Below are 57,671 nucleotides of genomic sequence, written 5' to 3' on the forward strand. Positions count from 1 at the left end.
AAGTCACCGCCCCCAGTCGATAGCGCTCGCCACTGTCGAAGTGCAGCAGGATATCCGCCTCACGGGTCTCCGGGTTCACCCTGAGGGTATGCTCCCGGAATTCACCATCAAAGTACCCGAAACGGGACGCCCGGCTGCTGATCACCTGCCGCAGGGCGTCGTATTCGCCATGATTGAGGATATCGCCCTGTGACGGACGTTCCGGCAGGTTGGAGGTGAACCCCGAATCTTCGGAGGCAGGGCCGGTGATGCTGACACTGCGGGATGCGACCCGCACCGGCTCCCCGGGCACCACCTCCAGTATCAGTACCGGGGGGTCACCATCCTGGATACGGCGGGTGATAGCGGGACTGTAATAACCCAGGGCGCGCAACGCCTCACGGACCTGTTCCTCTGCCGTGCGGCCATAACGACGCAACGCCGGGCGGCTGCGGTTTTCGACTTCACCCACAAAGGCACGGGCATTCTGCAGCAGCTGGGGGTAATCCCCCTCCATGCGGATATCCACCTGGTTGGCACTTGCCACTGGAGCCATCGCCACTACCAGCCAGGCGCTCAGCCAGCTTCGGATACCGCGGGGATAACGCCCTGGTGTATGAATGAATCGCAAATCCTGCTCCGCTTGCCAACGCCCCCCTGTCTGGCTGCCTGCCGAGGTTCGTCGTGGACGTTCAAATACGCTAGTCTGTTAGAAAGAGTCTGACAACACCATGAATCGGCGGCAAATACTGATCGCCATGACTGTTGGCGGACCGTTTTACAACCAACCAGGTCACCAGGGGAGTCATAGCCAGCGGATGTTCACCATCAACCGGGAGAATCTCAAAAGAAGCCATCAGAGCATCTGGTTTATCGTCGACTTCGTGATGCTCGGCCTGCTCATCCTCAACCTGTCGCTGATTATCTTCGATTCCATCTACAGCTTTGCGGCAATCCAGGACTTTTTCCAGCAGTCCCTGCCCGCATTCTACAACGCCTACCACCCGGTACACCGCAATTTCATTTTCTATGACCTGATCTTCGTCGGTATCTTCCTGACTGAGTTCCTCGTGCGCTGGCTGTATGCAATCCGGATAGGGCTCTATCAGCGCTGGTACTTCTACCCGTTTATCCACTGGTACGACCTGCTTGGCTGCATACCTACCAGCGGCATGCGCTTCCTGCGGGTGCTGCGTGTGATCAGCATTGCGTACCGCCTGCACCGCTATGGCATCATCGATTTTACGCAAACAAAGCTTTACCGGTTCCTCGCTTTCTATTACGAAGCCTTTATGGAAGAGCTGTCGGACCGGATCGTGCTGAAGGTTCTGTCCGGTATGCAGGAAGAGGTGCGCCGAGGCTCTCCACTGCTGGATCGCATCGAACACGAGATCATCCTGCCCCGCAAGGACATCCTGGTGGGCTGGATATCCGACCGGGTGGCAGACCTGGCCAACGAGGGCTACGTACCCAACCGGGATGCCCTGCGCCGGTATATGGAGCAACGCATCAGCGAAGCCATCCGACAGAATCCGGAACTCTCCCGGCTCAAGTTGTTGCCCATTTTCGGCAACCAGGTGCGTGGCACTCTGGAAGAGGCCATCGGCGACATCACGGCCAATATCCTCAACCAGGTGATGGACGACCTGTCCAGCAGTCGCAACCATGACTTCATTGCCGACCTGGTGGATGTGTTCATGCCGCAAACCAGGACCTTCAACGCCACCGGAGAACCCGAACTGCCCCGCCGCCAGGACAATGAGGTACTGATCAACCTGACACTGGAAATCATTGACGCTATAAAGGACCAGGTTCACCACAAACGGTGGCGTGAGGAACTCTGACCCCGCCACGACCTGGGAGACGTACATGGTCCAACCGCTGCATTACCACACGGCATCCCGACTGCTGCGGCTGATGGAAGCCGGCGAGCTGACCAGTGAGGCCCTGACCCGGTCGCTGCTCCAGCGCATTGAAGAGCACAACCCCGCCCTCAACGCTGTTATCGACCTGGACCGGGAGCGCGCCCTGACCCTGGCCAGGGAGGCGGACCGTCAGCGCCAGGCCGGCGAGCCCTGCAGCCCCCTGCACGGCCTGCCCATGACCGTGAAAGACACCTGGGAAGTGCCCGGCCTGGGTTGCTGCGCCGGCGCGCCGGTGCTCTCAGGCTATCAGCCGGAACAACCGGCGGACGTCATCCGGCGACTGCAGGACGCCGGTGCCATTATCATTGGCAAGACCAATGTCCCCTACTACGCCTCCGACATCCAGACCTACAACCGGGTGTACGGCACCACCAGTAACCCCTGGAACCGTGACCATACCCCTGGCGGCTCGTCCGGTGGATCCGCTGCGGCGCTGGCCAGCGGCATGACGCCCCTGGAAGTAGGCAGCGACCTGGCCGGCTCCATTCGCACACCAGCCCATTTCTGCGGCGTGTTCGGCCACAAGCCCAGTCGCACACTGGTGTCCTTTCGTGGCCATATCCCCGGCCCGCCGGGCACCATCAGCCAGCCGGACCTGGCGGAAGGTGGCCCCATGGCGCGCTCGGCAACAGACCTGGAACTGCTGCTCAATATCATCGCAGGCCCCCGCCCCCACCTGGCCCGCAGCTGGCAACTGAACATGGCGCCGGCAGCCATTAAAAGCCTGCCCGAAGCCCGCATCGGCCTCTGGCTGGAAGATCCGCAATGCCCGGTGGACCATGAGCTGACCAACGGCTACCGGAAACTGGCTGACGCCCTGACCAGCCAGGGCGCCATGGTCACTGACCTGCAGCATCCGCTATTGTCGCTGGCCCATATCATGCCGGCCTACTTCAACCTTCTGGGCAGCCTGCTGGGCAGTGGCATGACCAACAGCCAGAAGCGACGTCTCAAGCTCTTCGCCCTGGCAGAAAAACCCCTGCGCCGGGTAACACCCATGACCTGGGGCATGGCGGAATTCGCCCGGGGAACCAGCCAGACCATCAGTCACTGGATGCACTGGAACGAAACCCGGGAGAAGATGCGGGAGCAGGTAGAAGAGATTTTCCGGGAAGTGGACGTCATCCTGGCGCCGGTAAATCCGGTCACCGCCATCCCCCACGATCAGAGCGACCCGCCCTTTCGCCGCCTGATCCGTGTCAACGACGAGAACCGGCCCTATCACGACCAGTTCTGCTGGATTGCCCTCGCCACGCTGCTGGGGCTGCCTGCCACCTCCGTTCCGATTGGCGTGACCACTGCCGGACTGCCCTACAGTATTCAGGTAATCGGTGCGCCAGGCATGGACCTGACCACTTTGGGGTTCGCACGCTTACTGGAAGAAGAAGGGTTCGCCGGCTTCAGAACGCCGCCGGGGTATTCGGAGGAAACGTAGGAAGGGATCATCCAGGCCATCCCTGGCCTGGTCGAATCGTCCCGAAGGGAATTACTGGCCGTACTGAGACACGTCGACCTTCGAGAACACATGCTCCCAGTAAAGGTCCGCCAGCTCTTCGCTGCTCTCGACACCATCAATACGCTCACGCCACTCGGTCAGCAGCTCACGGAAGCGTTCGATTTTCTCATCGGCATTCTGGATGCCGTAGCGCTCCTCGTAGGCAGAGGCGATGGTTTTCAGGTCCTCACGGATAAACTCGCGGTTCTTCTCTACCATCGCTGCTGAGGGCTGGGTCAGGCCAATGCCCTGTTCTTCGGAGATGCGCTCGTTGTCCACCGCGCCCTTCTCGTAACCCCAGCTGAACTCGGCAGATAACACCGATGCGGCTTGCACCAGCTTCTCACGCTGTTCTTCGCTCAGTGAGCGCCAGCTGTCCAGGTTGATATTGGCAGAGCCCACACCACTGAAGGTACCTGAGGGGTAGTTGACAGTAATGTCGTCCACCACTTCAAACAGGTTGAAAACGGACAGCTCCGAGGTGGACTGGACCGAACAATCAACCACGCCCTGGCTCAGGCCCTCGTAGATTTCGTTAACCGACATGGTGATGGGGTTGGCGCCGACAGACTCGGCCCAACGTGCCCACTGGGCGCCGGAAGTACGCAGGTTCTTGCCTTCCAGGGCCTCCAGGCTATCCACCTTTTCACGGCACAGCAGCGAGTATGGCGGTGTAGCGGCACTGCCCAGGAACAGCTGGTTCTGGGCCGCAAACTCATCCTGGCAATCGGTGCACTCAGAAAAAATAAACTCGGACATGGCACCGGTGTAAACCAGGCCAGCCTGGGACGAGCCACGCTCGGTCAGTTCGATGGACATGGACACTTCCGCCACCATATTGGTGTGCGGGAAATCCGCCGGGAAGTACGGCGTCAGCACAACGCCCATATCGGCCATCCCGTCACGGATACCAGCCGAGGTCTCACGCAGGTTCAGCAGGGACAGCTCGAATACCCGAACGCCCACATCGCCACCAGACAGTTCATCCAGCCGTTCTTCAAACACGCCCAGGGCATCGCTGGTGATACTGCCCTGCGGATAGCCCGAGGCAAACCGCAGTTCAGCCGCCTGGGCAGCCACGGAACCCATGGCCATCACACCAATGGCCACAGCAAGGGGATACTTTTTCATGGGGGACTCCTTTATTGTTGTTTCAAAATGAAACCATATTTATTCGTCCGTAACTATACGTACCTCCATGAAAGGAATCCACCGTTCGCTCATTGCAGAGCCTTCCCCATATCCCCTGGTGATATAGCCCGCAATGGGCTGCAGAATCAGATTGCCTGAACGGCCTCGGCCAGCATATCCCGGACCTTGGCGGCAACCTGCTTCAACTCATCGTTGTCGACAGCCGTCATGGACTCCACCGGGTCAATAGCACTGACCTCAATGCCACCGTCTGTCTCCCGCAGAATCACGTTGCACGGCAACATGGCGCCCACCTTCGGCTCAGCACCAATCGCCTCCCAGGCCATGCCGGGGTTACAGGCCCCGAGAATGCGATAGCCAGCCATGTCCTTGTCCAGCTTCTTCTTCATGGTGGCCTTTACGTCGATCTCCGTCAGCACCCCAAAGCCTTTGTCAGCCAGCGCCTTGCGGGTACGCTCGTCAACGGTTTCAAAGTCCGCATCCGCAATGATGCGATCCATGGTGTAGGTCATACCAATCTCCTCATTTGCGCGGTGAAGGTGAAAAGGGAACAGCCAGAAAACCTGATCATATAGTGGCCCGCCACCGCAACAAACGCAAAGGCCCAGCTGCGGCCACGCCCGGTGCCTGGTGAAGGCCTCTCTCCTTCGGATATCTTGTTTATTAGTTCCCTATCCAGGGCAGGAATGCGATCATGATGGAAAGATAGGGCCTATCGAAGCCGGCCTCGCGGCTGGTGGGCATTGGTGTTCAGGTTAAGTAAGTACCAGGAGTACAGACATGAACTATACGCCGTCCCTGGACCAGGAAAGATTGGCACAACTGGCGAATCAGTACCTGGGCAATGCCCCGGTGACTGGAGATGTCGTTTTCTTTGCAGATGAAGGTGAGCGGTTGAGCCATGCAACCTGGCAGTTTCCCGAGAAAGATCAGGACAGGCTGCGGGATTCGGGGTTCAAGTCTGCACTGCTGGAAATGCTTGATGAACTAATCAGCCACCGGGCCAGCCAACACCAGGCCAACCTTTGCCAGGGTGTTGTCAATATTGAAAAAAACCAGATCAACATACGGTGGCTGCCCCTGGAAGAAGCGCAGGCACTGCGAAACCCGCGTGAAGCCGGCTAGGAGTCTGCGCGACAGTACGCGACAGAAAGTCCCGCAGCCCCCCAGACACCGTCCTGACAAACCAACAAAAAACGACCCATGAATACTATCCAGAACCAACTTGAATCCAGTTTCTACGCCCGGGGCCTGATGAAAACCCTGGGGGCTCGCCTGCTGTCCATTACCGACGGTGAAGTCCAGATCGAATTGCCATTCTCGGCGGACCTTACTCAGGGGCTTGGCTACCTGCATGCCGGCGTTGTTACCAGCCTGGTGGATACCGCCTGCGGCTATGCCGCCCTGACCCGCGCCCCTGAAGGCCATACCGTGGTCTCCGTCGAATTCAAGACCAACTTTGTCCGGCCTGCTGTTGGTGATCGCTTTGTCGCCATTGGAAAGCTGGAAACCGCTGGCCGCATGCTGTCAGTCTGCCGGGGCGAGGTTCTGGCCTATTCCGGCGACAGTGTGAAAACCGTTGCCTTGATGCAGGCAACCATGGCCAATGTTCCAGGCTGAAAACCCCATTTCAATGGTCCCTTTTCTCCCGCCCCCTTCTTGCCGCTGATCGCAATTCGTCCATTCCGACGATGGCCGGATTTCCCGGCCACTTCTACGTTGTTGAAGTAGCAATCAAGCTCACTAATAGCTTCACTGCATTCGCGTGAACAGTTTCAAAGCGCCCGCGGTCCTTCCCGGCAAACCGGGACCGCGATCAATGTGAACATCGACAATAACAAGGTAGCTAGCGATGTTGGGCATAATGCAAGACCAGCCCCTGATGATTTCCTCACTCATCGAGCACGCGGCCCGGTTTCACCCGGACGCAGAGATCGTCACCCGAACCGTTGAAGGTCCACTCCACCGGACAAATTACCTGGAGCTGAGGAATCGCTCTAAACAGGTTGCGAACGCCCTGGAAAAACTCGGCGTCGAACAGGGTGACCGCGTGGGAACCCTGGCCTGGAACACCTATCGTCACATGGAGCTGTACTTCGGCGTCTCCGGCTCTGGCGCGGTTCTGCACACCATCAACCCCCGGCTGTTCGAAGAGCAGATTGACTACATCATCAACCATGCGGAAGACCGGGTGCTGATGTTCGACATCTCCTTTAGCGACCTGGTGGAAAAGCTGGCACCGAAGCTGAAGTCAGTAGAAGTCTTCGTTGCCATGACCGACAAGGAGTCCATGCCGGACGTGGACCTGCCCAACCTCTACTGTTACGAGGAGCTGGTGCAGGCAGAAAAACCCGACTATCAGTGGCCACTGTTTGACGAGAGAACCGCCTCGTCCCTTTGCTACACCTCAGGCACGACCGGCAACCCCAAGGGCGTTCTCTACTCCCACCGCTCCACCGTGCTTCACACCATCATGGCCGCCACGCCGGACGGCGCAAACATCAGCGCATCCGAGTGCCTGCTGCTGATTGTGCCAATGTTCCACGCCAATGCCTGGGGCATCCCCTACGCCGCGGCGATGACAGGGGCGAAAGTGGTACTGCCGGGCCCGCGCCTGGATGGCGAGAACCTCTACGACCTGATGAAAACCGAAGACGTCACCTTCTCCCAGGGGGTACCCACGGTCTGGCTGATGTTCCTGCAATACATAGATTCCAAGTCAGGGCTGAACCTGTCGGACCTCCCCCTCAAAAAAGTCAGCATCGGGGGCGCAGCGCCTCCCAGAAGCATGATCGAACGATTCGAGGACAATGGCATCGATGTAATGCAGGGCTGGGGCATGACCGAAACCAGCCCGCTCGGGTTCGTGAACGGCGACCTGTTACCGAAACACAGGAATCTCTCCAAGGACGAGCGCTTTGCCATCAAGTCCAAGCAGGGGCGCGGCATCTGGGGCGTGGAGTCCAAGATCACCGATGACGAAGGCAACGAGCAACCCTGGGATGGCGAGTCTGTCGGCAACCTGATGATACGCGGTCCATGGATTGCCGCAGGCTATTTCAAAAAAGACAACAGTGACCAGCTGGACACCGAGGGCTACTTCCCAACCGGCGATATCGCAACCATCGACAGCAATGGCTACCTGCAACTGGTAGACCGGTCGAAGGACGTCATCAAGTCTGGCGGGGAGTGGATCTCCACCATGGAGCTTGAGAACCAGGCGGTATCACACCCTGACGTGGCAGAAGCCGCTGTCATCGGCATCCACCACCCCACCTGGCAGGAGAGGCCACTGCTGATCGTGGTGGCAAAAGACGGAGCCACGGTTACCGCCGACGACCTGATGCAATTCCTTGGTGAACGGGTCGCCAAGTGGTGGTTGCCGGATGACATCGCGTTTGTTGATGAGCTCCCCCACACCGCCACCGGCAAACTGCTCAAGACAAAGCTACGGGAGCAGTTCAAGGGATACGTTGCAGCAGAAAGTTCCTGAGTACCCCCAACAACAACCCGAAGCCAGGCTTCGGAATGGAGATCACCTTGAACAACCAGCTAACACACTTTTAAAGGCCGGTACCCACCACGCGGCTTTTGTGCCCTATGAATCCGCGATGATGCTTTAGCAAACCACGCTGAACCAGATCCGTAGAAGGAGGCATCCAAATTTACCAGTAATCACCGGAACTACTGGCAGTAACCCGCGAGTTCGTAAAAAGGAATCTTTAAAACAACTTTGGCTACTCCGGCTTGTACAGCAAGAATTCCCTCAGTAATCTATAGAGCGCTCGCCCTATTTCGTCCATTACGACGATGGCGCGTATGGCCCACGACGTCAAAATGGAACCTATACCAGACTGATCAGCATGGCCTCCATTCCACGGAGCGGCCTGCCAGTAAGACCCTTTGCCGGAGATAACAATGACAAACACCAACATGGACCCGATCACAGACGACAGCTTCCCGGACCGGGCACGGGCGGAAGAGATTGCCGAGAAAGTTGAACGGTTTGTACGTGACGTTGTCATCCCCTATGAACACGACCCACGCCGGGACCACCACGACTGCCCCACCGACGAGCTGACCCAGGAAATGCGCGCCAAGGCCCGGGAGGCCGGCGTACTGACCCCCCATATCTTCCCGGAAGGGGGCCACCTGAGCCAGCGCGGTACCGCCATGGTGCTGATTCGCAGCGGCCTGTCGCCCCTCGGTCCGCTGGCCTGTAATACCGCCGCGCCGGACGAAGGTAACATGTTCCTGCTGGGCAAGATGGGCAGTGACCTGATCAAGGAACGCTTCCTCAAGCCCATCGTGGCTGGCGAGAAACGCTCCGCTTTCTTCATGACCGAGCCGTCCCAGGAAGGTGGTGCGGGGTCTGACCCGTCCATGATGATGACCGAGTGCCACAAAGACGGCGACGAGTGGGTCATCAATGGTCGTAAGGCGTTTATCACCGGTGCCCAGGGCGCAGGTGTGGGCATCATCATGGCCAAGGCACCGGAAGGCGCCAGCATGTTCCTGGTTGACCTGCCCAACCCGGCCATCCAGATCGATAACGTGCCCAACACCATGGACAGCTCCATGCCGGGTGGCCACGCTACCCTGACCATCAAGAACCTGCGAGTGCCGGAAGAGCAGATGCTAGGCGCCGCCGGCGACGGCTTCCGTTATGCCCAGGTACGCCTGGCACCGGCCCGCCTGTCACACTGCATGCGCTGGCTGGGTGCCTGTATCCGCGCCAACGAGATTGCCACCGACTACGTCAACCGTCGCATGGCCTTCGGCAAGCCGCTGATTGACCACGAAGGTGTCGGCTTCATGCTGGCCGAAAACAAGATCGACCTGCAGCAATGCCAGCTGATGATCGACTGGTGCGCCAGCGTGCTGGACCGGGGCGAACAGGGCGGCACCGAAAGCTCCATGGCCAAGGTGGCAGTGAGTGAAGCGCTGATGCGCATTGCCGACCGCTGCGTCCAGGTCATGGGCGGCAACGGCCTGACCGAGCACACCATCGTGGAACAGGTATTCCGTGAAATCCGCGCCTTCCGCGTATACGACGGCCCCACCGAAGTCCACAAGTGGTCCCTGGCCAAGAAGATCAAGCGTGACTGGAAGCGCGATAACGGCTGACAATCAACAACCGAACCCTTCGGTAACTTGCTGAAGTTGCCTCCTTGACCTGGACCATCTCCCGGTTCAAGGCCTCGCCCCGGTGCCTCTGGTATCGGGGTATTTTTTTATCCGGCGGGTGAGCCCACAAGCTGCTCAACCAGGAAGTCGATCATCAGCCGGACCTTGGCTGGCAAACGGCGATCCGGCGGAAACATCACATAAAGCCCGCCAAGCTCCACCAACGGCTGATCGAGCTCCAGTGACACCAGTTCACCCTTGGCAATCGCCCGGTCCACGATAAAGTCCGGCTGGTAGATGATGCCCTGCCCTCCCACAGCCGCAGCCAGCAAGGCATCGCCATTGTTGGCTGTCAGATTGCCATGCACCGGCACCTTGATATCCCCCTGGCGACCAAAGGCCCAGGTACCCTTGCCCTGCAGGGGAGATAAGGTATAGCCAAGGCAGTTGTGCTCAGCCAGGTCCGCCACCCGGCGAGGCCGGCCGTGCCGCGCCAGGTAGTCGGGTGAGGCACACACATACAGCTGACAGTTGCCCAGCCGACGGGCCTTGAGCGAACTGTCCGCCAGGTGACCAATACGAATGCCCAGGTCCCAGCCTTCCCGTATCAGGTCATGCTGCGCATCGCTGAGCCCCACCTCTACATCGATTCCGGGATAACGACGACTGAACTCAGGTAACAGGGGCGCAATAAAACGTGTGCCGAAGGAGTGGGGCAGATTCATGCGCAGTCGTCCGACGGCTTCCGTGCGCTGTACGCTGACTTCGGCTTCCGCTTCGTCCAGCTCCTGCAGAATGCTGCGGCACGACTCCAGGAACTCCGTGCCCGCATCCGTCAGTGTCAGCTTGCGGGTGGTGCGGTGCAGCAACTTCACGCCCAGCCGAGCCTCCAGCGCATCCATATGCTTGGTAGCCATGGCCGGAGACATGTCCATCACACGGCCGGCAGCAGAAAGACTGCCATGGGTGGCCGCCTGTACGAACACCCTCATGCTGATAAAGCGGTCCAGCATTCTATTTCACACTCCTGGTTAAAGGTGTGTTCCGATATTAGCAGGTTCTCGCACCCGCGAATAAAACGTAAATTACCAGCTATTGATCAAACGCACTTTCCAGCGAGGTACCAACCATGACCAATCCAGAGTCCTCCGCTGCACCCGCTACCCAGCCGGTCCTTTTCATTCCCCACGGCGCAGGTCCATGCTTCTTTATGGACTGGACACCCGCTGACGCCTGGCATGGTATGGCAGATTATCTGAGCAACATTCACTCATTGTTGCCAGAAAAACCACGTGCCATTCTCATGATATCTGCCCACTGGCTGGCGGAGGATTTCAGTGTTACCGCTGGCGAGCAACCCGGGCTCATCTACGACTATTACGGCTTTCCCGAGCATACCTACGAGCTGACCTACCCCGCCCCGGGCAATCCGGCGCTGGCACGAAGGGTGACCGATCTGCTGGCCCAGGCAGGACTGACCAGCCGGCAGGACAGGGAGCGGGGGTTTGACCATGGCATGTTCATCCCCCTGAAACTGATGTTTCCGGACGCTGACATTCCGGTTGTACAACTTTCCCTGCGCGCGGACCTGGACCCTGCGACCCACCAGCGGGCTGGCAAGGCCCTGCAGGCCCTCCGCCAGGAAGGCGTGCTGATCGTTGGCAGCGGTATGAGCTTTCACAATATGCGCGGCTACGGCGACACACGCTTCACGCCGCTTTCTGAGGCTTTTGACACCTGGCTGAGCGAGACTATGGAAGCGCCACCTGCGCAACGCGAGGACAGGCTCAACCACTGGAGCTCAGCACCCTATGCCCACCAGTGCCACCCGCCAGGCCACGAAGAACACCTATTGCCATTGATGATGGTCGCGGGGGCCGCAGGCCGGGACCCGGGATATAAAACTTACTCGGAGCAGGTCCTCAAAACACAGCTTTCAGCCTGGCATTTTAGGTGACGTTTCCAGCCGCTCCGCTACGTATCCGCGGGGCGAATACCCAAGAATTCAACAGGAGTTCAGACATGCATATTGAACTGACCGGAAAGAACGCCCTGGTGACCGGCTCCACTGCCGGCATTGGACTTGCCATCGCATCAGGACTCGCCCAAGCCGGCGCCACTGTCACTGTCGTTGGTCGCAGCAAGGACAAGGTCGACGCCGCAGTAAACCAGGTGAACCAGGCCAGTGGCCGCCAGGATGCCACCGGTGTAGTAGCCGATGCAGGCACAGCTGCAGGCTGCTATGAGGTAATCCACGCCCGGCCGGAGGTAGACATACTGGTGAACAACCTTGGAATTTACGGCGGTCAGCCGTTCTTCGACATTGATGACGATGCCTGGGAGGAAATCTTCCAGATCAACGTTATGAGCGGCGTGCGCCTGGCGAGGCACTATGCCCATGGCATGAAAGAACGGGGCTGGGGCCGCATCCAGTTTATTTCCAGCGAATCCGCTCTCAACATTCCTGCGGAAATGGTGCATTACGGGGTCAGTAAAGCAGCCATGCAGGGGCTGTCCCGTGGCTTGGCCAAGGTTATGGCAGGCACAGGAGTCACAGTTAACACCATTCTGCCGGGGCCGACCCGAACTGAAGGGGCACAGGAAATGATGGCAGACCTTGCAGAACGGCGAGGCGTCTCTGTTGAGCAGATGGAGGCCCTTTTCCTGGAGGAAAATCGCCCCTCCACACTACTCCGGCGTTTTGCCACACCCGAAGAAGTCGCCAGCCTGAGCATCTACGCAGCCTCGAACCAGGCCAGTGCCACTACTGGTGCGGCTCTGCGTGTCGACGGTGGAATAGTTGAGTCCATTGGCTGACTTTTCAGTCGGCGGGCTACACAAGGTGTATCGGGTTACGGCAAAGTGGTATCAACCAATAACACGGGAGAAATTGGATGCTTAAGGATTCCAAAGAGCGCTACGGCACACTCACCAAATGGCTCCACTGGGGCATGGCACTGCTCATCGGCTGGCAATTGATGAAGTTCGGCGACCGGATCGCGGATGGAGAGCACTAGGTTGGCCAGACGCTGGTGCCGTGGCACGTTTCCATCGGCTCGTTGTTGCTGGTGCTCATTGTCGCCCGGCTTATCTGGGCCGCCAGCCAGCGCAAGCACCGTCCGCAGCATGATCCGCAGACAGCCAGGCTGGTCAAGGCAGATCACGGTCTGCTCTATGCCGGCATGCTGCTAATGCCACTCACCGGCATGATGGTGATGCTCGGCGGAGGTTATGGCGTCAACGCCTTTGGCCTGCAGATTATCGCAAAGGGCGAAGAGCTAGGCTGGGCAGCCACGCTGGGTAGCCTGCACTCACCGCTCGCCTGGGCACTTACCGTCCTCATCGTCGGACACATTGGTATGGCCTTGCTGCATCACTTCCGGGGAAAGGATGTACTCAAGCGAATGGTATGAGTGAATTCGGCAACTCCTGATTTAGGTAGGTTGTTAACCATGAGATACTGCAATGCCTCACCCTTGGTTAACCACGACCTGTCTCAGGAGCTGACTTGAATCATCCAACCGACGAAAAGACCTCGCGACTCCACGCTACCCGCCATCTCCTGCACCCCCATCGGATAAGGGAGTCGGTGGCGCTGGCACCTCAGCCAGGGAAGAGGAACTCTGCCCTGGCGGGTTTGCAGGTTGCCATCACAGCGCTGATCGCGTTGCCGTTGATCCAGCTATCCCCGTTTTCACACCTCATCGGGTTCGCCTCACTGGGAACGCTGGTCGCGTTGTTCGGACGATTCGCACCACAAGCCCGACGCGGCTGGATTGTCTTCCTGTGCCTGGTCACACAAACTCTGACAGTTTTTACCATGTCACTGGTGGCCTGGGCCGGCACTCCCCTGGAACTCCAGCTTATCTTGCTGGCCCTGCTCTGTGGCCTGCTGTTCCACCTGGTCACCATAGCCGACTTTGGCCCACCCGGAGCGCTGATCTTTATCTTTGCTGCCAGCGTTTCCATGGGCTCCGTTGATTCGTTTGATCAGGTGCTCCAACGCACCGCTGCGACCGGCACAGCGGCAGCCCTGGCCTGGGTGATCTGTATGTTGACTGAAGCCTTCCGCCACCGAAACCCGGAGCCAGCTGAGACAAACCCGCCGCGCCGACCAACCAGCCATCAGATGATCGCCGTCAGCCGGATTATCGCCGGTGCGGCCATTGCAGCCTTTACCGTCTATGCAATCGGCGCACAGCACGCCGGGTGGGCTGCCATGGGCGCGGTTGCGGTACTGCAAGGGGCTCATTTGCACATCAATATGAGCCGGGCCTTGCAGCGCACCGTTGGCAACCTGGTGGGTGCCGTGCTGGTGGGTTTGTTGCTGACAGCAGAACCCTCGGTGTGGACCATCATCGTACTGGTTGCACTGCTGTCGTTTGGTACCGAAGCCATTATCGGTAGCAACTACGGACTGGGGCAGATACTGGTCACCCCCATGGCCCTGCTGATGATGTACCTCGCGGTACCAGATGCCGCCGGCGCCGACATGGTTCAGGAAAGGATACTGGATACCCTGGTCGGTGCCTTTATCGGGGTGATCCTTTCAGTAGTGTTCTCCACGCTGGATGACCGGGCCTACCTTGCCCGACACCATGAGAGCCGGGCAAGGCAACACCATCACCTCTGAGTGGGGGGTTCCGGCTGACGCTTTCTCAGGCCGACCACGAACACATAGAACAACGGCACAAAGAAGATTGCCAAAATCGTGGCCGCCAGAGTACCACCCACCACCGCCGTGCCAATGGCATGCTGGCTGGCACTGGAAGCCCCGCTGGCGATCGCCATGGGCAATACCCCGAAGATAAACGCCAGAGAGGTCATGATGATCGGCCGCAGGCGCAGACGCGCCGCTTCGGCGGTAGCTTGCAACAAGGGCTTACCTTCCTCCTCATAGAGCTGCCGCGCGAACTCTACGATCAGGATGGCATTCTTTGACGCCAGCCCCATGGTGGTCAGCATGCCTACCTGGAAGAACACATCATTGGAAAGGCCCCGAGCCATCGTGGCCAGCACGGCGCCCAGCACACCCAGCGGCACCAGCATGATCACCGCAAACGGGATCGACCAGCTTTCATACAGGGCCGCCAGGCACAGGAACACCACCAGGATCGACAACAGGTACAGCATCATGGCCTGGTTGCCGGCCTGCTTCTCCTCATAGGAGAGACCGGTGTACTCCAGGCCGATGCCCTGAGGTAATTCCGCGGCAACGCGCTCAAGGGCTTCCATGGCATCGCCGGTACTGTAACCGGGCGCCGGGCTACCCTGAATCTGCGCCGCCGGGACGCCCTGATAGCGCTGAAGGCGTGGCGAGCCATACACCCACTCACCGGTGGCAAAGGCGGCAAACGGCACCATCTCGACCTGGGCATTGCGCACGAACCACTTGTCGAAATCCTCTGGTGAAAGACGGGAATCCGGCTTGCCCTGCACATAGACCTTCTTCACCCGGCCATTATGCAGGAAGTCGTTCACATAGCTGGAACCCCAAGCCGCCGACATCGTGGCATTGACATCTGCAATGGACACCTGCAGCAAGCGGGCCTTCTCATCATCGATGGTAACCTGGTACTGGGGCTCGTCCGGCAAACCATTGTGGCGCACCATCATCAGCTCAGGGGCGGCATTGGCCTTGGCTACAAACTCCCCCATGGCTTCCATCAGGCGCAGGTGGCCAACGGCCCCATTGTCCTTGAGGTAGAGATCGAAACCGGTGGCATTGCCCAGCTCCAGAATGGCCGGCGGCACAATCGGGAACACCGTGGCGTCCTTGATTTGAGCGAAGCGAGAACCAGCCCGGTCTGCCAGCATAAACACACTTTTTGCAAAGTCCTTACGCTCAGCGAATGGCTTGAGATCCACGAACAGGATGCCAGAATTCTGACCACGGCCAGCGAAGTTGAAGCCTCGCACCGACTGAACGCTTTGCACCAGCTCGGCTTCGTCATTCAGCAGGTATTGCTCGGCTTCCGTCAGCACCGCCTCCGTGCGTTCGGCGGTGGCATTTGAGGGCAGCTGAACCATCACAATCATCACGCCCTGATCCTCATCAGGCAGGAACGCGGAGGGCAAACCGTTGAACAGGAAAGCCACACCAGCCACCATCAGCAGATACACGCCCATAAAACGGAATTTGCGTTTGATAAGGTAACTGACGCCGGACTTGTAGCGGTCTGCACTGCGATCGAAGGTACGGTTGAACCATCCGAAAAAGCCCTTCTTGCTGTGCTGGTCACCGGGTTTAAGCAACGTCGCACACAACGCCGGGGTAAAGATGAATGCGACCAGCACCGAGAACGACATAGCCGAGATAATCGTTACCGAGAACTGCCGGTATATAACCCCGGTTGATCCACCAAAGAACGCCATCGGGAGGAATACAGCCGAGATCACCAGACCAATACCCAGCAACGCGCCTGAGATCTGGTCCATAGACTTCTTCGCTGCCTCTTTGGGTGACAGCCCCTCCTCTTCCATCAGGCGCTCAACGTTTTCCACAACCACAATGGCATCGTCCACCAGCAGGCCAATGGCCAGCACCATGGCGAACATGGTCATCACGTTGATGGTAAAACCAAAGGCCTAGAGCACGCCAAAGGTGGCCAGTAAAACCACTGGCACGGCAAGCGTCGGAATGATGGTTGCCCGCCAGCTCTGCAGGAACAGGAACATCACCAGAAACACCAACACCACGGCCTCAACCAGGGTCATGGCGACGGTCTCTATCGATGCAGAGACTACCGGTGTCGTATCGTACGGCAGGACAATTTCCATACCCTCGGGCAGGAAGCGCTCCAGCTCGGCCAGGGTTGCCTTTACCCGCTCGGCCGTCTCCAGCTGGTTGGCGCCGGTAGCCAGGCGCAGAGCCATGCCTGCCGCAGGGGCGCCGTTGTATTTGCCGGTAATGGCGTAATTCTCATTGCCCAGGCTGATCTCGGCCACATCGGCAAGACGCACCTGGGCCCCGTCGGAACTGACCTTCAACAGGATATTCTCGAATTCTTCCGCGGTTTTCATACGCTGCGTGCCAATCACCGTGGCCTGCAACTGCACGCCCTCGGCCGTCGGCAAGCCGCCCAGCTGACCCGCCGACACCTGGACGTTCTGGGCACGTACGGCATTGATCACATCCTGCGGGGTCAGCTGATAGCTATTGAGCTTCTCCGGATCGAGCCACAGACGCATTGCATACTGCGACCCAAACAGCAGGAAATCACCCACGCCCTGGGTGCGGGCGATGGGGTCCTGGATATTGGAAACAATGTAGTCAGCCAGGTCTCCCTGGGTGTACTCGCCATTCTGGCTGGCCAGGGAAAACACCATGAAAAAATTCACCTTGAACTTGGACACACGGATGCCCTGACGCTGAACCTCTTCCGGCAGCAACGGGTTAGCCAGCTGTAACTTGTTCTGCACCTGCACCTGGGCAATGTCCGGATCGGTCCCCTGTTCAAAGGTGGCGATGATCTGCATGCTGCCGTCCGAGTTACTCTCCGAAGAGATATAGCGCAGGCCGTCAAGACCGTTCAGTTGCTGCTCGATCACCTGCACAACGGTATCCTGCACCGTCTGGGCAGAAGCGCCCGGGTAGTTGACCGACAGTGCGATAGCAGGCGGTGCCACGTCAGGGAACTGGTTGATGGCCAGGTTCTTGACGGCAAGACCGCCGCCTAGCATCAGCATCAGCGCAATAACCCAGGCAAAAATGGGCCGCTCAATAAAAAATCGGGGCATAGGACAGACTCCTTATCGTGCCTGGGCATCTAGTTCTTTGCGGATATCCACATTGCTGGCGGGTGCGGCCTGAACGGCAACACCGGGCGCCAGGCGCTGGATACCTTCAGTAACCACGATCTCACCATCCTGCAGGCCGCTGTTCACCAGCCAGGTGTTGCCCACCGTCCGTGCGGTTTCGATCGGACGCCGCTCCACAGTGTCCTCAGCAGTTACTACCCACACATTGGGCACGCCCCGGGTATCACGGGTGACTGCCTGCTGGGGCACGAGAATCGCGTCAGGGCGGGTACCCTCTTCCACCAGCGCCCGAACGAACATGCCGGGCAGGAGCTTGCCATCCGGGTTCGGGAACTCCGCCCGCAGGGTCACTGAGCCGGTGCCTTCATCCACCACCACTTCCGAGAACTTCAGCACCCCCTTGTGGCCATAGCCTTCGCCGTTCTCCAGCACCAGGGAAACCTCCACGTCATCGTTGATATCGGTTTCAATCAGCCCCCTTGCCACTGCGTTTTGCAGGTCCAGCAGACGCGTCACCGGTTGCACAATGTCCACATAGATCGGATCAAGCTGGGTGATGGTGGCCATGGCCTGTTGCTGGCCATTGGTGACCAGCGCCCCCTCACTAACGCGGGAGCGACTGATCTTGCCGGTAATGGGCGCCGTGACGCGGGTGTAGTCCAGGTTAATCCTCGATGCCTGGTATTCCGCCTCGGCGCTGCGCAGGGCGGCCAGGGCATCGTCGTACTGCTGCCGGCTGATCGAGCGGCTGCCTACGAGGTTCTCGTAGCGGCTTGCCAGGCTGCGGGCATTCACCAGGTTGGCGTTGGCACGGGCCAGCGCCGCCTGGTAGGTGGCGTCATCAATCTGGTAAAGCACAGCGCCTTGTTCCACCACACTGCCTTCGGTAAACAGGCGCTCTTCAATAATGCCGTTTACCTGGGGGCGAACCTCAGCGGTGCGCCAGGCCCTGGTCCGTCCAGGCAAGGAGGATGACAGGGCGAGAGGCTCACTGGTTACCTGGTAGACGCCAACCTGGGGCACGGGAGCTTGCTGTTGTGACTGCGAGTCCTGATTGCTACAGCCAGCCAACATCAGGGTTGCAGCAATCAGTGTGACCATCAGGCCGGTGCGGGAAATGGAGGTTGTCAGATTCACGCAAAGTGTCCCCGTAGACATACGTGTATTGAATCGCGGGATTGTACCCGCATTGCGATACAGTAAAAAGGCGGGGATTATACTGCGGCAAAGGCATTACAGGTGCTTGACACAGCGGCGGTGCCGTTCCGTAATGGGCCGCCATAGCCGATCGAAAACAGCAGGACTTCCATGAGCGCAACCACAAAGACGGAACCACAGGGGAGACAGTCAGGCATTCAGGTGATTGCCCGGGCAGCTGCCATTCTCAGAGAGTTGGGCGATCACCCGGACGGCCGCAGCCTGGCGGAATTAGGACGCGCCCTGGAACTGCCCCGCTCGACGATCCAGCGCATTATCGGTGCCCTGGAGACCGAGGGGTTTGTGGAAATGGTCAGCCACCATGGGGGGTATCGGCTAGGCCCGGAGCTTGGACGGCTGCTTTACCACACCCGTATTGACGCCATCACCGTCGTCCGCCCGTTACTGGAAAAACTCTGCCATGACGTCAACGAGACCGTGGCGTTTTGTGGCATTGAAAATAACCAGGTGCTGGTGATTGACCGGATCGTTGCGGAGCGGGCACTTCGGGTAGTGCCGGCCATGGGAGTGATGCACGTACCCTTTCACTCGACCTCTGTCGGCAAGGTCCTGCTGGCCACTATGAGCGATGAGAAAATTAGCGATCTACTGGCAGAAACCCTGCCAACCAAAGACAGGACCAAACAGCGCAAGGCCGCGCTGATGAAGGAAATCCATCAGATTCGCCGAACCGGCATCGCCGAAGACTACGAAGAGTACGCTGAAGAACTGGCCGCCTTTGCCGTCGCCCTGGATACGTACCTGGGGCCCTTCGCCGTCGCCATCCTGGCCCCTGCCAGCAGGGCAAGGGCACGGCGGCAGGAGTACGAAGAGCCACTGCGTGTGTTCAAAGCCAGGGTTGAAGAAAAAATTGGGCGTTGAGGCACAGAAACCCTCAATCCCATCGCGCCCGGGAGTAACTGAACACCGGCAGCGACAGCTTCCAGCGAATGGCAGACATCCGCAGTAACAAGCCAAGGCTGAACGCTGCCAGCAGGGTGATGTTTTCGCCCACTCCGTGGTCCAGAAGGACGAGATAGACCAGCGCCACCACCAGTGAGACACTGGCGTAGAGCTCATGGCGAAGCACCTGGGGAGTGCGGTTGCACATGATGTCCCGGATAATGCCGCCAAAAATCCCGGTGGTGATACCCGCCATGACCACCACGACTGTCTCATAGCCAAGCCTGAGGGCCACATTGCAGCCAATCACGGTAAAGGCCACCAGGCCAATGGCGTCAAGCACGAGAAACAGCTGATGAAGATGACGCATGAACCGGGCGATAACAATGGTTACCAGGCCGCCGGTAATCGTCATATAGATGTAGAGGGGGTGCTGGGTCCAGGTCACCGGGAAGTTACCCAGCAGGATATCCCGCACCGTGCCACCGCCCAAGGCGGTAAAAAAGGCAATCACGGCAACACCGAACAGATCCATGTTCCGCCGGCCGGCAGTCAGCGCTCCGGACATGGCTTCGGCGGTAATGGCAATCATATAGATAGAGGTCAGCACACAGCACTCCTGTGTTTCTGTGGCCTCTCCCCCTGTCCCTGATACCTGAGAGTTTACAGGGCCTGACCCTGCTTGCCCCTTCGGTGGACTGCTGTGCAGCCTCTCTCCAGACGGCGTTGAAAAATGCCCGCAGTACCTGTGCCTGAGCGTTTATGGGAGTTTGCGCCTTCGGCGGGACTGATCGTCCTCTCTCCTGCGGAAGCTGCGCATTATAAAGGTACCGACGCCGGGCGTCGAGTAGGCGCCTGTAACCTGTCCAACGGTCGAATTAACTGAACAACTCTGCCAAAAAGCACCGATCGCTTTCTGTTCGAAACAGCGCTAACTTAAGATAGCAAGCGAACAAAATCACCCAATGGCTCAAAAAGGAGATTTACGACCATGTCGCTCAAATTACAAACCATCATCTGCAGCACCCGCCCCGGGCGTATCGGCCCGTCCGTAGGCGAGTGGTTTCACCAGGTGGCCAGCACCCAAGGCGCATTCGACAGCGAACTGGTCGACCTGGCCAGCTTCAACCTTCCGATTTATGACGAACCCAACCACCCGCGCACCCAGAAGTACGAGCACGACCACACCCGGGCCTGGTCCGACAACGTAGCCAGTGCCGATGCCTATGTGTTCGTGATGCCGGAATACAACTTCAATCCGCCGCCCTCGTTCGTAAATGCCATTAACTACGTCTACAACGAATGGAACTACAAGCCCTGCGGCTTCGTCAGTTACGGTGGGGTATCCGGGGGCTTACGATCGGCCCAGGCCGCCAAGAACCTGGTGACCACGGTCAAGATGATGCCAATGGTGGAAAGCGTGATGGTGCAGATGCCCTGGGAAAGCCTGGCCGATAACGGCAGCTTTACCGCGGCCGATATGCATACCAGTTCAGCCAACGCCATGCTGGAAGAAATGGCCAAATGGGCCAAGGCGCTGAAAACCATGCGCTAAGGCTATACCCCGGCTATCGCCTGTGACAGGCGATAGCCGGGCCCGGATAACTTGGGCACCGAGTGGCCCGTCACCGCATCAGGAAGCTTTCTTCAGCTTCTTCTTCAGCGACTTGATCTTGGCCTCGTGCTTTGCAACCTTGGCCTTACGGGCATTGATCTTTTTCTTCAGGTTTTTCTCGGTTTTCTTGGACATAACTGCCTCCTGGGCATCAATGCGGCTAGTTTCCGGGCTTATGCTTCTTGATAAAGCCACGAATAAACTGCCTGATTTCGCGAGCGGCGCTGGTGTCCAGCTCTTCACACAACTCAATGAACTGCTCGCGCTCCGTACTGCTGATCCGAATCAGCAGCTGGCTATCTTTCTTGTTGGGCTTCACCTTTTTCGGTTTCACCTTTTTGGGACTATCAGTCACTGCGGATACTCCTGGTGCGGGTGAAGCTCATGGCTGAAAGATATTTACATTGTATATACGTTTTTAAGGAAAGCAAGGTGCATATCTTCGCGGTGATGAGCAGTGACAGCGACTCCCGCCGTGGTCATGCGAATTCTTGAGACTGGCCTGCCCGCGTTCGGCTTCGGGGAATACAAAATCCCGATGCCGAAAACAGGTAGCTTTGTTCACAACCCCAACCACTCCGCCAGCTGAAGATTGGTTTTCAGCCGCAGACGTTGCTGGAGCATGCCCTCAAAAACCGAGTCAACAGAACGACTCTCACCCAACAAAGGCAATGCGGCTTCGGCCTCGGCAAAGAACCGGGACTCGATGTCGGTTCCGAGAACCGCTCGTTCCCACCACTCAGTCACCCTTGGGCGGGCCTGTTTCAGCAAAGCATCGGAAGGCAACTTCTCAGACTTGGCGGCGTTTGCAGTCTGGGAGGCTGGCAATAGATTCCACAGGTCATTGTTGCTCCAGCGCGACCAGGGGAAACAATGATCAATGTCATACCGCTGCTGCGACAGGTTACGTGCTGTCCAGACGCACTTTACCCTGCCCTCCGCCAGTTGCTGCTCCACCAGCTTTCGCATCAGGGACGTATCCCGTCGACCTTCCGCCCATTGCAGCGCCTTGTGATAAGTCTCGGTGGAGTAACGCACCTCCCAGCCGGACATCAGGTTGACCCACTCGTTAACGATGGCGGGCTCCACCCAGCAGGCATAGCGGCTGAAGGTATCCCACAGCATGGCAGGCACCCGGAAGACACCGAACCGGGCCAGGGTCTGCCGGTCCAAAGTAACCGGCTCCTCACGAATACGCAGCCTGCTGGTCGCGCCGTCAAAAACAGGGCGATTGGTACCCGGCCAAGTGGTGTACCGGGCAGGGTTCTTGAGAATGTTGGCGGCCGCCTGCTTGATTGCACCCATAACCACGAGCGCATGCTCAGCAGAAAGGGACAATCCGGGCCGGAAGTCCAGCGGCGAAAGCTGCTCCAGGGCGTAAAAATCTTCGCCAGCGAAGCCATAACCTCTTGAGCCTGGGGCTTGCCGCAGCCTGTGGCGCAAGACCAGGGGATGATACTGCATCAGCCAGTACAGACCGACGGCCCCGAGCGGTAGCTCCACCCAGTCATCCGTCCGATTGATCACCAGCCCGGGCGCGCTATCCGCTAACCGGACCAGGGCGCGCAACAGTCCCAACTTGTAGGAAGAGGATTTGTCATCGTTAACGATGATATGCCGGAGCGTGGGCAGCGCCCCGGTGCCATCATCCGGCAGACGATAGACGGCGGTTTCCCACCACACTTCCGGCCGATCAAGCTGATCTGCCGCGGTCTCACCTGCCAGCGGCACGGGAACGACGGCACGGTGCCGGGCAAAGCTATCCAGCTCTGTCTTGCTGACCTCATGAAACACCCGTTCCCCATCGCCGGGACCGTGGCGCAGGGTGATAACCAAAGTGCCCGACGGTGCCAGCAACTCCGTCAGAATCCGGAACGCTCGTTCCCGGGAAGAGGGTGCAACGTGCATCCACACGGCCGATACGAGAATCAGGTCAAAGCGGTAGCTGAGCTTACGAATTTCCGCCAGATCAGGCAGGCTGTCTTCTACCCACTGGATGCTCTGATGAGCAGTAGCCACCACTCCCAGACGACGCAATTCAACCGCCGGCTCTACAGCGACAACATCCCAGCCACGCTCAGCCAGTGCCAGCGCGTCCCGACCACTGCCCGCACCGACATCCAGTGCCAGGCCGGAGCTTTTCTCCAACAAGGGGAGCCAGTCGCTGTGGACCTGTTCGAAGGTCAGGGACTGGTATTGATTGAAGAACTTTTCCGCGTTTTTGTTGTAGGAGGTGATGGGCATAGCGACGACGTTTCTGCCCGGTCCAGAATGAGTTATATCTAGTCTGGATTCCATTAAAGCGGCCCGAGCGCCTGCTTACAACTGCGGAAAGACAATAAGTGTCAGAGACAATTGGCAGTTTCTTCTGATCGGTCACCGTGAGCTAGTCAGGGGGCGCCAGCCGGCCAGCCCCATCTAGATATTTTACAAATCTTTTCAAACCGACGATGCCTTCCTGCACTGCAGTCACATCAATGCTGCTAAACTTCGTGAGCAACCTATAAAAACAAGGAGTAAGTCAGTGTCCAGCCGCCCGGAATATCTCGCCAGTGGTGAGGCAGCTCGCCTCATCCCAATCGTCCCGGATAGCTCCAGAGAGCAAAAATCAGCATCTGTTCTACTTGCCGGACTTCGATCCGTTCTCGAACTTCGACAGGCGCTCCTTAAGTCCGTTGGTGTGCGCGTGGGAAAGACCTCACAGCTTGAAGCCTGGACAGAGGTTGTGTTCAAAAATCATGACAAAAAAGCTCCCGCCCCCAAGGACCGGCCTGACGGCTTGTTAATCCTGAGAACTGGTAAACGGGAGTGGAAGGCGTTGATTGAGGCCAAAGTCGGGAATGACATCGTCAAAGAGGAACAGGTTTCCAAATATGTCCAGCAGGCCAAGGCGCACAATGTCGACGCGGTCATCACCATCACCAACCAATTCGCGGCCCTTCCAACACACCACCCCGTCAAGCTTTCGAAATCCGCCACCAAATCTGTAGACCTATATCACTGGTCCTGGGCTTTCATACGTACCCAGTGCCAACTGCTGCTAAAAAACGACGGCGTCGAAGACGAAGACCAAGTATTTATCCTCTCGGAGCTACTGCGTTACTTCGAAAGTGACCGCGCGGGCATCAGTAACTTCGACCAGATGAATAGCGAATGGAAGGATGTGGTCAACAAGGTGAAAAGCAACACACCACTATCTAAGAACAGTGACGAGGTGCAGAACACCGTATCGGCGTGGCATCAGGAGCAGCGGGACCTTTGCTTAATCATGGCCCGCCTTACTGGTAGCGAAGTAACCCTAAAATTGAAAAACCAACATCGCCTAGATGCTGCCAAACGAGTTAAGGACGATTCGGACGATTTCTGTAAGCATCAGATTCTCTACTGCGCGCTCAACGTGCCCAACGCCGCAGCGGACCTTGAGGTCACTGCAGACGTACAACGCCGGATGATCCACTGTTCCATGAAGCTCGCCGCTCCCAAAGACAAGAAAAGCACCAAAGCACGCGCGAACTGGCTGATCCGCCAGCTCAAGAAAGCGAACCCGGACCATATCTCCATCAAAGCGATTCGTCCTGGTGGAGCGCTGCCGACCCAGGAACCATTAAAGGATCTTCGCGATAACCCCGAACTCCTGGAATCGGACACCTCCAAGAGCACCGCAACTACCTTCGAAGTAGTGTACTCGCTCGACCTGGCTGGTAAATTCGGCGGACGAAAAGTCTTTATCGAGGAGCTGGAAAAGGCTGTTCCTCACTTTTACCAAGAGGCGGGGCAATGGATTCGGGCATGGACTCCCCCAGCCCCAAAAATTCAGCGAGACAACGAGCCAGAATTGGAACAGGAGCCCGAAATGGCAGGTAGTTCTGAGTGACAGCCCCCGGTTGGCAACTTGGCTTCACGAAATGTTGTAACTATCCTGGACTATCAGAAGCAGGACCCAGACGGAAGAAGCAGTATGGCAAATGGGACGAGCTGGAGTGAGAACGAAATTGCGGTAACTGTTGCCGACTATATGAAGATGCTGACTCTCGAACTCTCCGGTCAGCGCTACAACAAGGCCGCCCACAGGCGCACTCTTATCCAACTGCTGGATAACCGAAGCGAGGGTGCGATAGAGCTTAAACATCAGAACATCAGCGCGGTGCTTCGCGACCTGAACTGCGTGTGGATTCCCGGGTACAAGCCGCGCGGGAACTACCAGTCGTCCTTGGCACGGTATGTAGAAAACTGGATTAACACGCACCCCGAATTCGACCGGACGTCGCTGGCCGCTGTTGAACAGCCCGCCGTTGTACCAAACGAGATCGACTATCATCGTCTGATCGTAGACCCTCCCGCAATCTCCGATAAGGCCGGTGAGACCCCGGCAACCTATTCGCCTACCCGGCAAGCATCAAAACGAGATTATGTCGCTCGCGAAGCTCGCAACTCAGCACTTGGCAATGCTGGTGAGCTTTTAGTCATGCATTACGAGGAGTTCAGGCTGCGCCAGGCAGGTAAGACCACGCTGGCAGAACGTATCGAACATGTTTCAGATACCCAAGGCGACGGCCTTGGCTACGATGTCCTATCGTTTGACGTCTCCGGAAAAGAACGATTTATTGAGGTGAAAACTACGGCGTTCGCTAAGGAAACTCCCTTCTACGCATCGCGAAACGAGGTGACATTCTCTTCCGAGGCAAAAGATCAGTTTCACCTTTACCGGCTGTTTGAATTCCGCAAGTCACCCAAACTGTTTACGCTGCCAGGCAGGATCGACGATTACTGTGATCTGGACCCAGTCAGCTATATTTGTCGGTTTCGTTGATATTTTGGCAACGATGTCCGGTTCATCTCGGCTGATTTAGGGACGCGATTTCAGGGGACTAAAGGCGAACCACCACCGGAGGATTAACCGGCCGATACCGCTCATCGCAGGTACTGGCGTTGAAGAACCTCGTACCCTCGCGTTCATATTCGCCATAACCCTCGTGGATATGGCCATAGATATGAATCTGCGGCTTCACTCGCTGGACTCGTACCAGTAAATCCTCACAGCCAACGCTTTCATAACGCAGCCCCGAGTCTACCTCGTCCCCGATGCCATTGGGCGGGGTGTGGGTGATCAGCACGTTGGTATCTTGCGGAATCCGTTGCCAGTAGCGGTCGATGGCCTCACCCCGGTCCTGCATGAAGGCCCAGTCCATAAAGGTGGGCGACCAGGGTGAGCCCCAGAAGCGCACGCCTTCAATCTCGATTCCACTGTCTTCCAGGTAGGTGGCGTTGGTGAGTAATTCCCGAGCGTGGTCCGGCGCTTCCTGGAAGACCCAGTCGTGGTTGCCGGCGATGACGATCTTGTGGCGATGGGGCAGCGTGCCCAGCCAGTCGTTCAGGTCGGCCACATCGTCCAGCGTGCCGGCACCCAGGCAGTCGCCGGCGTGGATCAGTACGTCCCCATCCGGGATGTCGGGTATGCGGCGGTGCATGCTGTGGGTGTCGGAAATGCAGACGAGTTTCATGGGGTTCCTTTTGTCATTGGTTTTGGTGGTAAAACTAACTAGTTGCAATTATTCGCCAAATGTCTTGAACTTGCCTGGTTAAACCGAGGGAGTCCCGCGTATGTTGATTGCACTGGTTGCCATTTTCTCAGGGCTGGCACTGTTGGTTTGGAGTGCTGGCCGCTTTGTGGAAGGTGCCGCCATCACTGCGGGACATTTTGGCATGCCGCCCTTGCTGGTTGGTATGGTGGTGGTGGGGTTTGGTACCTCTGCGCCGGAAATGGTGGTGTCCGCCCTGGCGGCCACCCAGGGCAATCCAGGGCTGGCTCTGGGCAATGCCTATGGGTCCAACATCACGAACATTGCGCTGATACTGGGTATTACCGCTCTGATGGCTCCCATTGCGGTGCACTCCCAGGTCATGCGCAAAGAGCTTCCCATACTGATACTGGTCACTCTGTTTGCCGGGTGGCAGTTGTTCGATGGCATGCTAAGCCGGGTCGATGCCCTGATACTGATTGGCGTGTTTTTCGGGCTGCTGGGCTGGAGTATCTGGTCCGGGCTACGAAACCCTTCAGACCCTATGGCAAGCGAAGTCGCTACAGAGCTTGAGGTCCATGCCATGCCTGTCGGTAAAGCACTTTTCTGGCTGGTAGCAGGGTTGCTATTACTGGTCGTCAGCTCCCGCATTCTGGTCTGGGGCGCGGTGGATCTGGCGACCGCCTTTGGGGTGAGCGATCTGATTATCGGTCTGACCATCGTTGCAGTAGGCACCTCATTGCCGGAACTGGCATCCTCGGTTATTGCTGCCCGCAAAGGTGAGCACGACCTTGCCCTTGGTAACATTCTCGGTTCTAACCTGTTCAACACGTTGGCGGTGGTAGGCATCGCTGGCCTGATTTCGCCGATGGCCCTGTCCGACGAGGTGTTGGTACGGGACTTCCCGGTGATGATCGCGCTCACCGTGGTGCTCTTCGTTCTGGGCTATGGCTTCAGGGGGCCGGGGCGGATTAACCGGCTCGAAGGCGCAGCCTTGCTGGCCGCATTCGTTGCCTATACGCTTTACCTGGTAACCACGGCATTCTGATCCCTGTCGGTCATCCGGGCATGGTCCGTAAGGAACATTGCCCGGTAATGCCTTGGCCCCCTGCGATTAATCACATCGCACCTTGCCCAGCGAATCCTCCCTGCATCTCCGCCCTTCCTCGTCCTGCCAGTTCCCCAGCGAGTCCTTGCGCCAGGTTTTCTCGCCATCGGAGGACCGGTAGTTACCCAGGCTGTCTTTGCGGTAACGGGTACCGGTGCGGTCATCATTCCAGTGGCCCAGGGAATCTTTACGCAACGTGCCCCCTTCGCCAGAGTCACAGTTGTACTCCAGGTTGCCCAGGGCATTCTTCCGGTAGGTGCAGTTGTCCTGCGCCTGCAGTTCGGTGGTGACCGTCAGGGATATGGCCAATATTGTGAGTATCAGGGGGTAGCGCGCCACGGTGGATTCCTGCTGTTTCGGTGTTATTAACCCAGTGTAGCCATTTGAGCGACAGGGAGAGTCGCCAGGGATTGTGTTTTATCCCTCCCGCCCTGCCCCAGGTCCCGCCAAATTCATTTTTTCGCTTCCTTGCTGGAATCAGGGCCGGCATCTACGTTGTCAGATAGTGGGTATTTTTGGCTCTCTTCCATTTCGTGTGGAATCGGTCACCCCCCAAACCTCAAAAAATGAGGACATAACAATGAAAATGATCTCCCCTCTTAAAGCCATTACCACGGGCATAGCCATTGCCGGACTGGCAACTGCCGGCGCCACACATGCCACCGAACTCAGCTTTGCCTCCGGTACACCACTGAACTCCATGGGTGCCAAGGCGGTGTATGTTTTCGCAGATGCGGTTGAGGAGCACTCGGAAGGCGACGTTACCGTCAAGGCCTATATTCAGTCACTGCTCAGCTTTATGGAAACACCGGCTGGTTTGCGGGACGGCATGGCAGACCTGGGCACGGTACTGACACCCTATTTTCCGTCCGATTTCCCCAATACCATCATGCTCACAGAGCTGACCATGGCCCTTGAGCTTGACGATGTGGACGCCCAGGAGGCGGTGTTTGCTTTCACCGGTGCAGTGTCTGAATACGTGATGAACCATTGTCCTGACTGTCTGCAGGAGCACCATGACCGGAACCAGATATTCCTGGGGATCGCCAGTTCCTCGCCTTACGGTCTGTTCTGCAATGGTGCGATTACCAGCAAAGAGGATATGGAAGGGAAACGCATCCGTATTGGCGGCCCCCAGTGGTCACGGTGGGTCACGGCCATGGGCGGCTCCCCCGTGTCCATTCCGGTTAACGAAACCTACGAAGGGCTTGACCAGGGTGTGGTCGACTGTACGGCCCACAATCTGTCGGATTACCTCAACTTCAAGTTTATTGAGATCGCCAGCGACGTCACCATGGGGGTTCCTGGCGGCACGTTCGGCGGGGTTGGTACCAGCATGAATGCCGATGCCTGGAAAGGCCTGTCCGAGAAGGATCGTACATCGGTGCTGTATGGCGCCGCGACTATTTCCGCCGAGATAGCCAAGCTTTACCTGGAGGACCATGAAGAGGCCCTGAGGAGGATCGACGAGCAGCCGGAACTGACACTCCACGAGCCAGATGAAGAGTTCCGCCAGATGACCAGGGACTTTATCGAGCAGGACCTGAAGAGCGTGGCATCAAGCTACGCAGAGCGTTACGACGTGCAACAGGCCGAAACCAGGATGGAAGAATTCCAGCAAATGCTGGATGAGTGGGTCGATAAGGTTGAAGGCATCGAGACCCGGGAAGAGCTCCGCGACCTGTATTGGGAAGAGGTGTTCTCCAAGGTTGATGTCAGCTCCTACGGAATCTGAGTAACGTGCCCCGGTGCAATGCCGGGGCATGTAGCCCGCACTATCCTACCCAACGCGTGTCTCGGCCTGTTTATTCAGAACCCTCACCGGTCGCCGGCCCGTAATACTGAACCTGGTTCCGGCCGGCGTGCTTTGCCAGGTAAAGCGCTTTGTCTGCTTTTTCCAGCCACTGTTTCAGGCTTTCGCCACGGTTGTACTGCGCCACACCACAACTGGTGGTTATGGAGATTTGTTGACCGTCGTCGAGGGTGCACAGCAGCTTACCCACTGCCACACGAACACGCTCAGCCAGCGCTAACACCTGCTCTGAGTTGAGATGACGCACGGCCAAGGCAAATTCTTCTCCACCCAGGCGTCCAAACACATCGTCTTTTCTCAGAAGGTGGCTGATAGTCTGAGCGAAGGCTTTCAGCACTGCGTCGCCGGCATTGTGGCCGTAGGTATCGTTCACCTTTTTGAAGTGGTCGATATCCAGCATGATGACATACGGCGTAGCACTGCCCTCCTCCAGCCAGCCGGTTATCACCGACAACCAGGCGCCACGGTTTAAAACGCCGGTTAACGCATCAGTGCTGGCTAGCTGGGTCAGGTTGCGTTCAGTTTCAATATGGCTGCTTATGTCTGCAACGGCCAGGATGGCGCCTCGGTTTTCAGGGTCACCAAACGCCCGAACACTCAAACTCATGTGCAAGATGCGGCCACCTTTGTCCACCATGCGTTCTTTGTCCGCGCGGCTGCTCTCGCCGGTGACCAAGGTGTGGAGTGTCGGGCAAGGCCCGTCGTGCAGGCTGTGACCATCCGGGGTGACATGGCAAGTTTTGTGCAGGTCGCGGCCAATCAGCTCCGCTTCGGTCCAGCCCAGAAGCCGTTCACCTTCCGGGTTAATCCACTGCACCCGGCACTGTTGGTCTACCATCAATAACCCGTGGCCTGACATTTGTGTAACCACTTTCAACTGACGGTAGTTTTCTGCCAGCTCCCGCTGCATCTGCCGCTTGCGTGTGTTAGCGCGTCGCCATAGCGACAACAACGGGTAGGTTACAAACAGGCCGGAGGCCAGCCGAATGCCCGCTTTTTCGACAGAATCCATCTGGAGGACCGAGCAGGGTTCCCCCCTGGACCGTTGGGCCAGCAACAGTTCGGGAGACTCAACACGAGGACCCGAATAGCCGTGCCAGCGGTAGTTATAGCATTCGTCTTCCAGCTCGAATTGCCCCTGCTGAGTGCTGCGCACCTGCTTCCACAATGCCGGGTATCGAACCGAAAACAGACTGGAGGAATTATCAGTAAATGCCCAATCGGCGTCACCACCACCGGCTATCCAGCCTCCGGCATCGTCAAGCACCACCAGGTCGGTATCGCCCGGCAGCGCTGCTCGCAGGTGTTGCAACAGCTCGTTCGCCTTGGCATTGAGCACCACCAGGCCACTCTGTTCGCCATCCACGTATACGCTGGCGACCACCCGAACCATGGGTACAAAGGGAACTTCAATGCGGCCATTTTCAATATTGAGGTCAAAGCGGGACACAAACACGCTCCCCGCATCTCCGGCCAGGCCCGCTTTCACGTAGTCGCGATGGGTTTTAACCTGCAAACCCTCGGTGACCAGTTGCGGCTCACCATTGCGGTTGTTTACCCGGATCTGTTCAACGCCAAAACGGTCAATATAACGTAGCTGGTCATAGCCTGCTCTGAGGTCTGCGAGGTTCAGAAACGCTTGTTGCAAGGCAATTAAGCCCTCGGGAGACAGGTCGCTCATGTGCATATGCAACACCGGCGAGGCGGCAATCACATCGGCATCTCTTGTCAGCTGTTCCACATAGCTTTCTGCCATCAGCTGCATTAGCGCCAGGTTGCGGTTGGTGGCTACCTGTCTCAGCTCCCGATCTTTCTGATAGGTCGGGTATTGAGTGACAATAATGACGACTACAATGAGAACCAGCAGAGCGGAACATTGAAAAACCAGTGAATCTCGGGAAAACAAAGTCTGCATATTAAGAATGTCTATCAGTTTGGCGGGCTCTTGGTTATAAAGTTGACCTATGGCTGCGTTTTTGACAACTACCCATCCGGTATTTTGCAAGAATTTACCTGGTCACGAGGTCCGGGCAGTGGGCCCCTGTGCTGTAAGTGGGCTTGTGGCCTAACCTGAGTAAGGTGCTCTATGGGCGGGTGATCGCCATAAACCCCGATCAGCCACATCCGGCCTGGCGTAGGTTCTTCAGGAGCACTTTCAGGTCTATCGCCCCTAATTCCCACGACGGGGCTTTAAAAACCGTGTTCCGCCGGACTGTGAGTTCAACTGCCGAATGTCGGTAGGCACGCCATTCTCGTCCAGTTCCACCATGCCGATTCCCGCTGCATTCCATAGCCGCTCCCCGGCGTCACGGCCTTCGGGTTCCCGGGGGGTTATCCGCATGCGCCTGCGCTTGGTAAACCAGTTCAGTGGTGACCAGGGTGCGTAGAGCCAGCGATTGATCCGGTCCAGCCACTCCAGGAGCGTGTGGGGGAATTCGTTCTTGATACCGCTGCTGGTTATCTGCCAGATGGCTGGCCGGTCTGGCCTGTGGCGCAGGCGAACGTCGTAGGCGAAGGAATAGTGAACATCACCGGAAAGGATCACAAAGGTTTGCGGGGTTCGGGAGTGACGGAAGATGTTCAGTAGCACACTGGCAGCACCCCGGTGGGCCATCCAGTTTTCTGCGTCTACCACCAGGGGCTTGCCAAGGAAGGTAAAGACTCCCTGGATGGCTTCAATGAGTTTGACCCCGAAGATAGGTGCAGGCGTCACCACGATCACCGCCTTTTCATCCATGATTTCCTGCTGGAATTCAGTCAGGGCTTCCCAGTCAAGCAGGCCGGAGGGTCTGGCGCGGTTGAGCTCACTGCGCCAGCGATGGGTGCGGGTGTCCAGTACTACAATGCGCGGCGAGGTCTGCAGGTTGTAATGCCATTGCCCGAACTCCAGCAGGCGATCGATAAGCGGTTCCTGAAGAGAAGGGTCGTATTGGCCACTTCGGCCCGCCGATGTTGCCAGCTCCCGGATAGCGGGCATAACGTCATCGAAGGCATCGGGATTATTTCCCCACCCCTGGCACAACAGGTACGCAACCAGGGCATTGCCCACGATGCGGCGAGAAAACGGATGCTCGTAGGTTGTGGCTTCCCACAGGGCGGACAGGTTCCAGTCGTCCGTTACGTCATGGTCGTCGAAGATCATGTAGGTGGGCAGGTGCGCCAGCGCCCGGGATGCGCGGGGTAATCCGGCCACGAATTCGTCAATGGCGACCTGTTGCTGTCGGTAAGCCGCTTCATCATCCGGTGACAGTGCTGGCGGCTCCATCGTGACCAGGGGCCAGCATACCGGCGACCACACCAGCAGATACATGGCCATAACTTCGTTAAGCGAGATCAAGTGATTATGAGCACTGGCTGTGGTAAAGACGGGCTTTCTGACGCCACCGAAGAAACGTTCTACCAGCGCCTCGTTGCTATGAATATCCGGTAGCAACTTTTCCCGGTGAAAGTAGGTGTCCGGGTGCTCCCGCAGCGCTTTGCTATCGCTGACCGAACTCCCTGTGAGCACTTCATCATACAGGCCCAGGTGATCAACCAGGCTATGTATGGCCCGAAGCATGGGGCCGGCAACATCGTCGGCATAGATCTGGTCACCGGTCATCAACATCAGGGCCGGTCGTTTTGTGATGTCTTCCCCGGCTTCCAGCACTGTTTCATCGACCCTCACCAGGCCGTCGGCAGCGCTCGAATGAGGGCGCCGGCACGACCCATGGGCCAGCCGATCCACCCGCTCTTTAATGACGAAGTCTGGCCGGCTGGCGCCCGGCAGACAGAGGTACGGTGCCCACTCAGCAATCCAGGACTCATCATCTCGGCCGTTCCCGTCCGCTTGTGCAACGGATACACCCAGGTCGTACCCGATACGGGTGTTCGCCGGCAGGTCAGCATCAGGTTCAACGTCGATCAAATGCAGGTAAGCGAAGGTTCCGATCCGTATTCGGGTGACTTCCTTTTCGGTCAATACCCGATCAAGCCACGGCTCTCCTGAAGCCTCTTGATAGAGTCGCAGCCGCAAGGTCAGGGAACAGGAGCCCACCAGCCAGAAAGTAAGCCTGTTAAAGGTGGTGTGCCTTAGCAACGGTCCGGCCAACACCGGCGGCAGTGGTTGCTTCATCTGCTCGCTCATTTACGACTCCCGATTGCTCATTGCGGCTCAATTTCCTACGCTTGGCTTTTCCGAAGTGAGGACGACCTCCCCCATTCCGGGCTTTAATGACCAGGACGACCTGGCCCTGAGATGTTGGTGGCGTGAATGGCCTGGTTCTACCTTGTCGTTGCCGGGGCCCTTGAGGTGATCTGGGCCTTTTCCATGAAGCAGTCACTGGGCTTCACGCGGCTGGTGCCGTCTATTGTGACCATAATTACCATGCTCGCCAGCTTCTGGCTGCTGGCCGTTGCCATGCGGACTATCCCGTTGGGAAGTGCCTATACGATCTGGACGGGCATCGGCGCCGTCGGCGCCTTCCTCGCTGGCGTTGTTTTCCTGTCGGAGCCGGTGAACCCGATGCGAATTGTTGCAGCGATTCTGATCGTGTCTGGCCTGGTGTTGATGAAGCTGTCGAGTTCGTGAGATGTAGCGTAAACACGATCGCTGCTATCATCCGAGCTGCAGTATACGCCACTTGGTCTGGCCATCAGCGCCTGGATTAGTATTCCCTGGATGATGGTGACACAGTGGTGCACCCTGACAAAACTCGGGCCTTAAAATGTCAAAGAAAGAATGCCCGGCAAGACGAGAATCGATGATATGCGTATTCAAGAGGTCATAGATGAAGCGAGCGCCTTACCTGTTGATGAACGAGCGCACGTTATTGAGTCCCTGCTCCAAAGCCTGAATCCGACCGAGGTCGATATTGACGAGAAATGGGCCGAGGTTGCGCAAGCCCGACTTGCCGAACTGGAGTCTGGTGAAAGTGAAGCCATTCCCGGTGAAGATGTGTTCAACAAAGTCAGGAGCAGGCTGAAAAAGTAACGGAATATACTTTTCACCCCGCAGCGGAAGCGGAACTCAATGAGGAGGCATGACCAAGGACCGGATCCTGAGCGTGCTGCGCCCTCACATGTTCTTCGATGACCAGCAAAGCCACCTCCAATCCGCCGGGGGGAATATTTCCATGGTGCATATTTCGTTCAGGGTGGCGAACGGTAATGCCACGCCCGGCCCCGGTGCACATTTTCCATAGTGCGCCATTGTCGGACATTGTCCGGTGGTGACAATGCCTGACAAAGCCTCACTGTTTTAGCCAACCCGCTGTATAACCATCACTTTCTTGATGTGGCATACAACCTGCTGATACCGGACCAGATACCTGACCGGAGCATCACTATGGGCGCCACGATTTCCCTCGACTACATCACCCACCGTTTCAGCCGCGGGGCGGCACCAACCCTGGAGAAGATCGAAAACCGGATCGAACCCGGTGAGATGGTCGCGCTGATCGGCCGCAGTGGCTGTGGCAAGTCCACCCTGCTGCACATGCTGGCGGGCCTGCTGATTCCCTCTGAAGGCTGCGTCCGCGTCAACGGCCACCAGGTTTCCCGGCCCAGCGCCAAGTGGAACATGATGTTCCAGAAGGCCTCGCTCTACCCCTGGATGAGCGTGCGGGAGAACGCGGCGCTCGGGCTGCTGTTCTCCGGCATGGCCAAGGCAGAAGCCTTCAGCCGGGTGGACGAACTGCTGGAGATGCTGGGCCTCCATGACAAGCGGGACGTCAATGTGCAGAGCCTCTCTGGGGGTCAGCAACAGCGCGTTGCACTGGCACGCTCGCTGGCAACCGATCCGGAAATCCTGCTGCTGGACGAGCCCTTTTCCGCACTGGACGCCTTCACCCGCACCGCCCTGCAGGAAGAGGTTCCCGCTATCTGCCGTGACCTGGACATCACCATGGTCATCGTTACCCACGACATCGATGAGGCCATCGCCATGGCGGATCGCGTCATGATCATGTCCCAGAACCCCGGCCGCATCGTGGGCGAGCTGGATGTGGAATTACCCTGGCCCCGCCGGCACATGGACGCGGGCTTCCAGTCCCTGCGCGACCAGCTGATGACCCAGTTCAAGGAGACCGATGACGGACTGGCCGGCCGTAAGGCCATCACTGAAACCACCGATGACGACGCCGAAAACGCCGCCTGAGACTCTGCCTGAATCATTGAGGTCCTGACCATGAAGAAGCCAAGAAGCAAGCAAAGCAATATCCCCGCCGATGAGCTGGCCTATCTGCAGAAACACGAGATGAGCCGGCGTGACTTCCTGCTGGACAGCCTGGCCGCCGGCGGCCTGGCGGCCGGGTTCGGCCTGACCGCCAGCGCCTCCGCCTGGGGCAGCATGCAGGCGCCCGAGGACGAAGTGGTGCGTATCGGTTACCTGCCGATTACCGATGCCACGGTTTTGCTGGTCGCCCATGCCATGGGCTATTTCGAGGATGAAGGCCTGAAAACCGAGCCGCCGACCCTGATCCGGGGCTGGTCACCGCTGGTGGAAGGCTTTGCCGCCGCCAAGTTCAACCTGGTGCACCTGCTCAAGCCGATCCCCGTCTGGATGCGCTACAACAACGGTTTCCCGGTCAAGATCATGGCCTGGGCCCACCTGAACGGCTCCGGCCTGGTGGTGGGTCGACACACGAATGTGGAGAGCTTTGCCGAACTGGGTGGCAAGCAGATCGCCGTGCCCTACTGGTACTCCATGCACAATATTGTGCTGCAGATGGGCCTGCGCCACGCAGGCCTGACGCCAGTGATTAAATCCCAGGGGGACACGCTGGCACCCAACGAAGTCAACCTGCAGATCATGCCCCCACCGGACATGCCCCCGGCCCTGGCCGCGCGCAAGATCGACGCGTTTATCGTGGCTGAGCCGTTCAACGCCGTTGGCGAGATGCTGGCGGGTGGCAAGATGCTGCGCTTCACCGGCGACATGTGGAAAAACCACCCCTGCTGCGTGGTCTGCATGAATGAGAACCAGGTGAACGCCAACCCGGAGTGGAGTCAGAAAGTGATGAACGCCATCGTCCGGGCGCAGATCTATTCGCAGCAGAACAAGGCGGAAGTGGCCCGCATGCTGTCGAAGGATGGCAAGGGCTACCTGCCCATGAAAGCTGACATTGTCGAACGGGCAATGACCCTTTACGACGAGGACAGCTACGCCACACCGGACGCCATCCAGAACCCGCAATGGGGCAGCGGACGGATCGACTTCCAGCCCTGGCCCTACCCCTCCGCCACCCGGCTGATCGTCAATGAACTGAAAAACACACTGGTGGGTGGCGATACCACCTTCCTGCAAGACCTGGACGCGGACTTTGTTGCCGATGACCTGGTGGATTACAGCTTTGTGAAAGCCGCAATGGAGAAGCACACCGGCTGGCAGCAGGGCCCCGGGTTCAACGCCGATAACCCGTTCGAACGGGAGGAGGCCATCAAGCTATGAGTACTCAGACAACACAGGCACTCAGCGGTACCAGCGGGGCGCAGGTCAACCTCGCCCCTGTCATCAGCTGGCTGGCGGCGCTTCGCTACCCGGCCATTGGCATTACAACGCTCCTCGCCCTGTGGTGGCTGGGGGGCTACGTGGTGGCCAATGACCCGGACATGTGGGCCTTCGCCAACTTCGCCCCGGCGCCTACCTTCAGCGCCCTCTACGACCTGGTGGCCAGTGGAGACATCTGGCCCACCATCGTCTCAAGCCTGTACCGGGTCCTGATTGGCCTGTTCTGGGGCGTGGTTATCGGCGTCCCTGTCGGGGTGCTGATCGGCTACGTGGGCACCGCGATGAAGATCGCCAACGTGCCGTTCCAGTTCCTGCGCATGATCAGCCCCCTGGCCTGGATGCCGATTGCGGTGCTGGCCTTTGCCACCTGGGACGCTGCGATCATCTTCCTGCTGGTGATGGCCACCGTATGGCCGATCATGTTCTCCACCGCCCACGGCGTGCGCCGCATCGACCCGAACTGGTTCAAGGTGGCGAAGAACCTCGGCGCCTCCGGCCCGCAGATGCTGCGACGGATCATCCTTCCAGCCATCATGACCGATGTCATGGCCGGCATCCGGCTTGCCGTGGGTGTGGCCTGGGTGGTGCTGGTGCCCGCGGAATACCTGGGGGTGACCAGCGGTCTAGGGTACGCCATCAATGATGCCCGGGACACCCTGGCCTACGACACACTGGCAGCGATTGTCCTTGTCATCGGACTCATAGGCTACGGGCTGGACACGATTTGCGGCCTGCTCATAAAGCGCTTCAACTGGCATGTCGAATAGCCAGTGCCCGGATTCCCGTTCCTGCAACAAGCCTGCTCCCTGAGCAGGCTTTTGTCGTTGCCTAGTCAGGAGAATGAAAACCATGGACACGCAAGTGATTACGCCCGTGACCACCGACGCTCCCATTGATACCGGCGCTGCCGACCTCACCGTGGTGCAGGAGGCCGCCCGGCTGATCGGTCAGTCCGCCACACCCGGGGTGGCCATCACCGGTACCTTGCGCCTGATGTCCCAGATGCTGGGCCTCAACCGGGGTCGGGTGCTGCTGCCATCGGATGAGGACGGCCTGCTGGCCATTCGGTACAGCTACGGACTGACCGACCAGGAGCGGAAACGGGGCCTCTACAGTTTCGAGGAAGGGGTCACCGGGAAGGTCATGAAAACCGGGCAGCAGGCGGTGGTGCAGGACGTCGACCAGGAACCCGGTTTCCTGTTCCGGACCGTGGACCGGGCAACCCTGCCGGAAGGGATTGTCTCCTACCTGGCGGTGCCCATCATGGAGGGTAACCTGACCGTGGGTGTACTGGCGGCACACCGCTTACGCATGCGACCCAGGGCCATCAATGCCGACCTGGTGATCCTGCGCATCCTGGCCACTTTTATTGCCCAGATCATCAAGATCAACACCCTGATCGAAGAGCGCACCAGCCACCTGCGGGAAGAAAACCAGGAATTGAAGGTGGCCCTGGAGCAGCAACAGAACAATCACGGCATCCTGGGAGAAAGCGCCGCCGTCAAGGATGCCCTGCTGCAGATTACCCGGGTAGCCGATACCCCGGTCACGGTGCTGTTGACCGGTGAGTCCGGCACCGGCAAGGAGCGGTTCTCCCAGATTCTCCACCTCAACAGCAAACGCTGTGACCAGCCCTTCCTGGCCATCAACTGCGCTGCCATTCCCGAGCAGCTGCTGGAGTCCGAGCTGTTCGGCCATGAAAAAGGCGCCTTCACCGGTGCAACCGCCACCAAGCCGGGCAAGATCGAACTGGCCAATGGCGGCACCCTGTTCCTGGATGAGATCGGCGACCTGAACATGGAGCTGCAGTCCAAGCTGCTGCGGGTGCTGGAAGGCCAGGTTATCCAGCGGGTCGGTGGTACCCGGGATGTACCGGTGGATGTGCGCATTGTCACAGCGACCCACAAGAACCTTCAGGAGGCCGTCAACCAGGGCACCTTCCGCCTGGATCTCTTCTATCGCCTGAATGTGTTCCCGGTCCACCTGCCGCCGCTGCGGGAACGGGACGGTGATGTTCGCATTCTGGCCCGGCACTTCCTGCTCAGCGCCAATCGCGAGTACGGCCGCTATACCCTGTTTGGCCGGGGGGTGTTGGAGCGGCTGGAGAGCTACAACTGGCCCGGCAATATCCGCCAGCTGGAAAACGTGATCAAGCGGGCGGTACTGATTGCGCTGGACGGCAACATCAGCGTCAGCGACATCGAGAGCATCCTGCGCCAGGAATCGGTGATCAACAAGCACCTGGAGGCGGGCCAGGCGGCTGTATCAAATTACCCGCGCGCCGCGGAACCTGCTGCCCCGACCCGCATCACGGAACCGGGCCTTGTAGCCCCTGTTGCCGCCTCTTCCCGTCCGTATCGTTGGGTCCGGGAGGATGAAGAGGAACAATTGCTGAACGCCCTTCAACAGACCGGCGGCAACAAGACGCGAGCTGCGGCATTACTGGGCATGAGCGCGCGCCAGTTCCGCTACCGGCTGGACAAGCTTGAACTGACCAATGCGCCCTGACCACCAACCGACATTGTCGGACATTGTCATCAGGACAATGTCCGACACTTCCCGCCTCACTCCTCTCAACCGCCACCCCAAAAACCATAGGCATCTGTTTTAAAAGATAAAAAATAAAAATGGCGAAACTGGCACAGCTCCTGCTCTGGACATAACAGGTTACCGCGAGGCCCGTCCCGGACCGCGCGGTGTCATCAAAGCCACTGGAGAATTGCCAATGACCACTGCAACGCCTACCAAACCCGAAACCGTTTCAACCTACCTGCGTCCGATCGACCGGGAGGGTCTGCTGGCCTTCGCCGAGAAGGGGCGCAACAACCCCGGCACCCGCGGCACCAACAAGGTCCACACGGTGACCGAGGGCCAGTACCGAACCATCAGCCACGTCAATCAACATGAAGTGGTGGTGGACGAGCCCCTGCACCTGTTCGGCGAGGACACAGCGCCGGCACCCGGCGAGATCGTGCTGTCCGGTCTGGGAGGCTGCCTCGCCGTCGGCATCACCGCCGTAGCCACCTGGAAGCAGGTCAAACTCAGCAAACTGGAGATCTTCCTGGAAGGGGATATCGGCAACCCGGCGGCCTGGGGTGCTGGTGGTGCGGAAATGAAGCCCGATCAGATGGGCTTCCAGGAAATCCGCGTCAAGGTGCTGGTGGAAGGCGATGCCACCCGGGAACAGCTGGACGAGATCGTTCAGCACGCCAACTACTTCTCCCCGGTGGCCAACACCATGCGCAACCCGATCCCGTTCAGCATCAGCCTGATGGACTGAACCGGCCCACACAGAGGCGAGGACCAAGAGGAGAGAACTGCCATGAATAACGTCGCCGTATCCAACCCACCGTTAAGCCCCTGGGCTGATGACGCCATGGTGCAGGCTGAGGTCGCCCGGGTTGCCAGCGAGCAGCTGGCGCCCAACGCCTACCGCATCGACCATGAAGGTTATTACCCGACCGACATCATGGCAGACCTGGGCCAGGCTGGCGCCTTCGCCACTCACCTGGACCAACACGGTAGTCGCTTCGGACTGGCGCTGTCGAGCATGCAGGAGATCAGCCGTCACTGTGGCTCCACCGGGTTCATGACCTGGTGCCACGATGTCTGCGGACTCTACATGGAGCAGTCCGGCAACCCGGCCCTGCTGGAGCGATTGCAGGGCCATGCTGCCGGCCAGACCTTCGGGGGCACCGCCCTGTCCAATCCCATGAAGGCCCTGACCGGCATCGAGAAAATGGCCCTGAAAGCGAAGAAGGTACCGGGCGGGTACCGGGTCAGCGGTACCCTGCCCTGGGTCAGCCACATTGGCCCGGGCCAGTACTGTGGCGCCATTGCCGCCGTGGACCGCGATGATGGCAGCCGCTCCCACGAAGTGATGTTCCTGCTGGACATTGATGACCGGGTGCCCCTGCGACCCTGCCCAGAGTTCTCGGGTATGGAAGGCACCAGCACCTGGTCGGTGCCCCTGGACGACTACTTCGTCAGCGAGGACCAGATCATTGCGGACCCCGCCCGGCCGTTTATCCAGAAGATCCGCGGTGCGTTCATCCTGCTGCAGGTGGGGATCGCCGCCGGTGTCATCCAGGGCTCCATCGATTCCATCCGGGCGGTGGAGAACCAGTTGGGACACGTGAATCAGTACCTGCACAACCGCCCCGACGAATTGCAGGCCGAATTTGACGAGGTGGCCAAACGCGCGGCCCGGCTTGCAGAAACCCCCTATGACGGCAGCAAGGACTACCTGCTCGATGTGCTGGAGTTGAGGGCCCACGGTTCCGAATTGTCCCTGAAGGCCTCCCAGTCCGCCCTGCTGCACCAGGGGGCCCGCGGGTACCTGATGAATTCCGCCCCCCAGCGCCGGATCCGTGAAGCCCACTTCGTAGCCATCGTGACACCGGCCATCAAGCACCTGCGCTGGGAGATGGACAAACTGATGCGAGAGGAGGTTCCGGCATGAGTACCCGAAAACCCGACCTGGAAGAACGCCCCTGGCGCCAGTATATCTGCCTCGCCTGTGGCCTGATCTACGACGAGGCGGAAGGCGACCCGGACAGTGGCCTGCCCCCGGGCACGCGATTTGAGGACATTCCGGATGACTGGGAGTGCCCCCTGTGCGGTGTCACCAAGTCCGACTTCGAGCTGCTGGAAAAGCAGGAGATTACCGCAGCCGCGCCGGTGGGCATCACCACCTTCAGCAAGGTGCCGGGCATTGTGGTGGTGGGTGCCGGCATTGCCGGGTGGTCAGTCGTAGAAGCAATCCGCCACCTGGACGCCGAAACCCCCATCACCCTGATCAGCGCCTGCCATGGCGACCGTTACCACAAACCGGAGCTGTCGGTGGCCCTGAGCCGGGGTCAGCAGCCCGGGGACCTGGTGCGGGAGAGCGCTGCCGAAGCGGCAAACCGACTCGGGGTTCGCCTGCTTGCGAACACCTTCGTGGTGGGCATCAGCCCGGAGCGACGGGAAGTGCGCACCACCCGCGGCACCGTGGCCTACACCCGCCTGGTGCTGGCCCAGGGCGCGAAGCCCGCCCTGCCTGACGAGTTGCCCCCATCACTGTGTTGGCGCATCAATGATCTGGCCGACTGGAGCGGCTTACAGCAACAACTGGCCGCAGGCCCCCGGCGGGTCGCCATTGTCGGCGCAGGGATGGTGGGCTGCGAACTGGCCGAAGACCTGGCCCGCGCCGGCCACACGGTCACCCTGCTGGACCGCCAGAGCCACCCCCTGTGTGGCCTGATACCCCCGGAAGCCGGGCAGGCCCTGCAGGAAAGCCTGGCGGAACAGGGCATTCACTACCGGCCCGACAGCCAGGTCAAGGCAGTCCGCGCCGACGGTGACAGCAAGACCGTTCTGCTGGCAAACGGTGAAACCCTGGCCGTGGGCCAGGTGATCGCTGCCACCGGCCTGAAAACCGACAACCGCCTTGCCCGCCAGGCCGGGCTGGCATTCAACGGTGGCATTGAGGTAGACCAGGAGCTGCGCTCCAGCGACCCCTGGATCCATGCCCTTGGCGACTGTATCAGTCTGAACGGTGAACCGTGCCGCTTTATCGAACCCATCCAGCACCAGGCCCGCACCATTGCGGCGGCGGTGTTAGGTGTTGAGGCCCCAGCCTATGAACACAGACGACCGGTAGTACGCCTGAAAACCCGGTCGCTGCCGCTGGTGTTGCACGGCCTGCCAAAACCGGATGGCCGCTGGGCAATCACCCAGCGGGAAGGCAACAGCATGGTGATGGAACAACGGGTTGGCGACACCATCGTCGCCACACTGAGCCTCGGCCAGCCCATGCAAAGCAAGGCCGCCTGATCTTTCCGGGCCGGGCGACCGGCCCAGTCCCGACAATGACGTCAACCAAAGGTGAACATCATGATCCATACCCGCGAAGAAGTGACCAACATGATCCTCTCTGCCAAGGTCAGCAAGGGCATTCAATGGAGCCAGGTGGCCGATGCCATCGGCCTCTCCAAGGAATGGACCACCGCTGCATGCCTGGGCCAGATGACCTTCGACAAGAAGCAGGCCGAAATTGTCGGCGACATCTTCGGCCTGACCGATGAGGCCATCGCCTGGTTGCAGGTGGTTCCCTACAAGGGATCACTGCCGACAGCCGTGCCCACCGACCCGCTGATCTACCGCTGGTACGAAGTGGTCAATGTCTACGGCAGCACCATCAAGGAACTCATCCATGAGGAATTTGGCGACGGCATCATGAGCGCCATCGACTTCAACATGGACATTCAGCGCGAGCAAAACGCCAACGGGGATCGCGTTAACGTGGTGCTGTCTGGCAAGTTCCTTCCCTACAAGTCTTACTGAGCCATTGCCCGGCGGGGTAACCGAGGGCTGTGGGCCATCGGGTATCCCGCCGGGCCATTCGCTTACCGATAGGCCTTGGTCTGCGACTGCCGTTCCGCGCAGCCCCGGCTGATAGTGCTGAATTTGCACACGGTTTCCAGGCATGCCGGGCTACTTAATGGGGATCATTGGCGGGATAGTTACAGCCAACCAGATTCCTTCAAGGCGTTGCGGTAGGTTCGGCCAACCGGGACCAGGCGGCGATCCAGCAGGCGGAGCTGAAGGCTCTGGCCGTCCCGCTGTACACCTGACTCGTATGCTCGGGGGAAGCATAGCCACCCTCACTGCGGCAGTGGTCGTCAGTGTCACCTTTCTGCCGCCACTGGCAACGTGGCTCGGCCCCACAGTGCTGATAACGCCATTGATCTTCTGGTGGAACGCCCGGGTGTTGTCCCCGCGGTCGGCTGGGGCATCAGTACGCCGAGCAGGGCTTTAATCTGCTCGACGACCGGGCTGGGTTCCCCCGCCACCAGGCAGACCTGGTGGCGGGGCACTGGCGTAGGTCAGGCCCTCAGGCCAGTTGCTTCCCTACGGGCAGGCGACGAACCCGCTTACCGATAGCGGCATGGATGGCGTTGCACAGGGCCGGCGCGACCGGGGGCAAGCCCGGCTCCCCGACACCGCCCATCGGGGCATCGTCGCCGCCATCTACCAGGTGTACATGCACCTCGCGGGGGGCGTTTTCCATGCGCGGGATCAGGTACCGGTCAAAGTTATCCTGGTCCGCTGCGCCGTTGCTGAACGACACTTCGCTGTGCAGTGCGATGCCAATGCCCATGACACAGGCGCCTTCCAGCTGCGAGCGTACCCGCTCCGGGTTGACCGCCTTGCCGCAATCGAAGGCAATGTCGGCCCGGTGGATGATCACTTCGCCGTCATCCGCCACTTCCACATCCATCACTATGGCCGTGTAGGACACAAAGCTGTGGTGCATGGCCAGGCCAAGCCCGCGCCGCTCACCCCGGTCCTTGTTGTCCCAGTTGGCTTCGCGGGTTGCCCGCTCCACCACGGCTCTCATGCGGCCGATATCGATGGGATAGATTTCCGGGTTTTCGCCGTAGTTCCAGCCGTCCTTGAATTCCGACGGGCTGATCTGGCGCGGCTCTCCAAGAAGCTCCAGCAGGTAGTCCCGGTGGTCCCGGCCGGCGGCCTCGGCCATTTCTGCCGCGAAGCTCTGGATGGCCCAGGCGTGCGGCAGGTTGTAGACCGCCCGGAACCAGCCAATCCGGGTGTGGGCAGGCGCCTCAGGGTTTTCCAGGCGGATTGCGGGAATATTGAAGGGCATGGTGTTAAAGCCCATGCCTAGCTCGAAGTCCGCCTTGTGCTTCGGGTCTTCAGCGAACAGTGAGCCGATGCTCGGCGACAGTGTCCGGTGCAGCCAGCCGGTGGCCTTGCCGTCACTGTCCAGGGCGGCTTCCAGCCGGTCTACGGACACGGCATGGAAATAGGCGTGGTGGATGTCGTCTTCTCTGGTCCACTGCACCCGTACCGGGCGACCTTCAAACTCCCTGGCAAGCCTGGCCGCTTCGATCACGAAATCCGGCTTGGACTTCCGGCCAAAGCCACCGCCGAGCAGGGTCTGGTGGACGGTCACCTTTTCCAGGTCCAGCCCCAGTGCGCCAGCGACGCCTTGCCGGGTAGCCCGGGGATGCTGGATGGGTGCCCATGCTTCGGCACTGTTGCCGTCAAACTGAACGATCGCCACCGGCGGCTCCATGGGCGCCTGGGCCATGTGAGGCATATAGTAGGTGGCCGTGACGGTCTTGCTGGCGCCCTTCAGGGCCTTTTCGATATCCCCGGACTCGCGGACCACCTTGCCGGCGGACTCGGCCCGCTGTTCCAGCATCTCGCGGTACTCACCGGAGGTATACTGCGCGTTGTCGCCAGCGGCCTCCAGGTCCCATTCGATTTCAAGGGCATCACGGCCTTTGATGGCTGCCCAGGTATTCTCGGCGACCACCGCCACACCACCCAGCGGGCTGAATGCGGCCGGCATGCCGGTGCCTTCCAGGGTGATCGTCTTGATGACACCGCGTACCTTCAGGGCGGCGCTGTCGTCCACGCTTTTGACTCGTGCCCCGAGTACTGGCGGGCGGACAACGACCGCATACAGCATGTTGTCCATCTGCACATCGGCGCCGAAGCGGGCCTTGCCGGTGACCACGTCTTGGCCGTCTACGGCCGGCGGACGGGTCTCCCGGTTTGTCAGATCGCCATTGACCAGACCGGTTTCGCGACCTATATAGCGCAACTGACTGTCCGGCTTCAGTGTCAGCTGGTCACGGTCCGGAACCTCCAGTTCACGGGCCGCCGCCGCCAGTTCACCAAAGCCCAGGCTGCGGTCGCTGTTCTTGTGGACCACCTCGTGCACGCGGGTTTCCACCTCGTCAACGGGTACGCCCCACTGATCGGCAGCAGCCTGCTCCAGCATGAGGCGGGCGCCGGCAGCAGCCCGGCGCATGGGCTCATACCAGTGACGCATACTGCGAGAGCCATCGGTGTTCTGGTTGCCGTACTTATCCTGGTCTGCGTCGGCCTGTTCGACCTTGACCTGCTCCCAGTCGGCGCCAAGCTCGTCGGCGGCCACCAGCGCCAGGCTGGTGCGTATGCCCTGCCCCATCTCGGCCCGGTGATTGGTGATGGTTACCGTACCGTCCTCGTCAATTCGGATAAACACATTGGGGTTGTCTACCCAACCACCGGGCATGCCCTCGGCGCCATACTTCGCGCTGTCTGAACCCTCAGAGGCCGTCGCCAGGCCCCACCGGGCGGCCATGACGAACGCACTACCCGCGGCGAGCCCGCGCATGAAATGGCGCCGGCTCACATTGGCCAGCAGGACCGATTTGCCTGTGCTGCTCATGCCTTGTCCTCCATATCCGCCGCCCGTGCAACCGCCGCTTCAATGCGATTGTAGGTGCCACACCGGCACAGGTTGCCGTTCATGGCATCACGGATCTCGGCACCATCGGGGCTGCCATTCTCTTTGAGAAGCGCGGTTGCGGTCATGATCTGACCACCCTGGCAATAGCCACACTGGGCCACGCCCAGCTCAAGCCAGGCCTCCTGTACCCGCTTGCCAACGTCGTCATCTGCGATGGCCTCTATGGTGGTGATTGCCTTGCCTTCGGCCTTGGTAACCGGGGTCACGCAGGAGCGGGTGGCCTTGCCGTCCAGGTGCACCGTACAGGCGCCGCACTGGGCAATGCCGCAGCCGAACTTGGTGCCGGTCAGTTTGACAATATCCCTCAGCGCCCAAAGCAGGGGCATATCATCAGGGACATCCAGTTCGTGCTCTTCCCCGTTTATTGTCAGGTTGATCATTGCGCTCTCCCGTCTTCGAATTGTTGTCTGGCCTGTCGCCTGGCGAAGGCCCCGCCGGTGTTTTGCGCACCGGCGTTCTGCAGTGGCTGTTGAGAACCATGACCTACCTACAGTGTGCTTTCAAGCCGGTCAGAAGACCAGCTCAAGTCCACTGTGGAAGGTCAGCCCGGGTGCCGGTTCGTAGTAACGGCCACCATTGGCGTTGATCCGCACGTTGGCGTAGTGATCTTCTTCAAGGAGGTTACGAATGCCAGCGTAGACCTTCAGGCGGCGGTCTGTGCCCAGCTGCCAGCCCGTTCCGGCCTTCAGGTTCATGACCCAGCTGCTGTCGACCTTTACCGTGTTGGCGTTGTCGGCGTAAAAGTCGCCGGAATAAAGCCCTTCAACACTGGCAAAGGTGTCACCCAGGCCCGACCAGGTAAGCCGGTTGTTCCACTGGTGGCGTGGCAGTCCCGGCATGCGAAGGCCGCTGTAATCATTGTCGTCGGTATCGAAATCCTCGAACCGGTAGCTGGCCATGGTGAGGGCACTGTGCAAGCGCCACGCGGGGGTCATGTACCAGTCGAGGGCCAGTTCGGCGCCCTGGCGAGAGGTTTCACCGGCATTCTGGTAGTAGGTCCGGCCATCTGTCGCTTCAAAGGGAAGCAACTCGTCGTCCACGTCGATACGGAACAGGCTCAGGTCATATTCGATGCCCATCGCAAGGTAGCCGCGGAGACCGAGCTCACGGCTGATGGCCTTTTGGGGTTCCACGTCGCTATTGAACCCGCCCTGCCCCTCAGGCCGGGCAAACTCGGTGAAGGTCGGGGTTTCAAATGCTGTGGCGACGTTGGCATAGAGAGAGTGTTCAGTACTCACCCTGTAAAGCGCTCCCAGGCTGCCGTTCCATTCACGGAGGGTGCGGCTGCCACTATTGTCGACGCCATCGGCCATGAAACGATCATCAATAGAGAGGCGCACCCAGTCGTGGCGGACCCCGCCGCTAACGGTGAGCTGCTCACTCAGGTCCACGTCAGCCAGTGCGAATACACCTGTCGCGGTGGCATCCTGCTGCTCGTCACCGGTACGGGCGGTGATTTCCCGGTCGGTGTTCACGGCAAAACGTGAGCGGTCATCTTCCTGCCGGCGTACCTCAGTACCCACCATAATGGTGGAAGGCTGACCCAGTATCTGCAGGCCACGCCTGTAGTCGGCGCTACCGCCGTAATAGAACCGGTCGTAGCGGATTCGGCTGCTACCCGGGAAGGGCAGTTGCTGCTCGAAATCCCGCCAGCTAGCAAACCCCCTCAGATTCAAGTCGCCACCGCCGAGGTCCTGGTCCCGGTAATGCAGCCCCACCAACTGTTGCTCGACCTCCTGGCCGGCATCCAGCCGAGACGACATGGGGGCAGCCTGGTCCCGGTCTTCTTCGACTTCTTCAAGGGTGAGGCCACCGGGGTCTTCTGCCAACGGCATGTCGAGGATGTTTACCAGGGCCGACAGGGATCTGTCTTCATCGATCTGGTACCCGATGCGCCCGTTGAACAGGCGTTTCTCAACTTCGCTCTGGTCCCGCTGACCTTCGAAATCCAGTGCCGAGAAACTCAGATTATGCCGCCAGCGACCGTTGTCGCCGCCGTGACTGGCCGACAACTTGCGATAGCCATCGCTGCCGCCCTGTAACCCGATGGCTGCACCTGACGCCTGACTGCCATCGGCCGTGGTCACATCAATGACACCCCCGGCGGCATTGCCATAAAGGACCGAGGCAGGCCCCCGGATAACTTCGATGCGTTCGGCACTGTCGAGGTCGATGGCGTCTACCTGGGCCTGGCCGTCAGGCAATGTGTAGGGAATGCCATCCACACGAACGTGGATGCCACGTATACCAAAGGGCGAGCGCGCGCCAAAGCCACGACTGGCGATACGCTGCCCCTGGGCAAAATTGTTGCGATTCTGGAGGAACAGGCCAGGCACGATGGTGAGGCTCTCATCCAGCTGGAGCCCCTGCTGACCTTGATGGATCTGGTCCCGGGTAACTGCCGAGACTGCGGCTGGCGTATCCTGCAGGGAACGGGCCAGGCGCGGTGCTGTTACCAATATTGATGGTCGATTCTGGGTGGTATCGGCGGTTTCGGCCTGGTCGTCGGATATGGCCCCCTGAGCCATTCCAAGCCCCGGCAAGGCCACCCCGGCCCCGATCAGGACAATTGCACGCAGGTCTTTTTTTATACACAGTCTGTTTTTTATTGTCATTGATTCGTCCAGGTAAAGGGTCTCTGGCTTGTTAAGTGGGGACTAACCCCCAGGCGCAGGTCCTGGTGGAGAGCCCCCGCTTGCGAACCGGGTTACTGGCTGGCGCGAATGGTATCCGCCGTACCCATGATAAAGGCCCGGATCTTGTTCACGTCCTCCTCACTCAGACGCTCCGAAAAGTCAGGCATCCCCCGGTTGGCCAACACTCCGTCCAATACGAAGGATTCCAGGTCACTGATCACCTTGGCATTGGAGTAGCCCAGGTTCGGGATCGCGCCACCTCGATCAACCCCTGGCACACCATGACAGGCTACGCAGTTGGCGATGTAGAGCCCCAGGCCTTCTTCGGCCAGTTCCGGATTGTAATCCACACCTGAAACCAGGTTGGTTTGCTGGTGCTTGCTGTATTCGGGGGGCTCCGCATTACCATCCAGCGAGTAGGTGTAAACGGTGCCAGGAATGGTCCGCTCACTGCCCCGCTGGACCAGGCCATAGACCCCACCCCAGCCGGCGGCGATGGACACAAATTGCTGGCCGTCCACCTCATAGGTTACCGGTGCTGCAACGATACCCGTGCCGACCATGGTGTCCCACAGCTTGTCACCATTACTGGCATTGAAGGCCATCAGGCGCGCGTCAGCAGTACCCTGGAAAACCAGGTTACCTGCTGTGGTCAGGGTGCCGCCGTTCCAGGGCGAAATGTGCTCATAACGCCAGGCTTCCTCCTGCTCTACCGGATCCCAGGCCACCAGGCGCCCGAAGGGCTTGCTGCCCGGCGTGGTCGGGTTCAGGTACATACCGGTATTCCAGCCGATGCCACTCATGAATACACCCGGCTCATCCTCGTTGTAGTCCCATTCCGGCATTTTTTGCATGGACGCGGGAATATTCTGTGCCGGTATGTAGGCCAGCTGCGTGTCCGGACTGAATGACATGGAGTGCCAGTTATGTGCTCCATAGGGTCCCGGTATCGCGTCAAAGGGTTCATCCTCGGACCGCGCTTCCGCTGTGACCATGGGTCGCCCGGATTCGTCATAACCGGTCGCCCAGTTCACATCAACGAAGTTCTCCGCTGAAATGAACTCACCGGTTTCACGGTCTACTACGTAGAAGAAACCGTTCTTGGGAGCGTGGAGCAGTACCTTGCGGGTTTCATCGTTGATGGGCAGGTCCGCCAGGATGATGTCCTGGGTGGAGGTGTAGTCCCAGTTATCCCCCGGGGTTTCCTGGTAGTGCCAGCGATACTCGCCAGTATCCGGATCCAGCGCCACGATGGATGCAAGGAACAGGTTGTCACCGCCGCCCGGGCTGCGGTGCAGGTGGGACCAGGGAGAGCCGTTGCCGGTGCCGATGTACATCAGGTCAAGCTCCGGGTCGAAGACCATACTGTCCCAGACGGTACCACCGCCACCGGCTTCCCAGTACTTACCGCTGGGATCCCAGGTTTCGGCAGCCATTTCCATTGCTTCGTTTTCGAAGGGTTCATCCGGGTTGCCGGGTACCGTATACCAACGCCAGGCTTCCTCGCCGGTGTCGGCATCGTAGGCGGTGATATAACCCCGCACGCCGTATTCAGCACCGCCGTTACCAATGATGACCTTGTTTTTGAAGACCCGGGGCGCTCCAGTAATGGTGTAGGGCTTTTCGCGGTCCTCGATGGTGTCGACTTCCCACACGCGCTCACCGTTTTCGGCATCCAGGGCGATCAATCGTCCATCAAAGGCCCCGAAATAGACCAGACCGTTGCTCACCGCAACGCCCCGGTTACCCACATCGCAGCACCCCTTTTCACCATAGGATTTAGGCACTTCCGGATCGTAGGTCCACAGTTTCTTGCCGGTTTTCGCGTCCACCGCATGGACAATACTCCACGGCGCAGTCACGTACATCACGCCGTCCAGTACGATCGGGGTAGACTCAACGCCACGGCTGGACCCGAGGTTGTAGCTCCACTCCAGTTTCAGGTCCTTGACGTTCTTTGTATTGATCTCGTCCAGGGGGCTAAATCGCTGTTCCTGGTAGTCAAAGCCGTGGGCCGGCCAGTTTTTCCCGGTGTCGCGGTTCTCGGCTATCGCCTTGTGGGTTTCGTCGACATACTGCGACTCATCGGCAGCAGCAAGCATGGCATGACCAGCAGCGAGCACCCCCGCCAGGCTGGTAAACAGAATCCGTTTATTGTTCTTTAACATGGGTGTTTCCTGTGTTTTGTTGTTGTACGCCTTCGCTGATAACGGCTGGCCTTTCACTTGATGTGGCCAGGCAACCCTCTCAGCATAGAATGACCACAGACTTCTGCTCGGTATAATGTTCGACCAGGCTGTCACTCAGCTCACGGCCAGTCCCGGATTGCTTGAAGCCGCCGAAGGGCATGCAAGGGTCAATCAGGTGGTGCCCGTTAACCCAGACCGAACCGGCGTCAATCTCGGGAATCAGACGATTGACCTGGGACAGGTCGTTGGAGAAGATGCTGGCGGCCAGGCCGTAGCAGTTGTCGTTCGCCAGTCTGACCAGCTCCTGGTTATCGCTGTATTTCTGGACTACCACAACCGGCCCGAAGATTTCTTCCTGCACACAACGGCTGTCCTGGGCCAGGCCTGTAATGACGGTGGGCTCTACAAAGTAACCCTGGTCCAGGCCCTTGCCACCACCAATCTCGATCTTGCCGCCGTCGGAACGGGCCTGCTCGATGTAACCGAGAACGCGCTCCTGCTGCTTGGCCGATACCAGCGGACCAATCATGGTGGTCTCGTCCATTCCCGAGCCGAGGGTCAGCGCCCTGGCCTGGTCCACCAGCTTGGCCACAAGGGCATCATGGATACTCTCGTGTACATAGATGCGGGAGCCTGCCGTACACGCCTGCCCCTGGTTGAAGAAGATCGCCTGAGCGGCGCCTGCGGCGGCCATATCGAGGTCGGCATCCGGCAAGACCATGACCGGTGACTTTCCACCGAGCTCCAGGGTTGTCCGGGTCATGTTTTCCATGGCAGCCCGACCTACCTGCTTACCAACGGAGGTAGAACCGGTAAAGGCAATCTTGTTGATGCCGGGATGTCCCGAAAGGGCTGCGCCTGCTTCGTAGCCGAGCCCCGGAACCACGTTCAGGCTGCCGGGCGGAAAGCCCACCTCGTTGACCACTTCTGCAAGCAGCAGGGCAGTCAGGGGCGTATCCTCTGCCGGTTTCAGCACTACGGTACAACCCGCAGCCAGCGCTGGAGCTACCTTCCAGGCGGTCATCAGCAACGGGAAGTTCCAGGGAACAATGGCACCGACCACCCCGACAGGCTCCCGGCGTGTGTAGGCAACGATCTGTGCCTCATCCGGAACCGGGGGTAAGGTGGGGGTCATGGACCGGCCATCAATCTTGGTCGCCCAGCCTGCGGTATAGCGAATAAACGAGACCACGCTGGCTACATCCATGCCCTTCGCTACGGTCACCGGTTTACCATTATCGAGGGTTTCGATAACAGCAAAGTCGTCGGCACGGGCCTCTATCGCGTCCGCAAGGTCCAGTAACAGTTTTTCCCTGACTGCCGGGCGCGCCTTGCGCCAGCTGCCGAACGCCTCTCTTGCAGACTTTACCGCACGGTCAATATCTTCCGCGCCACCGGATGCCACGCGGGCAATTCGTTCAGTGGTTGCCGGGTTGAATACGTCCAGCGAGTTACCGCTCACCGCGTCAACCGGTTTGCCGCCAATAAACAGCTTGTGCTCTTTATCCAGCCAGGCCTTTACCGAATCAGAGATCTGGGTCATACCGTTTCCTTTTCACCGTTGTTGTCTTTGTTGGTGTGCAGGCCAAAACAGCCTGTCTCAGTTCCTATCAAGACTCATGCCAGCGGGGGATCAATCAAGTAAGACCCGATAATCATGGGGTTAGGGAAACCTGTACAGTCAGGCGCGAGGATGGGAGCTGTGTCATAGTGCGACAGGTGTTGCAAAATCAGACAGCCCGGGTGGGCAGGGACTCCGGTTTGATAGCAAACCGACCCCGGGGGAGCAATCGCAGACCTGACCTGACAGACACCTTCAGACTATCACCTTCAGACTATCGGGCACCTGCCAGGTCCAGGCTCAGTTACTTACACCTCAGGCGAATTCGAAGCCGTGGTAGTTGGCAACGCGTACGCCATGGATGATCTGGGCATAGGTATCGACACCACCCACGAACGGCATGAAGACGCGCTCCTTGCCAGGGATGTTTGCCCCCATGTACCAGGAGTTGGCCTGGGGCATCAGCGTCAGGTTGGCCAGGTCGTTGGTGGTATGAACCCAGTTTTCCTCGGCGTCCGGGGCGGGCTCGATACGGGTGCGGCCGGACTCCTTCAGATCCCTGAGGGCCTCACTTACCCAGTCGACGTGGTCCTCTATTGATACCATCATGTTCGAAAGCACGGACGGGCTCTGCGGACCGGTGATCATAAAAAGGTTCGGGAACCCATGACTCATCAGGCCCAGGTAGGTTTGTGGCCCATGGCGCCATTTATCGCTCAGCGTTTGGTTACCATTGTTGATTTCAATACTGTTCAACGCGCCGGTCATCGCATCGAAACCTGTCGCAAAGATGATGACGTCGAAATCAATTTCCCGGTTTCCAACACGAATCCCGGTTTCTGTGATCCGCTTCAATGGTTCGGCTTGCAGGTCAACGAGATCTACGTTGTCCCGGTTGTAGGTCTCGAAGTAACCGGTATCAACACACATCCGCTTACTGGCAATGGGGTAGCTCGTGGGGCATAGCAACTCCGCCGTCTGCGGGTCTTTTACCTTCTCCCGGATTCGGTTGCGGACATATTCCGCTACGAACTCATTCGCCACGGGTTCAAACAACACATCCTCGAAACCAAAACTGAACCCCAGGCCTCCGCGGGCCCAGCGCTCGTCCAGGTCTTTGCGCGCCTCTTCAGGGGAAACATCGGCGAACATCACGTTACCGGGAGGCTGGTTGAACCCCACCGAGGTCTCCCGACCGAGTCGCCGGATCTCTGCGTAATTGGCCTTGATTTCGGCGTCTCGTTCATCAGAGATACGCGTATTGTGAGCGGGGACGGCGAACGTCGGCGTCCGCTGAAAGACGGTCAGGTGGCCGGCCTGCGGTGCAATTGTGGTGATCGTCTGAATGCCCGACGATCCGGTGCCAATCACGGCGACTTTCTTGCCTGACAGATCGACACCTTCGCGAGGGTAGTTGGAGGTCCAGTACATTTCACCTTTAAAGCTCTCCATTCCCTCGAACCTCGGATCAGAGGGCTTGGACAGGCACCCGGTTGCCGCGATGACGTATCGTGCGGCGGTGGCCTTTCCGCCGGATGTGGTGACCGTCCAGGTCCGCGCACGGTCATCCCACGCCAGTTTATTGACCCGCGTCGAGAAACTGATATCCCTGCGCAGGTCGTATCGTTCGCAAACATGGCGGGCGTACTCCAGCAATTCAGGCTGCGGCGCAAACCGCTCCTTCCAGCGCCATTCCTGCTGCAGTTTGTCGTCGAACGAATATGAGTATTCCATCGACTCGATGTCGACCCGGGCACCCGGGTAACGGTTCCAGTACCAGGTGCCGCCGACGTCGTCTCCGGTTTCAAAGATGTGTGCACTCAGCCCGATCTGACGGAGCTTGTGCAACTGATACATACCGGCAAACCCGGCGCCGATGATCACAACATCGTAATCGACGTCTGCGGGTTTATTTTGCTTGTCTTGTGCCGTAGTTGTCGTCATAGCCTTAACCCTCTGCAAGATTGTCGATGTAGGCATTGATCCGTTCACTGACGTACTCAACGCCAACGTCGAACCCGGGCAGAATGTTTGCCATCTGGAAAAACGCGTGCATCTGACCCTCTGCAACGCTCAGCTCCACCTCAACGCCGGCATCTTTTAGCGCGGCGGCGTACTCGGCGCCCTCATCGTGCAGCGGGTCACATTCGGCAAGGTAAACCAGCGCCGGCGGAAGCCCGGACAAATCTTTCGCACGCAGCGGCGACGCGTCCGGGTGGGCGCGGTCTCCTGAGGGTAAATAGTGGTCCCAGAACCAGATCATCGTGTCGCGATTAAGTAGCAACTGATTCTCTGGAGCGACATAGGAGGGACGATCAAAGTCACAGTCAGTGACCGGATAGACAAGAACCTGGTAATCGATCTTCGGGCCGCCATGATCGCGGGCCCGCAAGGTCATGACCGCCGCTATATTGCCGCCTGCACTATCACCGGCGACGATCAGTGGCACATTCGCGCCCGCAAGCTGCTGCTTGTTCTCTGCCGCCCAGTTGAGGCCAGCGCGGCTGTCTTCGATCGCAGCCGGGAACCGGTGTTCCGGCGCCTTGCGATAGTTCACCAGCACAATCACCGACTGTGTTTTCACGCACAACTGGCGAGCCAGGTTATCGTATTGAAGGTCAATGTCGCCGATGACCCAACCACCACCGTGGAAATAGACCAGGACCGACTTTGCCTTGCCTTCAGGCTTCATGACCCGCATCCGGATTTCATCACCATCGCTGGTCGCAAGCTTGAAATTCTCAACCGATCCGACGTCGGGTCCCTTGCCGCTCATACCCGCCAGGATCGGGCCACTCATGCGCGCGATCGCGGGTGTGCTCTCGTGGATCGCCGGAGCTCCGGGTTTGGCAAGGGCTTCGAGGAACATCATCGATGCTTGATCAAGAGCCATGTTAGCCAGCCTCCCCGGCACGAAGTGCGCCATTAAATGAAGTTTCCTCAGTGAGTGGCATCCACCCGCATTCTTTGCACTCCGTTGCCAGGCGCAGCTGCTCGAGTGGTGCAGCACCCGTGGTATCGACCAGCCGGTCACTGAGAAAGGAGATGTGGGCTCTTTCGAGCCAGGCCTTTGGCGAATCTGAAGTCTGAGTCATAACGTACCCTTTTCACCCTTGTTGTCATTGTTGGTGTACAGGCCTGAACAGCCTGCATTTCCTGTAAGTCAAGACTCGTGCCAGCAATGGACTTATGGAGGAAACCTTGGTAGTCATACAGTTAGCGAAATCTTTGCTACTATGAATCTGGCTTGCCTGTGCCAGAGTGCGACAGGTGTTGCAAAATCAGACAACAAGAACAATACCCCTACAGGAGTGCACGGGATGTTTCGGACGGTTCTTCGTACCCCGGAAGTCATAAAGCAGGCTTACCTCCAGGCGGAGCGGGGCCATGTTTCTACTGACTTGCTCGATGCCAGTATCGGCCAGTCCTGGCTAAGGTGCCTGGAATCCGGTTTACGGGTCGGGTCCCAGCCAGAATTGCCGCAGATGGCGGGCGGAGAACTGAAGCATGAGATGGGCCGTAACGAGCGGTTTCTCAGGCTGTCATCCCCGCTGGCTGAACGCCTCTCCAACAACCTCAATGACTGCCAGGTGATCCTTGCGTCCCCCGATGCGACCATCCTTAAACAGCTGGGGCGCCACCAGGATTTCATGGACGACGTTGTTATGGACCCCGGAGTCCGGATGCCCGAGTCACTCGCGGGCACAAACGGCCCCGGGCTTTGCCTGATTGAACGCAAGCCGGTGCTGGTAAACTCCTGTGAACACCTGTTATACCCGGATGTCACCGTCAGCTGCGTGGCCGCCCCGCTGTTTGACCTGCACGGAGACGTGCTGGGGCTGATCGACTTCACCTTTGCGGCTAACCACCCGCGGCCAGACCAGTTCCTTGACCATGCAAACTGGTTCTCGGCGGCCTTTGAGCACCAGCTGTTCCTGGACAGCTACCGTGATAACTGGATCCTGCAGGTCCAGGCCCTGTCGACCTGGTCTCAGCAGGAGCCATCCGGCCTACTCGCCTTTAACGACGACGGCTCACTGGTTGCGGCCAGTTCCCACGCCCTGAAGGCTTTCGTGACAACCGAAACCGGGCTGGTCGGGTGTCCGGTGGAGTCTATTTTCGGCGTCAGCTGGGGTGCCATGGTCGATCATTGCCGGAAATACCCTGGCGTTCTGAGCCTGGAAAGAACCGGGCGCCAGATGATTGGCCGGCTCTCACCACCTTCAAACTGGCGCTCTGTTACCCCATTGCCACTGCGCAAACCCGTGAAGTTGTCGGCAATGGAGGCGTTGATCCGGACATGGCCGGACGAACTGGCGGCAGAGGCCCGCCGCGGCGTTCGGGCCCTGGAAGCCGGAATGCCAGTACTGCTACAGGGGGATACCGGCACCGGAAAGGAGCAATTTGCCAGGGCCCTTCATACTGATTCCGGGGCGACTGGCCCCTTCGTGGCCATCAACTGCGCGGCACTTCCCGAAGGAATGATCGAAGGTGAACTATTCGGTTATCGCGACGGCGCATTTACCGGCGCCCGCAAGGGCGGCTACAACGGACGCTTCCTGCAGGCCCAGGGCGGCACCCTGTTGCTGGATGAAATTGGCGATATGCCCCTGGAGCTGCAAGCGAGGCTGTTGCGGGTAATCCAGGAGCGCACGGTCACTCCCCTGGGTGGTCACGAAGAGCTTCCGATTGATTGTCGTATCGTGGCGGCCAGCCTTCACGACCTGGAAGAGCTTGTCGACCAGGGGCGTTTCAGGGAAGACCTCTATTTCCGGCTGGCCGCCGTAGTAGTCGAGCTGCTGGCGCTGCACCAGCAAACTGACTTGGCGGACGCGGTCGACCGCCTGTGGCAGGAGGTTTGTGGGCGCCATGGCAGATTCGTTGACCTTGAC

Annotated in this window: 47 protein-coding genes, 2 pseudogenes and 2 riboswitches (2 of these 51 cut by a window edge); of the genes and pseudogenes, 29 read left to right on the plus strand and 20 right to left on the minus strand. The window is 59.0% G+C overall.

Annotated elements, in window-relative coordinates; translation table 11 throughout:
- Nucleotides 1-610, minus strand: the beginning of a protein-coding gene (locus tag MLC59_RS04745; RefSeq protein WP_345799750.1) for an autotransporter assembly complex protein TamA. 1,145 nt of this gene lie to the left of the window's left edge; only the first 610 of its 1,755 coding nucleotides appear in the window; it begins with the start codon at nt 608-610; the stop codon falls past the left edge of the window.
- 187 nt (nt 611-797) lie between these two features.
- On the opposite strand from MLC59_RS04745, the gene MLC59_RS04750 reads away from it, so the two are divergent.
- Nucleotides 798-1,823, plus strand: coding sequence for a hypothetical protein (locus MLC59_RS04750; protein ID WP_248231364.1), 1,026 nt, complete (start codon nt 798-800; stop codon nt 1,821-1,823).
- 25 nt (nt 1,824-1,848) lie between these two features.
- Entirely contained in the window at nt 1,849-3,339 is a 1,491-nt protein-coding gene (locus MLC59_RS04755) for an amidase (protein ID WP_248231366.1), read from the plus strand.
- Between the two features lie 51 nt (nt 3,340-3,390).
- Here the strand turns inward: MLC59_RS04755 and MLC59_RS04760 are convergent, their stop codons facing one another.
- Together MLC59_RS04760 and MLC59_RS04765 are read right to left on the minus strand one after the other, a co-directional pair.
- A complete protein-coding gene (locus tag MLC59_RS04760; protein WP_248231368.1) occupies nt 3,391-4,530 on the minus strand; it encodes a C4-dicarboxylate TRAP transporter substrate-binding protein in 1,140 nt (379 codons plus the stop codon).
- A 146-nt stretch (nt 4,531-4,676) separates the two neighbouring features.
- Nucleotides 4,677-5,063, minus strand: a complete 387-nt coding sequence (locus MLC59_RS04765; protein WP_248231369.1) for a DUF302 domain-containing protein — start codon at nt 5,061-5,063, stop codon at nt 4,677-4,679.
- Between the two features lie 268 nt (nt 5,064-5,331).
- Between MLC59_RS04765 and MLC59_RS04770 the strand changes: the two genes are divergently transcribed.
- From MLC59_RS04770 to MLC59_RS04785, 4 genes are all read left to right on the plus strand, one after another.
- On the plus strand, nt 5,332-5,676 hold the full coding sequence (locus MLC59_RS04770; protein ID WP_248231370.1) for a hypothetical protein: 345 nt from the start codon (nt 5,332-5,334) through the stop codon (nt 5,674-5,676).
- A 78-nt stretch (nt 5,677-5,754) separates the two neighbouring features.
- Nucleotides 5,755-6,171 (plus strand): PaaI family thioesterase, encoded by a 417-nt coding sequence (locus MLC59_RS04775; protein WP_248231372.1) that lies wholly within the window; start codon nt 5,755-5,757, stop codon nt 6,169-6,171.
- A 232-nt stretch (nt 6,172-6,403) separates the two neighbouring features.
- Complete coding sequence (locus MLC59_RS04780; protein WP_345799751.1) at nt 6,404-8,044, plus strand: 3-(methylthio)propionyl-CoA ligase; 1,641 nt, start codon at nt 6,404-6,406, stop codon at nt 8,042-8,044.
- Between the two features lie 425 nt (nt 8,045-8,469).
- On the plus strand, nt 8,470-9,678 hold the full coding sequence (locus MLC59_RS04785) for an acyl-CoA dehydrogenase family protein (RefSeq protein WP_248231376.1): 1,209 nt from the start codon (nt 8,470-8,472) through the stop codon (nt 9,676-9,678).
- A gap of 107 nt (nt 9,679-9,785) precedes the next feature.
- Here MLC59_RS04785 and MLC59_RS04790 read toward each other — a convergent pair whose 3' ends face one another.
- Entirely contained in the window at nt 9,786-10,691 is a 906-nt protein-coding gene (locus MLC59_RS04790; RefSeq protein WP_248231377.1) for a LysR family transcriptional regulator, read from the minus strand.
- 116 nt (nt 10,692-10,807) lie between these two features.
- Here MLC59_RS04790 and MLC59_RS04795 point away from each other — a divergent pair, with 116 nt between their 5' ends.
- From MLC59_RS04795 to MLC59_RS04810, 5 genes are all read left to right on the plus strand, one after another.
- Nucleotides 10,808-11,635: a DODA-type extradiol aromatic ring-opening family dioxygenase gene (locus tag MLC59_RS04795; protein ID WP_248231379.1), complete on the plus strand. Its 828-nt coding sequence runs from the start codon at nt 10,808-10,810 to the stop codon at nt 11,633-11,635.
- A gap of 65 nt (nt 11,636-11,700) precedes the next feature.
- Nucleotides 11,701-12,495 (plus strand): SDR family NAD(P)-dependent oxidoreductase, encoded by a 795-nt coding sequence (locus tag MLC59_RS04800; RefSeq protein ID WP_248231381.1) that lies wholly within the window; start codon nt 11,701-11,703, stop codon nt 12,493-12,495.
- A 77-nt stretch (nt 12,496-12,572) separates the two neighbouring features.
- A complete protein-coding gene (locus MLC59_RS19900) occupies nt 12,573-12,695 on the plus strand; it encodes a hypothetical protein (protein WP_282450850.1) in 123 nt (40 codons plus the stop codon).
- Between the two features lie 15 nt (nt 12,696-12,710).
- Nucleotides 12,711-13,091, plus strand: a complete 381-nt coding sequence (locus tag MLC59_RS04805; RefSeq protein WP_248231382.1) for a cytochrome b — start codon at nt 12,711-12,713, stop codon at nt 13,089-13,091.
- 95 nt (nt 13,092-13,186) lie between these two features.
- Nucleotides 13,187-14,311, plus strand: coding sequence for an FUSC family protein (locus MLC59_RS04810; protein ID WP_248231384.1), 1,125 nt, complete (start codon nt 13,187-13,189; stop codon nt 14,309-14,311).
- Here the strand turns inward: MLC59_RS04810 and MLC59_RS04815 are convergent.
- Nucleotides 14,302-17,418 (minus strand): annotated as a pseudogene (locus MLC59_RS04815) (efflux RND transporter permease subunit). The gene MLC59_RS04810 and the pseudogene MLC59_RS04815 overlap by 10 nt on opposite strands.
- A gap of 12 nt (nt 17,419-17,430) precedes the next feature.
- Nucleotides 17,431-18,540, minus strand: coding sequence for an efflux RND transporter periplasmic adaptor subunit (locus tag MLC59_RS04820; RefSeq protein ID WP_248231481.1), 1,110 nt, complete (start codon nt 18,538-18,540; stop codon nt 17,431-17,433).
- Nucleotides 18,541-18,747: 207 nt separating this feature from the next.
- Between MLC59_RS04820 and MLC59_RS04825 the strand changes: the two genes are divergently transcribed.
- Nucleotides 18,748-19,518 carry an IclR family transcriptional regulator gene (locus MLC59_RS04825; RefSeq protein WP_248231387.1) on the plus strand — a complete coding sequence of 257 codons (771 nt, stop codon included), beginning with the start codon at nt 18,748-18,750 and terminating at the stop codon, nt 19,516-19,518.
- Between the two features lie 13 nt (nt 19,519-19,531).
- On the opposite strand, the gene MLC59_RS04830 is transcribed toward MLC59_RS04825, so the two are convergent.
- A complete protein-coding gene (locus MLC59_RS04830; protein WP_282450855.1) occupies nt 19,532-20,131 on the minus strand; it encodes a trimeric intracellular cation channel family protein in 600 nt (199 codons plus the stop codon).
- Nucleotides 20,132-20,171: 40 nt separating this feature from the next.
- Nucleotides 20,172-20,269, minus strand: a riboswitch (glycine riboswitch).
- A riboswitch (glycine riboswitch) is annotated at nt 20,270-20,355 on the minus strand.
- 175 nt (nt 20,356-20,530) lie between these two features.
- Between MLC59_RS04830 and MLC59_RS04835 the strand changes: the two genes are divergently transcribed.
- On the plus strand, nt 20,531-21,094 hold the full coding sequence (locus MLC59_RS04835) for an NADPH-dependent FMN reductase (RefSeq protein ID WP_248231393.1): 564 nt from the start codon (nt 20,531-20,533) through the stop codon (nt 21,092-21,094).
- Between the two features lie 220 nt (nt 21,095-21,314).
- On the opposite strand, the gene MLC59_RS04840 is transcribed toward MLC59_RS04835, so the two are convergent.
- The gene (locus MLC59_RS04840; protein ID WP_248231395.1) at nt 21,315-21,509 is read right to left on the minus strand and encodes a hypothetical protein; all 195 of its coding nucleotides are present in this window, start codon (nt 21,507-21,509) and stop codon (nt 21,315-21,317) included.
- 206 nt (nt 21,510-21,715) lie between these two features.
- On the minus strand, nt 21,716-23,398 hold the full coding sequence (locus tag MLC59_RS04845; protein ID WP_248231396.1) for a class I SAM-dependent methyltransferase: 1,683 nt from the start codon (nt 23,396-23,398) through the stop codon (nt 21,716-21,718).
- 280 nt (nt 23,399-23,678) lie between these two features.
- On the opposite strand from MLC59_RS04845, the gene MLC59_RS04850 reads away from it, so the two are divergent.
- Both MLC59_RS04850 and MLC59_RS04855 read left to right on the plus strand, forming a co-directional pair.
- A complete protein-coding gene (locus tag MLC59_RS04850) occupies nt 23,679-25,028 on the plus strand; it encodes a hypothetical protein (RefSeq protein WP_248231399.1) in 1,350 nt (449 codons plus the stop codon).
- 84 nt (nt 25,029-25,112) lie between these two features.
- The gene (locus MLC59_RS04855) at nt 25,113-25,964 is read left to right on the plus strand and encodes a protein NO VEIN domain-containing protein (protein WP_248231402.1); all 852 of its coding nucleotides are present in this window, start codon (nt 25,113-25,115) and stop codon (nt 25,962-25,964) included.
- A gap of 58 nt (nt 25,965-26,022) precedes the next feature.
- On the opposite strand, the gene MLC59_RS04860 is transcribed toward MLC59_RS04855, so the two are convergent.
- Entirely contained in the window at nt 26,023-26,655 is a 633-nt protein-coding gene (locus MLC59_RS04860; RefSeq protein ID WP_248231403.1) for a metallophosphatase domain-containing protein, read from the minus strand.
- Between the two features lie 100 nt (nt 26,656-26,755).
- Here MLC59_RS04860 and MLC59_RS04865 point away from each other — a divergent pair, with 100 nt between their 5' ends.
- Complete coding sequence (locus MLC59_RS04865) at nt 26,756-27,721, plus strand: calcium/sodium antiporter (RefSeq protein WP_248231404.1); 966 nt, start codon at nt 26,756-26,758, stop codon at nt 27,719-27,721.
- Between the two features lie 66 nt (nt 27,722-27,787).
- Here the strand turns inward: MLC59_RS04865 and MLC59_RS04870 are convergent, their stop codons facing one another.
- A complete protein-coding gene (locus MLC59_RS04870) occupies nt 27,788-28,120 on the minus strand; it encodes a hypothetical protein (RefSeq protein ID WP_248231408.1) in 333 nt (110 codons plus the stop codon).
- Nucleotides 28,121-28,361: 241 nt separating this feature from the next.
- On the opposite strand from MLC59_RS04870, the gene MLC59_RS04875 reads away from it, so the two are divergent.
- Nucleotides 28,362-29,516 (plus strand): C4-dicarboxylate TRAP transporter substrate-binding protein, encoded by a 1,155-nt coding sequence (locus MLC59_RS04875; protein ID WP_248231409.1) that lies wholly within the window; start codon nt 28,362-28,364, stop codon nt 29,514-29,516.
- Between the two features lie 70 nt (nt 29,517-29,586).
- On the opposite strand, the gene MLC59_RS04880 is transcribed toward MLC59_RS04875, so the two are convergent.
- Nucleotides 29,587-31,509, minus strand: a complete 1,923-nt coding sequence (locus MLC59_RS04880) for a sensor domain-containing diguanylate cyclase (protein ID WP_248231410.1) — start codon at nt 31,507-31,509, stop codon at nt 29,587-29,589.
- 255 nt (nt 31,510-31,764) lie between these two features.
- A complete protein-coding gene (locus tag MLC59_RS04885) occupies nt 31,765-33,720 on the minus strand; it encodes an alkaline phosphatase D family protein (protein WP_248231415.1) in 1,956 nt (651 codons plus the stop codon).
- A gap of 126 nt (nt 33,721-33,846) precedes the next feature.
- Between MLC59_RS04885 and MLC59_RS04890 the strand changes: the two genes are divergently transcribed.
- The 11 genes and pseudogenes from MLC59_RS04890 (at nt 33,847) to cynS (ending at nt 43,410) form a co-directional block, all read left to right on the plus strand.
- Nucleotides 33,847-34,164 carry a DMT family transporter gene (locus MLC59_RS04890; RefSeq protein WP_248231417.1) on the plus strand — a complete coding sequence of 106 codons (318 nt, stop codon included), beginning with the start codon at nt 33,847-33,849 and terminating at the stop codon, nt 34,162-34,164.
- 177 nt (nt 34,165-34,341) lie between these two features.
- Entirely contained in the window at nt 34,342-34,566 is a 225-nt protein-coding gene (locus MLC59_RS04895) for an addiction module protein (protein ID WP_248231420.1), read from the plus strand.
- Between the two features lie 43 nt (nt 34,567-34,609).
- Nucleotides 34,610-34,777, plus strand: a pseudogene (locus MLC59_RS04900) (5'-nucleotidase); the annotation flags it as partial.
- 143 nt (nt 34,778-34,920) lie between these two features.
- The gene (locus MLC59_RS04905) at nt 34,921-35,730 is read left to right on the plus strand and encodes an ABC transporter ATP-binding protein (RefSeq protein WP_248231421.1); all 810 of its coding nucleotides are present in this window, start codon (nt 34,921-34,923) and stop codon (nt 35,728-35,730) included.
- Nucleotides 35,731-35,760: 30 nt separating this feature from the next.
- On the plus strand, nt 35,761-37,023 hold the full coding sequence (locus MLC59_RS04910; protein ID WP_248231423.1) for an ABC transporter substrate-binding protein: 1,263 nt from the start codon (nt 35,761-35,763) through the stop codon (nt 37,021-37,023).
- Nucleotides 37,020-37,850, plus strand: coding sequence for an ABC transporter permease (locus tag MLC59_RS04915; RefSeq protein ID WP_248231424.1), 831 nt, complete (start codon nt 37,020-37,022; stop codon nt 37,848-37,850). The genes MLC59_RS04910 and MLC59_RS04915 overlap by 4 nt, the downstream gene beginning before the upstream one ends.
- A gap of 82 nt (nt 37,851-37,932) precedes the next feature.
- Nucleotides 37,933-39,591 (plus strand): sigma 54-interacting transcriptional regulator, encoded by a 1,659-nt coding sequence (locus tag MLC59_RS04920; protein WP_248231426.1) that lies wholly within the window; start codon nt 37,933-37,935, stop codon nt 39,589-39,591.
- Nucleotides 39,592-39,808: 217 nt separating this feature from the next.
- Nucleotides 39,809-40,363: an OsmC family protein gene (locus MLC59_RS04925; protein ID WP_248231428.1), complete on the plus strand. Its 555-nt coding sequence runs from the start codon at nt 39,809-39,811 to the stop codon at nt 40,361-40,363.
- A gap of 42 nt (nt 40,364-40,405) precedes the next feature.
- On the plus strand, nt 40,406-41,545 hold the full coding sequence (locus MLC59_RS04930; RefSeq protein WP_248231431.1) for an acyl-CoA dehydrogenase family protein: 1,140 nt from the start codon (nt 40,406-40,408) through the stop codon (nt 41,543-41,545).
- Entirely contained in the window at nt 41,542-42,900 is a 1,359-nt protein-coding gene (locus MLC59_RS04935; RefSeq protein WP_248231432.1) for an FAD-dependent oxidoreductase, read from the plus strand. Before MLC59_RS04930 ends, MLC59_RS04935 begins: the two co-directional genes overlap by 4 nt.
- A 60-nt stretch (nt 42,901-42,960) precedes the next feature.
- Nucleotides 42,961-43,410 (plus strand): cyanase, encoded by a 450-nt coding sequence (gene cynS / locus MLC59_RS04940; RefSeq protein ID WP_248231434.1) that lies wholly within the window; start codon nt 42,961-42,963, stop codon nt 43,408-43,410.
- A gap of 550 nt (nt 43,411-43,960) precedes the next feature.
- On the opposite strand, the gene MLC59_RS04945 is transcribed toward cynS, so the two are convergent.
- The 7 genes from MLC59_RS04945 to MLC59_RS04975 all read right to left on the minus strand — a co-directional run bounded on the left by MLC59_RS04945 (nt 43,961) and on the right by MLC59_RS04975 (nt 55,672).
- Nucleotides 43,961-46,312, minus strand: coding sequence for a xanthine dehydrogenase family protein molybdopterin-binding subunit (locus MLC59_RS04945; RefSeq protein ID WP_248231436.1), 2,352 nt, complete (start codon nt 46,310-46,312; stop codon nt 43,961-43,963).
- Nucleotides 46,309-46,773, minus strand: a complete 465-nt coding sequence (locus MLC59_RS04950) for a (2Fe-2S)-binding protein (protein WP_248231438.1) — start codon at nt 46,771-46,773, stop codon at nt 46,309-46,311. Before MLC59_RS04950 ends, MLC59_RS04945 begins: the two co-directional genes overlap by 4 nt.
- A 129-nt stretch (nt 46,774-46,902) precedes the next feature.
- Nucleotides 46,903-49,008 carry a TonB-dependent receptor family protein gene (locus tag MLC59_RS04955; protein ID WP_248231440.1) on the minus strand — a complete coding sequence of 702 codons (2,106 nt, stop codon included), beginning with the start codon at nt 49,006-49,008 and terminating at the stop codon, nt 46,903-46,905.
- Nucleotides 49,009-49,100: 92 nt separating this feature from the next.
- Nucleotides 49,101-51,197 (minus strand): PQQ-dependent dehydrogenase, methanol/ethanol family, encoded by a 2,097-nt coding sequence (locus MLC59_RS04960; protein WP_248231442.1) that lies wholly within the window; start codon nt 51,195-51,197, stop codon nt 49,101-49,103.
- Nucleotides 51,198-51,276: 79 nt separating this feature from the next.
- On the minus strand, nt 51,277-52,761 hold the full coding sequence (locus tag MLC59_RS04965; protein WP_248231443.1) for an aldehyde dehydrogenase family protein: 1,485 nt from the start codon (nt 52,759-52,761) through the stop codon (nt 51,277-51,279).
- Nucleotides 52,762-53,094: 333 nt separating this feature from the next.
- A complete protein-coding gene (locus MLC59_RS04970) occupies nt 53,095-54,723 on the minus strand; it encodes a flavin-containing monooxygenase (protein ID WP_248231444.1) in 1,629 nt (542 codons plus the stop codon).
- Nucleotides 54,724-54,727: 4 nt separating this feature from the next.
- Nucleotides 54,728-55,672, minus strand: coding sequence for an alpha/beta hydrolase (locus MLC59_RS04975; RefSeq protein WP_248231445.1), 945 nt, complete (start codon nt 55,670-55,672; stop codon nt 54,728-54,730).
- A 427-nt stretch (nt 55,673-56,099) separates the two neighbouring features.
- Between MLC59_RS04975 and MLC59_RS04980 the strand changes: the two genes are divergently transcribed.
- Nucleotides 56,100-57,671: the 5' portion of a sigma-54-dependent Fis family transcriptional regulator gene (locus MLC59_RS04980; RefSeq protein WP_248231447.1), read on the plus strand. Its footprint extends 381 nt past the window's final position; the window shows 1,572 of its 1,953 coding nt (coding positions 1-1,572); its start codon is at nt 56,100-56,102; the stop codon falls past the right edge of the window.

Origin of the sequence: Marinobacter bryozoorum (assembly GCF_023156245.1) — a bacterium.
Classification (GTDB): Bacteria; Pseudomonadota; Gammaproteobacteria; order Pseudomonadales; family Oleiphilaceae; genus Marinobacter; species Marinobacter bryozoorum.

What these genes read in the sequence shown, in the direction of transcription:
- MLC59_RS04750 (WP_248231364.1), top strand. Translation starts at nt 798, where the DNA reads ATGTTCACCATCAACCGGGAGAATCTCAAAAGAAGCCATCAGAGCATC.
- MLC59_RS04755 (WP_248231366.1), top strand. Translation starts at nt 1,849, where the DNA reads ATGGTCCAACCGCTGCATTACCACACGGCATCCCGACTGCTGCGGCTG.
- MLC59_RS04760 (WP_248231368.1), bottom strand. Translation starts at nt 4,530, where the DNA reads ATGAAAAAGTATCCCCTTGCTGTGGCCATTGGTGTGATGGCCATGGGT.
- MLC59_RS04765 (WP_248231369.1), bottom strand. Translation starts at nt 5,063, where the DNA reads ATGACCTACACCATGGATCGCATCATTGCGGATGCGGACTTTGAAACC.
- MLC59_RS04770 (WP_248231370.1), top strand. Translation starts at nt 5,332, where the DNA reads ATGAACTATACGCCGTCCCTGGACCAGGAAAGATTGGCACAACTGGCG.
- MLC59_RS04775 (WP_248231372.1), top strand. Translation starts at nt 5,755, where the DNA reads ATGAATACTATCCAGAACCAACTTGAATCCAGTTTCTACGCCCGGGGC.
- MLC59_RS04780 (WP_345799751.1), top strand. Translation starts at nt 6,404, where the DNA reads ATGTTGGGCATAATGCAAGACCAGCCCCTGATGATTTCCTCACTCATC.
- MLC59_RS04785 (WP_248231376.1), top strand. Translation starts at nt 8,470, where the DNA reads ATGACAAACACCAACATGGACCCGATCACAGACGACAGCTTCCCGGAC.
- MLC59_RS04790 (WP_248231377.1), bottom strand. Translation starts at nt 10,691, where the DNA reads ATGCTGGACCGCTTTATCAGCATGAGGGTGTTCGTACAGGCGGCCACC.
- MLC59_RS04795 (WP_248231379.1), top strand. Translation starts at nt 10,808, where the DNA reads ATGACCAATCCAGAGTCCTCCGCTGCACCCGCTACCCAGCCGGTCCTT.
- MLC59_RS04800 (WP_248231381.1), top strand. Translation starts at nt 11,701, where the DNA reads ATGCATATTGAACTGACCGGAAAGAACGCCCTGGTGACCGGCTCCACT.
- MLC59_RS19900 (WP_282450850.1), top strand. Translation starts at nt 12,573, where the DNA reads ATGCTTAAGGATTCCAAAGAGCGCTACGGCACACTCACCAAATGGCTC.
- MLC59_RS04820 (WP_248231481.1), bottom strand. Translation starts at nt 18,540, where the DNA reads ATGGTCACACTGATTGCTGCAACCCTGATGTTGGCTGGCTGTAGCAAT.
- MLC59_RS04825 (WP_248231387.1), top strand. Translation starts at nt 18,748, where the DNA reads ATGAGCGCAACCACAAAGACGGAACCACAGGGGAGACAGTCAGGCATT.
- MLC59_RS04830 (WP_282450855.1), bottom strand. Translation starts at nt 20,131, where the DNA reads ATGATTGCCATTACCGCCGAAGCCATGTCCGGAGCGCTGACTGCCGGC.
- MLC59_RS04835 (WP_248231393.1), top strand. Translation starts at nt 20,531, where the DNA reads ATGTCGCTCAAATTACAAACCATCATCTGCAGCACCCGCCCCGGGCGT.
- MLC59_RS04845 (WP_248231396.1), bottom strand. Translation starts at nt 23,398, where the DNA reads ATGCCCATCACCTCCTACAACAAAAACGCGGAAAAGTTCTTCAATCAA.
- MLC59_RS04855 (WP_248231402.1), top strand. Translation starts at nt 25,113, where the DNA reads ATGGCAAATGGGACGAGCTGGAGTGAGAACGAAATTGCGGTAACTGTT.
- MLC59_RS04860 (WP_248231403.1), bottom strand. Translation starts at nt 26,655, where the DNA reads ATGAAACTCGTCTGCATTTCCGACACCCACAGCATGCACCGCCGCATA.
- MLC59_RS04865 (WP_248231404.1), top strand. Translation starts at nt 26,756, where the DNA reads ATGTTGATTGCACTGGTTGCCATTTTCTCAGGGCTGGCACTGTTGGTT.
- MLC59_RS04875 (WP_248231409.1), top strand. Translation starts at nt 28,362, where the DNA reads ATGAAAATGATCTCCCCTCTTAAAGCCATTACCACGGGCATAGCCATT.
- MLC59_RS04880 (WP_248231410.1), bottom strand. Translation starts at nt 31,509, where the DNA reads ATGCAGACTTTGTTTTCCCGAGATTCACTGGTTTTTCAATGTTCCGCT.
- MLC59_RS04885 (WP_248231415.1), bottom strand. Translation starts at nt 33,720, where the DNA reads ATGAGCGAGCAGATGAAGCAACCACTGCCGCCGGTGTTGGCCGGACCG.
- MLC59_RS04890 (WP_248231417.1), top strand. Translation starts at nt 33,847, where the DNA reads ATGGCCTGGTTCTACCTTGTCGTTGCCGGGGCCCTTGAGGTGATCTGG.
- MLC59_RS04895 (WP_248231420.1), top strand. Translation starts at nt 34,342, where the DNA reads ATGCGTATTCAAGAGGTCATAGATGAAGCGAGCGCCTTACCTGTTGAT.
- MLC59_RS04905 (WP_248231421.1), top strand. Translation starts at nt 34,921, where the DNA reads ATGGGCGCCACGATTTCCCTCGACTACATCACCCACCGTTTCAGCCGC.
- MLC59_RS04910 (WP_248231423.1), top strand. Translation starts at nt 35,761, where the DNA reads ATGAAGAAGCCAAGAAGCAAGCAAAGCAATATCCCCGCCGATGAGCTG.
- MLC59_RS04915 (WP_248231424.1), top strand. Translation starts at nt 37,020, where the DNA reads ATGAGTACTCAGACAACACAGGCACTCAGCGGTACCAGCGGGGCGCAG.
- MLC59_RS04920 (WP_248231426.1), top strand. Translation starts at nt 37,933, where the DNA reads ATGGACACGCAAGTGATTACGCCCGTGACCACCGACGCTCCCATTGAT.
- MLC59_RS04925 (WP_248231428.1), top strand. Translation starts at nt 39,809, where the DNA reads ATGACCACTGCAACGCCTACCAAACCCGAAACCGTTTCAACCTACCTG.
- MLC59_RS04930 (WP_248231431.1), top strand. Translation starts at nt 40,406, where the DNA reads ATGAATAACGTCGCCGTATCCAACCCACCGTTAAGCCCCTGGGCTGAT.
- MLC59_RS04935 (WP_248231432.1), top strand. Translation starts at nt 41,542, where the DNA reads ATGAGTACCCGAAAACCCGACCTGGAAGAACGCCCCTGGCGCCAGTAT.
- cynS (WP_248231434.1), top strand. Translation starts at nt 42,961, where the DNA reads ATGATCCATACCCGCGAAGAAGTGACCAACATGATCCTCTCTGCCAAG.
- MLC59_RS04945 (WP_248231436.1), bottom strand. Translation starts at nt 46,312, where the DNA reads ATGAGCAGCACAGGCAAATCGGTCCTGCTGGCCAATGTGAGCCGGCGC.
- MLC59_RS04950 (WP_248231438.1), bottom strand. Translation starts at nt 46,773, where the DNA reads ATGATCAACCTGACAATAAACGGGGAAGAGCACGAACTGGATGTCCCT.
- MLC59_RS04955 (WP_248231440.1), bottom strand. Translation starts at nt 49,008, where the DNA reads ATGACAATAAAAAACAGACTGTGTATAAAAAAAGACCTGCGTGCAATT.
- MLC59_RS04960 (WP_248231442.1), bottom strand. Translation starts at nt 51,197, where the DNA reads ATGTTAAAGAACAATAAACGGATTCTGTTTACCAGCCTGGCGGGGGTG.
- MLC59_RS04965 (WP_248231443.1), bottom strand. Translation starts at nt 52,761, where the DNA reads ATGACCCAGATCTCTGATTCGGTAAAGGCCTGGCTGGATAAAGAGCAC.
- MLC59_RS04970 (WP_248231444.1), bottom strand. Translation starts at nt 54,723, where the DNA reads ATGACGACAACTACGGCACAAGACAAGCAAAATAAACCCGCAGACGTC.
- MLC59_RS04975 (WP_248231445.1), bottom strand. Translation starts at nt 55,672, where the DNA reads ATGGCTCTTGATCAAGCATCGATGATGTTCCTCGAAGCCCTTGCCAAA.